Annotated in this window: 63 protein-coding genes and 1 other annotated feature (2 of these 64 cut by a window edge); of the genes, 53 read left to right on the forward strand and 10 right to left on the reverse strand. The window is 44.3% G+C overall.

Annotated elements, in window-relative coordinates:
• Together QT711_RS08345 and rluF are read right to left on the reverse strand one after the other, a co-directional pair.
• Positions 1–1,187, reverse strand: partial view of a methyl-accepting chemotaxis protein gene (locus QT711_RS08345; RefSeq protein ID WP_317943381.1) — the 5' portion only. It extends 508 nt beyond the left edge of the window; 1,187 of the gene's 1,695 nt are visible here — the first part of the coding sequence; its start codon is at positions 1,185–1,187; its stop codon lies off the left edge, out of view.
• Positions 1,188–1,672: 485 nt separating this feature from the next.
• Positions 1,673–2,377: a 23S rRNA pseudouridine(2604) synthase RluF gene (gene rluF, locus QT711_RS08350; protein ID WP_317943383.1), complete on the reverse strand. Its 705-nt coding sequence runs from the start codon at positions 2,375–2,377 to the stop codon at positions 1,673–1,675.
• Between the two features lie 210 nt (positions 2,378–2,587).
• Positions 2,588–2,830 (forward strand) — a binding site (T-box leader).
• A 136-nt stretch (positions 2,831–2,966) separates the two neighbouring features.
• Here rluF and QT711_RS08355 point away from each other — a divergent pair.
• The 34 genes from QT711_RS08355 (at position 2,967) to QT711_RS08520 (ending at position 36,808) form a co-directional block, all read left to right on the forward strand.
• Positions 2,967–4,472, forward strand: coding sequence for an anthranilate synthase component I family protein (locus QT711_RS08355; RefSeq protein ID WP_317943385.1), 1,506 nt, complete (start codon positions 2,967–2,969; stop codon positions 4,470–4,472).
• 125 nt (positions 4,473–4,597) lie between these two features.
• On the forward strand, positions 4,598–5,632 hold the full coding sequence (trpD, locus tag QT711_RS08360) for an anthranilate phosphoribosyltransferase (protein ID WP_317943388.1): 1,035 nt from the start codon (positions 4,598–4,600) through the stop codon (positions 5,630–5,632).
• Positions 5,632–6,423, forward strand: coding sequence for an indole-3-glycerol phosphate synthase TrpC (gene trpC / locus QT711_RS08365; protein WP_317943546.1), 792 nt, complete (start codon positions 5,632–5,634; stop codon positions 6,421–6,423). The genes trpD and trpC overlap by 1 nt, the downstream gene beginning before the upstream one ends.
• On the forward strand, positions 6,420–7,031 hold the full coding sequence (locus tag QT711_RS08370) for a phosphoribosylanthranilate isomerase (RefSeq protein WP_317943389.1): 612 nt from the start codon (positions 6,420–6,422) through the stop codon (positions 7,029–7,031). Before trpC ends, QT711_RS08370 begins: the two co-directional genes overlap by 4 nt.
• A gap of 2 nt (positions 7,032–7,033) precedes the next feature.
• Entirely contained in the window at positions 7,034–8,227 is a 1,194-nt protein-coding gene (gene trpB / locus QT711_RS08375; RefSeq protein ID WP_398295820.1) for a tryptophan synthase subunit beta, read from the forward strand.
• Positions 8,224–9,009: a tryptophan synthase subunit alpha gene (gene trpA, locus QT711_RS08380; protein WP_317943390.1), complete on the forward strand. Its 786-nt coding sequence runs from the start codon at positions 8,224–8,226 to the stop codon at positions 9,007–9,009. The genes trpB and trpA overlap by 4 nt, the downstream gene beginning before the upstream one ends.
• A gap of 82 nt (positions 9,010–9,091) precedes the next feature.
• On the forward strand, positions 9,092–10,066 hold the full coding sequence (locus QT711_RS08385; RefSeq protein ID WP_317943391.1) for a DUF4003 family protein: 975 nt from the start codon (positions 9,092–9,094) through the stop codon (positions 10,064–10,066).
• Positions 10,067–10,371: 305 nt separating this feature from the next.
• Positions 10,372–11,400: an ABC transporter ATP-binding protein gene (locus QT711_RS08390; RefSeq protein WP_317943393.1), complete on the forward strand. Its 1,029-nt coding sequence runs from the start codon at positions 10,372–10,374 to the stop codon at positions 11,398–11,400.
• Entirely contained in the window at positions 11,378–12,304 is a 927-nt protein-coding gene (locus QT711_RS08395; protein WP_317943394.1) for an ABC transporter ATP-binding protein, read from the forward strand. The genes QT711_RS08390 and QT711_RS08395 overlap by 23 nt, the downstream gene beginning before the upstream one ends.
• Positions 12,305–12,319: 15 nt before the next feature.
• On the forward strand, positions 12,320–13,288 hold the full coding sequence (opp4B, locus tag QT711_RS08400; RefSeq protein ID WP_317943395.1) for an oligopeptide ABC transporter permease: 969 nt from the start codon (positions 12,320–12,322) through the stop codon (positions 13,286–13,288).
• Positions 13,289–13,318: 30 nt separating this feature from the next.
• Positions 13,319–14,233 carry an ABC transporter permease gene (locus QT711_RS08405; RefSeq protein WP_317943396.1) on the forward strand — a complete coding sequence of 305 codons (915 nt, stop codon included), beginning with the start codon at positions 13,319–13,321 and terminating at the stop codon, positions 14,231–14,233.
• 21 nt (positions 14,234–14,254) lie between these two features.
• Complete coding sequence (opp4A, locus tag QT711_RS08410) at positions 14,255–16,090, forward strand: oligopeptide ABC transporter substrate-binding protein (RefSeq protein ID WP_317943397.1); 1,836 nt, start codon at positions 14,255–14,257, stop codon at positions 16,088–16,090.
• 162 nt (positions 16,091–16,252) lie between these two features.
• Complete coding sequence (locus QT711_RS08415; RefSeq protein ID WP_317943399.1) at positions 16,253–17,077, forward strand: M55 family metallopeptidase; 825 nt, start codon at positions 16,253–16,255, stop codon at positions 17,075–17,077.
• Positions 17,078–17,089: 12 nt separating this feature from the next.
• Positions 17,090–18,025, forward strand: a complete 936-nt coding sequence (locus tag QT711_RS08420) for an ABC transporter permease (protein WP_317943400.1) — start codon at positions 17,090–17,092, stop codon at positions 18,023–18,025.
• Positions 18,025–18,963, forward strand: coding sequence for an ABC transporter permease (locus QT711_RS08425; RefSeq protein WP_317943401.1), 939 nt, complete (start codon positions 18,025–18,027; stop codon positions 18,961–18,963). Before QT711_RS08420 ends, QT711_RS08425 begins: the two co-directional genes overlap by 1 nt.
• 89 nt (positions 18,964–19,052) lie before the next feature.
• A complete protein-coding gene (locus QT711_RS08430; protein WP_317943550.1) occupies positions 19,053–20,033 on the forward strand; it encodes an ABC transporter ATP-binding protein in 981 nt (326 codons plus the stop codon).
• A gap of 138 nt (positions 20,034–20,171) precedes the next feature.
• On the forward strand, positions 20,172–21,833 hold the full coding sequence (locus QT711_RS08435; protein ID WP_317943402.1) for a peptide ABC transporter substrate-binding protein: 1,662 nt from the start codon (positions 20,172–20,174) through the stop codon (positions 21,831–21,833).
• A 99-nt stretch (positions 21,834–21,932) separates the two neighbouring features.
• The gene (locus tag QT711_RS08440) at positions 21,933–22,856 is read left to right on the forward strand and encodes a S66 peptidase family protein (protein WP_317943404.1); all 924 of its coding nucleotides are present in this window, start codon (positions 21,933–21,935) and stop codon (positions 22,854–22,856) included.
• Positions 22,857–23,963, forward strand: a complete 1,107-nt coding sequence (locus QT711_RS08445) for a mandelate racemase/muconate lactonizing enzyme family protein (protein ID WP_317943405.1) — start codon at positions 22,857–22,859, stop codon at positions 23,961–23,963. It begins immediately after the preceding gene.
• Positions 23,960–24,907 carry a C40 family peptidase gene (locus QT711_RS08450; RefSeq protein WP_317943407.1) on the forward strand — a complete coding sequence of 316 codons (948 nt, stop codon included), beginning with the start codon at positions 23,960–23,962 and terminating at the stop codon, positions 24,905–24,907. Before QT711_RS08445 ends, QT711_RS08450 begins: the two co-directional genes overlap by 4 nt.
• Positions 24,904–25,917, forward strand: coding sequence for an ABC transporter ATP-binding protein (locus QT711_RS08455; protein ID WP_317943409.1), 1,014 nt, complete (start codon positions 24,904–24,906; stop codon positions 25,915–25,917). Before QT711_RS08450 ends, QT711_RS08455 begins: the two co-directional genes overlap by 4 nt.
• 389 nt (positions 25,918–26,306) lie before the next feature.
• Positions 26,307–26,609: an urease subunit gamma gene (gene ureA, locus QT711_RS08460; protein ID WP_317943552.1), complete on the forward strand. Its 303-nt coding sequence runs from the start codon at positions 26,307–26,309 to the stop codon at positions 26,607–26,609.
• Positions 26,610–26,624: 15 nt separating this feature from the next.
• Positions 26,625–26,990: an urease subunit beta gene (gene ureB, locus QT711_RS08465; RefSeq protein WP_317943410.1), complete on the forward strand. Its 366-nt coding sequence runs from the start codon at positions 26,625–26,627 to the stop codon at positions 26,988–26,990.
• Positions 26,991–28,706 carry an urease subunit alpha gene (gene ureC / locus QT711_RS08470; protein WP_317943412.1) on the forward strand — a complete coding sequence of 572 codons (1,716 nt, stop codon included), beginning with the start codon at positions 26,991–26,993 and terminating at the stop codon, positions 28,704–28,706.
• A gap of 111 nt (positions 28,707–28,817) precedes the next feature.
• On the forward strand, positions 28,818–29,264 hold the full coding sequence (locus QT711_RS08475; RefSeq protein ID WP_317943414.1) for an urease accessory protein UreE: 447 nt from the start codon (positions 28,818–28,820) through the stop codon (positions 29,262–29,264).
• Entirely contained in the window at positions 29,206–29,946 is a 741-nt protein-coding gene (locus QT711_RS08480) for an urease accessory protein UreF (protein ID WP_317943416.1), read from the forward strand. The genes QT711_RS08475 and QT711_RS08480 overlap by 59 nt, the downstream gene beginning before the upstream one ends.
• 17 nt (positions 29,947–29,963) lie before the next feature.
• Complete coding sequence (ureG, locus tag QT711_RS08485) at positions 29,964–30,590, forward strand: urease accessory protein UreG (RefSeq protein ID WP_317943418.1); 627 nt, start codon at positions 29,964–29,966, stop codon at positions 30,588–30,590.
• A complete protein-coding gene (locus QT711_RS08490) occupies positions 30,580–31,389 on the forward strand; it encodes an urease accessory protein UreD (protein WP_317943419.1) in 810 nt (269 codons plus the stop codon). The genes ureG and QT711_RS08490 overlap by 11 nt, the downstream gene beginning before the upstream one ends.
• A gap of 17 nt (positions 31,390–31,406) precedes the next feature.
• Positions 31,407–32,975, forward strand: coding sequence for an ABC transporter substrate-binding protein (locus tag QT711_RS08495; RefSeq protein ID WP_317943421.1), 1,569 nt, complete (start codon positions 31,407–31,409; stop codon positions 32,973–32,975).
• Positions 32,965–33,936 carry an ABC transporter permease gene (locus QT711_RS08500; protein ID WP_317943423.1) on the forward strand — a complete coding sequence of 324 codons (972 nt, stop codon included), beginning with the start codon at positions 32,965–32,967 and terminating at the stop codon, positions 33,934–33,936. The genes QT711_RS08495 and QT711_RS08500 overlap by 11 nt, the downstream gene beginning before the upstream one ends.
• On the forward strand, positions 33,933–34,745 hold the full coding sequence (locus QT711_RS08505) for an ABC transporter permease (protein ID WP_317943424.1): 813 nt from the start codon (positions 33,933–33,935) through the stop codon (positions 34,743–34,745). The genes QT711_RS08500 and QT711_RS08505 overlap by 4 nt, the downstream gene beginning before the upstream one ends.
• Positions 34,738–35,484 (forward strand): ABC transporter ATP-binding protein, encoded by a 747-nt coding sequence (locus QT711_RS08510; RefSeq protein WP_317943426.1) that lies wholly within the window; start codon positions 34,738–34,740, stop codon positions 35,482–35,484. The genes QT711_RS08505 and QT711_RS08510 overlap by 8 nt, the downstream gene beginning before the upstream one ends.
• A gap of 18 nt (positions 35,485–35,502) precedes the next feature.
• Entirely contained in the window at positions 35,503–36,201 is a 699-nt protein-coding gene (locus QT711_RS08515) for an ABC transporter ATP-binding protein (protein WP_317943428.1), read from the forward strand.
• A 133-nt stretch (positions 36,202–36,334) separates the two neighbouring features.
• The gene (locus tag QT711_RS08520) at positions 36,335–36,808 is read left to right on the forward strand and encodes an acyl-CoA thioesterase (protein ID WP_317943430.1); all 474 of its coding nucleotides are present in this window, start codon (positions 36,335–36,337) and stop codon (positions 36,806–36,808) included.
• Between the two features lie 363 nt (positions 36,809–37,171).
• Here the strand turns inward: QT711_RS08520 and QT711_RS08525 are convergent, their stop codons facing one another.
• On the reverse strand, positions 37,172–37,621 hold the full coding sequence (locus QT711_RS08525) for an SMI1/KNR4 family protein (RefSeq protein ID WP_317943432.1): 450 nt from the start codon (positions 37,619–37,621) through the stop codon (positions 37,172–37,174).
• Between the two features lie 114 nt (positions 37,622–37,735).
• Between QT711_RS08525 and QT711_RS08530 the strand changes: the two genes are divergently transcribed.
• Positions 37,736–38,686 (forward strand): hypothetical protein, encoded by a 951-nt coding sequence (locus QT711_RS08530; RefSeq protein ID WP_317943434.1) that lies wholly within the window; start codon positions 37,736–37,738, stop codon positions 38,684–38,686.
• Positions 38,687–38,701: 15 nt separating this feature from the next.
• Here QT711_RS08530 and QT711_RS08535 read toward each other — a convergent pair whose 3' ends face one another.
• A complete protein-coding gene (locus QT711_RS08535) occupies positions 38,702–39,070 on the reverse strand; it encodes a VOC family protein (protein WP_398295831.1) in 369 nt (122 codons plus the stop codon).
• A 419-nt stretch (positions 39,071–39,489) separates the two neighbouring features.
• Here QT711_RS08535 and QT711_RS08540 point away from each other — a divergent pair, with 419 nt between their 5' ends.
• The 9 genes from QT711_RS08540 to QT711_RS08580 all read left to right on the forward strand — a co-directional run bounded on the left by QT711_RS08540 (position 39,490) and on the right by QT711_RS08580 (position 48,221).
• The gene (locus QT711_RS08540; protein ID WP_317943437.1) at positions 39,490–40,275 is read left to right on the forward strand and encodes a hypothetical protein; all 786 of its coding nucleotides are present in this window, start codon (positions 39,490–39,492) and stop codon (positions 40,273–40,275) included.
• 2 nt (positions 40,276–40,277) lie between these two features.
• On the forward strand, positions 40,278–40,970 hold the full coding sequence (locus tag QT711_RS08545) for a hypothetical protein (RefSeq protein WP_317943438.1): 693 nt from the start codon (positions 40,278–40,280) through the stop codon (positions 40,968–40,970).
• 1 nt (position 40,971) lies between these two features.
• Positions 40,972–41,337 carry a GntR family transcriptional regulator gene (locus QT711_RS08550; RefSeq protein WP_317943439.1) on the forward strand — a complete coding sequence of 122 codons (366 nt, stop codon included), beginning with the start codon at positions 40,972–40,974 and terminating at the stop codon, positions 41,335–41,337.
• Positions 41,334–42,038 (forward strand): ABC transporter ATP-binding protein, encoded by a 705-nt coding sequence (locus tag QT711_RS08555; protein ID WP_317943440.1) that lies wholly within the window; start codon positions 41,334–41,336, stop codon positions 42,036–42,038. Before QT711_RS08550 ends, QT711_RS08555 begins: the two co-directional genes overlap by 4 nt.
• 31 nt (positions 42,039–42,069) lie before the next feature.
• Entirely contained in the window at positions 42,070–42,987 is a 918-nt protein-coding gene (locus QT711_RS08560; protein WP_317943442.1) for an ABC transporter ATP-binding protein, read from the forward strand.
• Positions 42,956–43,945 carry an ABC transporter permease gene (locus QT711_RS08565; protein ID WP_317943443.1) on the forward strand — a complete coding sequence of 330 codons (990 nt, stop codon included), beginning with the start codon at positions 42,956–42,958 and terminating at the stop codon, positions 43,943–43,945. The genes QT711_RS08560 and QT711_RS08565 overlap by 32 nt, the downstream gene beginning before the upstream one ends.
• Positions 43,946–44,321: 376 nt before the next feature.
• On the forward strand, positions 44,322–45,560 hold the full coding sequence (locus tag QT711_RS08570; RefSeq protein WP_317943445.1) for a helix-turn-helix domain-containing protein: 1,239 nt from the start codon (positions 44,322–44,324) through the stop codon (positions 45,558–45,560).
• Positions 45,557–45,715 (forward strand): hypothetical protein, encoded by a 159-nt coding sequence (locus tag QT711_RS08575; RefSeq protein WP_317943447.1) that lies wholly within the window; start codon positions 45,557–45,559, stop codon positions 45,713–45,715. Before QT711_RS08570 ends, QT711_RS08575 begins: the two co-directional genes overlap by 4 nt.
• A 592-nt stretch (positions 45,716–46,307) precedes the next feature.
• Positions 46,308–48,221, forward strand: a complete 1,914-nt coding sequence (locus tag QT711_RS08580; protein ID WP_317943448.1) for a DUF2207 domain-containing protein — start codon at positions 46,308–46,310, stop codon at positions 48,219–48,221.
• 68 nt (positions 48,222–48,289) lie between these two features.
• On the opposite strand, the gene mscL is transcribed toward QT711_RS08580, so the two are convergent.
• Positions 48,290–48,673 (reverse strand): large conductance mechanosensitive channel protein MscL, encoded by a 384-nt coding sequence (gene mscL, locus QT711_RS08585; RefSeq protein WP_317943450.1) that lies wholly within the window; start codon positions 48,671–48,673, stop codon positions 48,290–48,292.
• Between the two features lie 92 nt (positions 48,674–48,765).
• Between mscL and QT711_RS08590 the strand changes: the two genes are divergently transcribed.
• Positions 48,766–48,987 (forward strand): transcriptional regulator, encoded by a 222-nt coding sequence (locus tag QT711_RS08590; protein ID WP_317943451.1) that lies wholly within the window; start codon positions 48,766–48,768, stop codon positions 48,985–48,987.
• A 196-nt stretch (positions 48,988–49,183) separates the two neighbouring features.
• Here QT711_RS08590 and QT711_RS08595 read toward each other — a convergent pair whose 3' ends face one another.
• Complete coding sequence (locus QT711_RS08595; protein WP_317943453.1) at positions 49,184–49,510, reverse strand: MGMT family protein; 327 nt, start codon at positions 49,508–49,510, stop codon at positions 49,184–49,186.
• Positions 49,511–49,594: 84 nt separating this feature from the next.
• Here QT711_RS08595 and QT711_RS08600 point away from each other — a divergent pair, with 84 nt between their 5' ends.
• Positions 49,595–50,140 carry a hypothetical protein gene (locus QT711_RS08600; RefSeq protein WP_317943455.1) on the forward strand — a complete coding sequence of 182 codons (546 nt, stop codon included), beginning with the start codon at positions 49,595–49,597 and terminating at the stop codon, positions 50,138–50,140.
• Positions 50,141–50,188: 48 nt separating this feature from the next.
• On the opposite strand, the gene QT711_RS08605 is transcribed toward QT711_RS08600, so the two are convergent.
• Positions 50,189–50,845 (reverse strand): phosphatase PAP2 family protein, encoded by a 657-nt coding sequence (locus QT711_RS08605; RefSeq protein ID WP_317943457.1) that lies wholly within the window; start codon positions 50,843–50,845, stop codon positions 50,189–50,191.
• Positions 50,846–50,870: 25 nt separating this feature from the next.
• The gene (locus QT711_RS08610; protein ID WP_317943459.1) at positions 50,871–51,053 is read right to left on the reverse strand and encodes a hypothetical protein; all 183 of its coding nucleotides are present in this window, start codon (positions 51,051–51,053) and stop codon (positions 50,871–50,873) included.
• Between the two features lie 172 nt (positions 51,054–51,225).
• Here QT711_RS08610 and QT711_RS08615 point away from each other — a divergent pair, with 172 nt between their 5' ends.
• The 6 genes from QT711_RS08615 to QT711_RS08640 all read left to right on the forward strand — a co-directional run bounded on the left by QT711_RS08615 (position 51,226) and on the right by QT711_RS08640 (position 55,767).
• A complete protein-coding gene (locus QT711_RS08615) occupies positions 51,226–51,780 on the forward strand; it encodes a glycerol-3-phosphate acyltransferase (RefSeq protein WP_317943461.1) in 555 nt (184 codons plus the stop codon).
• Between the two features lie 111 nt (positions 51,781–51,891).
• Positions 51,892–52,218 (forward strand): bacillithiol system redox-active protein YtxJ, encoded by a 327-nt coding sequence (ytxJ, locus tag QT711_RS08620; protein ID WP_317943462.1) that lies wholly within the window; start codon positions 51,892–51,894, stop codon positions 52,216–52,218.
• 37 nt (positions 52,219–52,255) lie between these two features.
• Positions 52,256–52,456 carry a hypothetical protein gene (locus QT711_RS08625; RefSeq protein ID WP_317943463.1) on the forward strand — a complete coding sequence of 67 codons (201 nt, stop codon included), beginning with the start codon at positions 52,256–52,258 and terminating at the stop codon, positions 52,454–52,456.
• Positions 52,457–52,896: 440 nt separating this feature from the next.
• Entirely contained in the window at positions 52,897–53,949 is a 1,053-nt protein-coding gene (locus tag QT711_RS08630) for a fatty acid desaturase (protein ID WP_317943464.1), read from the forward strand.
• 85 nt (positions 53,950–54,034) lie between these two features.
• The gene (locus tag QT711_RS08635) at positions 54,035–55,165 is read left to right on the forward strand and encodes a sensor histidine kinase (RefSeq protein WP_317943554.1); all 1,131 of its coding nucleotides are present in this window, start codon (positions 54,035–54,037) and stop codon (positions 55,163–55,165) included.
• Positions 55,162–55,767, forward strand: a complete 606-nt coding sequence (locus QT711_RS08640; RefSeq protein WP_317943466.1) for a response regulator transcription factor — start codon at positions 55,162–55,164, stop codon at positions 55,765–55,767. The genes QT711_RS08635 and QT711_RS08640 overlap by 4 nt, the downstream gene beginning before the upstream one ends.
• Positions 55,768–55,848: 81 nt before the next feature.
• On the opposite strand, the gene QT711_RS08645 is transcribed toward QT711_RS08640, so the two are convergent.
• A complete protein-coding gene (locus tag QT711_RS08645; protein ID WP_317943468.1) occupies positions 55,849–56,250 on the reverse strand; it encodes a type II toxin-antitoxin system death-on-curing family toxin in 402 nt (133 codons plus the stop codon).
• The gene (locus tag QT711_RS08650; RefSeq protein WP_317943469.1) at positions 56,247–56,501 is read right to left on the reverse strand and encodes an AbrB/MazE/SpoVT family DNA-binding domain-containing protein; all 255 of its coding nucleotides are present in this window, start codon (positions 56,499–56,501) and stop codon (positions 56,247–56,249) included. Before QT711_RS08650 ends, QT711_RS08645 begins: the two co-directional genes overlap by 4 nt.
• 488 nt (positions 56,502–56,989) lie before the next feature.
• Here QT711_RS08650 and kynU point away from each other — a divergent pair, with 488 nt between their 5' ends.
• Positions 56,990–57,671, forward strand: the 5' portion of a protein-coding gene (gene kynU, locus QT711_RS08655; RefSeq protein WP_317943470.1) for a kynureninase. 590 nt of this gene lie beyond the right edge of the window; the window shows 682 of its 1,272 coding nt (coding positions 1–682); its start codon is at positions 56,990–56,992; its stop codon lies beyond the right edge, outside the window.

A 57,671-nucleotide genomic window follows, 5' to 3' on the forward strand; every position in this document is an offset into this window, starting at 1 on the left:
AAGTTCGTTTGCGCTGCAATGTCATTGATGACGGTCACTAATTTAGTGATTTCTTGTGATTGGACATCTAATCCTTCTACCTTTTGAACGGATTCTTGAACGAGTTGATTGATTTTCGCCATTTGGGTTGCAGATGAAGCCATTTTTTCTGCACCATCAGTTGTCATATGGATGACGTCAGTAGAATACTTCTGAACAGCAGTACCGTTCTCGTTAGTTTCTGTCACTTTCGCTGCAAATGTGTCCATAATGGAAACAAGATTACTCGTACTCGTTGCCTGTGTTTCCGTTCCTGTAGCGAGCTCTTGCATCGTCATCACAATTTGATTGGAACCGGCTTTCACTTCGTTAGATGACTGTGTCAATTCTTCACTATGTGCCAACACGGTGTTAGACACTTCATGAATTCGGTTAAGAATTGTATGCATTTTTACTTGCATATCATTCGTGGCTTGGACAAGTTGCCCCACTTCATCTTCTGACTTGGTAACGAGAAGTTCTTGGCTAATGTCACCATTTGCAATTAAATTCATTCGATCAGCGACGAAGTTAATCGGTTTTGAAATGACACGTGCTGTGAATAGAGCAATTAGGATGGAAATAACAGTAACAATACAGGAAAAAATAACACCATTGCGTATTGCCGCTGATCCTTCAGAAATGATTTGGTCACTCTTTTTTTTCATTGCTTCATGGCTATCATTCGAAAGTTTTTCAAAACCGGCGTGTATTTCTTTGCTTTCATTACTCAGTGCAATTGAGTTCTGTATGGCTAATTGTTTTTTTCCTTTGTCATACACATCAAAGACATCTGTTTTAATGCTGTTGCGCCAAGCTTCTGTCCGCTTAATCAATGCCTCGAATTCTTCATTTGAATCAATACTTCGAATCGTCTCTTCATACCCCATTGCAAGAGTAGTATAGTCCTCGAAAACGCCTTTGAGGGGAGCACTTCCGGATAATAAATAGCCTCTCACTGCTCCAAGTCGTATTGGAAATGAAGCCGATACTTTATCGTATGCGGTTAATAGCTGCAATTCCTCGTTCACCATTTGCTCAATCTCTTTATTTACTTTTTTATTCGTATAGTAAATGAAAGAGCTATAGATTGCAGTGAAAATAATGGAAACTGCAAAACCAAATAGGATTTTCTTTCGAATGCTGTCTAATCTTATAAACGTCTTCAAGTTGCACACCTCTTCTAGTTGATTAGTAGCAATTATACCTTATGAACTAGTTAGCAAGAATTGGTCTATAGTCGTAATTATAAAACTAAACAACTGTTTAGGGGAAAAAGATATGAAACTAAAGGTTTATATGATGGAGGTTTATGCGAATCTCTTATGTTTTTATTTTGCACGTCATTAACATACGCGTGCCTTAAAAACATGTTATCCGAACGATAGCTTTCTTTTCATAGATGAATCCACTAGTAGAGCGAAATACTTCATTCCATAAAGCAATAGCGACAATAAACGCAAAAAAGCCCTTCCCAACACAGGTGGGAAAGGGCTTTGCAATCATTCAAGAGTAACGTTCGAGAACTGAGTTGCACGATGCGCGCCTTTAAAATCTTATTTTTTACATGCTTTCATACGTGGATCACGTGTAAGCAATCCTGCTAATGTCAATTTCCCCGGAAATCAGTTTCTACAGTAAGTAGAGCCGTACGTTACCGCTTCGGTTCATAATCAAGCATTTGGAACATTTCTTGTCGTTCTTGAGTGGTTAAGTCACGCCATTGACCGACAGGCAAATTGCCCAAGTGAATATTCATAATGCGCGTACGTTGCAAGCGTCTGACGTTGTAGCCGAGAGCCGAGCACATGCGGCGGATTTGGCGATTTAAGCCTTGTGTTAGTGTGATGTTAAATTTGCGCGGCCCTAATTGTTTTACTTTGCATGGTTTTGTTCTGGTATCTAAGATTTCTACGCCAGCTTCCATCTGTTGAATGAATTCCTTTGTAAGTGGACGGTCGACAGTGACGATATATTCTTTTTCATGACCGTGTTCCTCGCGCAAGATTTCATTCACAATGTCGCCGTCATTCGTGAGAAGTAATAGTCCGTCAGAATCTTTGTCGAGACGGCCGATATGGAAGATGCGAAGTGGGTGATTCACAAAATCGACGACGTTTCCTTCGATATGGCGCTCCGTCGTGCTTGTGATGCCAACGGGTTTGTTGAGCGCGATGTAGACAAGTTGCTCCTCAGTTTTGACGAGCTTGCCATCCACATGCACTGTGTCTCCCTGTTCCACTCGGCTGCCGAGTTCTGCGGGTTGACCATTAATTGTCACACGTCCGTCTTCGATCCATTTATCGGCACCACGTCTTGACACGATACCGGCTTCGCTTAAGTATTTATTAATTCGCATAGATTGTCACCTTTTTCAAGATTCATTTTCTATATTGTACCGCTTGCAGAGGGGTTATACAAAGTCGGGGCATTGCATATCTTATTGGGTGGTTGACAAGTGACTGCGTGAATAGTAAAATAAATACAACTTTTTTGTTCGGGATAGGTAGAGGTGCCGGGAGCGGTGCCGCCTAAGAACAGATGAGCCGAGTTGAGAAGAGCATAGCTGAGAAAATTGTTGAATAAGAGGAGTAGCATCGGATACGCGTATTTAGAGAGTCAGTGGGTGGTGCAAACTGATTCGCGGCCGATGTGAATGGACTTATGAGAGCTGCTTGGAAATTTCTGTTTCCAGGTGGACGCTGTTCCCGCGTTACGGGAAGCGTCTTTTTTAGACGCGCCGAGTGGAAGCTTATTTTCGTATGGCTTCAAATTGAGGTGGCAACGCGGGACTCCGGTCTTCGTCCTCTGCAATTGGACTAATCTGTCCAATTGCAGAGGACTTTTTTGCGTTTAGAGCAACGGTAGAGTCGCCCCGTTTGCATTGGGGAATTGTGTGTGAATTGTGTGGGGGACTGGCACCGATAACGTGGGTGGAAGGACCTAAAATGGTCATTAGAATTGTGAAAGTGATCGATAGACTCCCGGAAATGATTGATAGAACCTGGGAAATGATCGATAGCAGTCGTTTTCGAGTGCGAAGCCCTGCTGTGATGGGGACTGACACCAAAAATAGGAGAAGAGGAGAGATGAGGATGGAGCAGATGAGTTTGAGGGTAAAGAGGCGGAAGGTTGAGGGGGATTCGTTGACGCCGGTGTTGATTTTTAGGCGGTTGAAGGGGCGTTGCCGGTTTTTGTTGGAGAGTTCTTCGCAGCATGAGGGGGCGGGGCGGTATTCGTTTATTGGGGTTGATCCGGTGAAGGCGTATCGTGGTTCGGCTGTGAAGCTAGAGGAGGTTGTGTATGCGACGGGGAGGACGTATACGCATGAAGGGGATTTGTATACGATGCTCAAACGGTTGATGCCGCGGATTGCGGAAGAGGGTGACTATCCATTTACGGGCGGGGCTGTTGGTTATGTCGGGTATGGCGCGGCACAAGAGGTGGATGCAGTTCGTGGGGAGTTGCCGGATGTAAATTTCAATGTTTACGACACGGTCATCATCTTTGATCATTTGTTAAATGACGTGACATTGCTGCATACGGAAATTCATGCTGAATATGGCCAGACGGATTTAGAAGCGCTCGAGAAATTGATTACGACGGGCGACGTAGAGGAAGAAAGAGGGGTTTCGGTGTCGGATTATCGGTACACCCTGTCTCAACAGCAATTTGAGGATCGCGTCCGTCAAGTGCAAGCGTATATCGCTGCGGGAACGGTTGAACAAGTTGTATTGTCGCGCAAGTTGGAAGCAGATATCGAAGGCGATCCATTCGCGCTCTATCGTAAGTTACGAAAGCAAAATCCTTCGCCATATATGTATTACATGGAATTTGATGATCATGTCGTCATCGGCGCATCGCCCGAAAGTCTTGTGAAGGTGACGAATGATCAAGTGGTGACGAACCCGATTGCAGGGACCCGGAGGCGTGGACGGACTACAGAGGAAGATATTGCACTTGAAGAGGAGTTACGGAACGATCCGAAAGAGTTGTCCGAGCATGACATGTTAGTCGCAGTCAGTGAAAAGGAATTGCAGACAATTTGTGATCCTGCAAGTGTCGACGTATCCAACTACTTGCAAACGGTCCGGTATGAACATGTCATGCACCTCGTGTCGGAAGTGGAGGGCACATTAGCACCTGGGCGTCACGCACTCGATGCCCTGAAGGCGACATTGCCGGCAGGAACGGTGACAGGTTCGCCGAAAAAGCTTGCGATGAATATTATTTCACAATTGGAAGAGGAACCGCGTGGCATTTATGGAGGGGCTATCGGCTACATTGGTTTAAACGGCAATATTGATTTTGCGTTGACAATTCGGACGATGCTCGTCAAAGACAAGAAAGCGTTTGTGCAAGCTGGAGCAGGTATCGTGGAAGCGTCAATTCCTTCATTGGAGTATAAAGAAACCGTGAATAAAGCCCGTTCGCTGTTGGAAGTAGTGAAATGAACAAAGGGAACACAATTCGTATAGGAACAGGTCGATGACAGTTCTTTGATCGAAAATCTGCATGAAAATGAATAAAGAAAAGTCTTAAAGAAATGATGAGTCCAGTTTAGAAAAGCAGAGGAGAGATGAGTGTGAAAAAGTATATAGAAATAGTAAATGAAGGTCGAAACTTACTATACGGCGAGATGATAGAAGCGGCGCAACAACTATTTAGTGGAGAAGCAACTGATGAGGATATGACCCGCTTTCTTGTAGGATTAGCGAACAAAGGAGAAACGGCATCGGAAGTGGCGGCACTTGCGACGGTCATGACGTCTCATGCATTGCCAGTTGACGTGCCGCAAGCGCGGTATTTGGACAATTGTGGAACGGGAGGCGACGGTTCGAACTCATTTAACATTAGTACAACAGCAGCGTTCGTTCTAGCGGGTGCTGGCGTAAAAGTCGCGAAGCATGGCAACCGTAAGATTTCCAGTGCGGCGGGCAGTCATGATGTGCTCGATGCGTTAGGCATTCACGCGCGTTTTAACACAACAGAGATGGCGGACTTGCTTGAAGCGGAAGGAATTACGTTTTTATTTGCCCCGGTTGTCCACCCGAAGATGAAACGGATCGGTGAAATTCGAAGACGAATTGGCAAGCCAACGATTTTTAATCTCGTCGGCCCGCTGACAAATCCGGTTTCGCTACCGACACAATTCACAGGCATTAACCGACCAGACTTCATAATGGACTATGCGTCTGTACTGCGCATGCTTGGCAGGGAACGAGCAATTGTCATGTCAGGTGCAGGTGGGATGGATGAAGCTTCACTTGCCGGGCAAAATTCGTTTGTCCTGTTGGATAAAGGCGATTTAATTCCTTTTTCTTTAACCGCAGAGGAGGTTGGGTTGAAATACGCACATCCTTCTGCGATTCGCGGAGGAACCGCTGATGAAAATGCAGCGATGATCCGCTCCATATTAAATGGGGAACGCGGGCCGCGATTTGACACAGTCGTATTGAACGCAGGTTTAGGTCTTTTTGCAAATGGGTTAACAGACACAATCCGTGAAGGGGTGGACGTAGCGACAGATAGCATTGTCAGTGGTCATGCACGACGGAAACTGGAAGCAGTCGTTGCATATAGCGAACAAATCGGACGGGAGGTGTCCGTGTGATGACGATATTAGACGAAATATTGAGCGTGAAGCGGCTTGAGGTAAAGCAATTGTTGATGAATGAACAGGATGTTTCCCGTGAAACAATTTTGAAGAGACCCTCCCTCTTTAACGCATTAAAAGACGCAAAAAAACTTCAAGTCATTGCAGAAATTAAACGCGCTTCCCCGTCGAAAGGTCTCATAGCGGAAGGGGCGAATCCAGTAGCACAAGCGAATTTGTATGAAAAGGCAGGCGCTGCTTGTATTTCAGTACTCACCGATTCAACGTTCTTTAAAGGTTCTATGAACGACCTGGCTGCAGTTGCTGAAACGGTTAGACTACCACTGCTTTGCAAAGATTTTATCATTCATGAAGTACAAATCGACCGAGCAATTCAAGCAGGCGCATCAGTCGTTTTGCTCATTGTCGCTGCACTTGACGATGTGACGTTACAACGTCTCCACCGTTATGCGACAGAAGGAGGACTCGACGTGTTAGTCGAAGTACATGATGTGCAGGAGTTGCAACGAGCGCTTGCGATAGACGCAAAAATTATTGGCGTTAATAACCGTGATTTGCGGACATTTGAAGTAGATTTAGCAAGGACGGAAGAAGTGGCAAAACAGTTTCCGTTCGATGAAGATCGGGTGTTCATTAGTGAGAGTGGCATCTTTAACGAGGAAGATGCGAGACGCGTGGCAACAGCAGGTGCATGTGCAGTTCTAGTGGGTGAATCGTTAATGCGCAGTGCGTCTGTTCATGCATCCATCCAGTCGTTGCAAGTACCGAAAGTAGGTGTGCTGTCATGACGAAAGTGAAAATTTGCGGATTGATGGAAACTGAGCATGTTGAAGCGGCGGTTGAAGCGGGTGTGGATGCGGTCGGATTCGTGTTTGCACCAAGCAGACGCCGTGTCGCGATTGCGCAAGCAAAAGAACTGGCAAGATCGGTCCCTGAGCATGTGTTGAAAATCGGTGTTTTTGTGAATGCGACCGTGGAAGAGTTGGTGTTTGCGTATCGAGAGGTTCCTTTGGATATTGTGCAATATCACGGGGAAGAATCTGCCGAATTTATCCAACGTGTAGGACTTCCTTCTATTAAAGTAGTAGCAGTGCGTGGTGCTGATGATGTGATGGATGTGAGGGAAGCTAAAACGGATTTTGTGTTGGTGGATGCGCCGGGTATAGAGTTCAAAGGCGGTAGCGGTAAGGTGTTTGACTGGAGCTTGTTGAAAGGTGAGTTGCCGAAGGAACGTATGATTGTGGCGGGCGGTTTACATGCGGGCAATGTCCGGGATGCAATTCGGCAAGTGCGACCTTTCATGGTGGATGTGTCAAGTGGAGTGGAGAAGGACGGACGAAAAGATGCATCTTTGATACGCGAGTTTATTCGTGTAGTGAAAGAGGAGGAGAGTTGAGGATGGTAATGGAGATGAGGAAAGGCAGATATGGAAAGTTTGGCGGGCAGTATGTACCGGAGACGTTGATGACGGCTTTGCTCGAACTGGAGGAAGCGTATGAGGATGCGAAGAAAGATCCACGGTTCCAAAAGGAGTTAGACGGTTATTTACGCGATTTCGTTGGACGCGAAAACCCATTGTATTTTGCGGAACGTCTGACAAAATTGGTCGGAGGTGCAAAAATTTTCTTGAAGCGTGAGGATTTGAACCATACGGGTGCTCACAAAATCAACAATTCGCTTGGGCAAGCATTGCTAGCAATCCGCATGGGTAAAAAGAAAATCGTTGCAGAAACGGGGGCAGGTCAGCACGGGGTGGCAACTGCGACTGCGTGTGCGCTCTTTGGCTTGGATTGTGTCGTGTTCATGGGAAAGGAAGATATTCGGCGACAAGCGTTAAATGTCTTTCGAATGGAGTTGCTCGGGGCGAAGGTCGTATCGGTCGACAAAGGAGCAGGAACGTTGAAGGATGCGGTCAATGAAGCGCTTCGCTATTGGGTAGCACATGTTGAGGATACGCATTATATATTAGGGTCTGCGCTTGGTCCACATCCGTTTCCTGAAATTGTCCGTGACTTCCAACGAGTGATCGGCGTTGAGACACGAAAGCAAATTGTCGAGAAGGAAGGGAGGTTGCCAGATGCTGTTGTCGCATGCATCGGAGGCGGCAGTAATGCAATTGGCATGTTCCATCCGTTTATTGACGATGAGGAAGTTGCGCTGTACGGAGTGGAAGCTGCAGGAAGCGGTATTACGAGTGGTATGCATGCGGCTGCCATTGCAGATGGAAAGGAAGGCGTACTGCATGGGGCGTATATGTACGTGCTTCAAGACGACGATGGGTTTATCCAGGAGGCGCATTCGATTTCAGCGGGGCTCGACTATCCTGCGGTTGGACCGGAGCATTGTCATTTGCATGACAGAGGACGCGTAACGTATTCAGCTGTAACGGACGTAGAAGCTTTGGAAGGCTTACAAACATTGGCGAAAACTGAAGGGATTATTCCTGCGCTAGAAAGTGCACATGCGGTACAGTTTGCGATTGGTCTAGCCGAAGGAATGTCTAACGATGAAATTGTCGTCATTTGTTTGTCGGGCAGAGGCGATAAAGATATGCAAACAGTGCGTGAAGCATTAGGGGGTGTAGCAAAATGAAGACGTTAGAAAAGCGGATTCGCACAACTGTGCAACAAGGCAATAAAGCGTTCGTGCCCTATATGATGGCGGGTGATGGTGGATTGAATGTGTTGAATGATCGCCTACTCTTCCTACAAGAAGCGGGTGTGACGGCGATTGAAATCGGCATTCCGTTTTCAGATCCGGTTGCTGATGGCGAGACGATTCAGCAGGCAGGAGAGCGTGCGCTTGCAAATGGGGTCACGTTGCGGAAGGTGTTGGATACATTAGAAACCCGGTCTCACGATGTGCACGTTCCTCTTGTCATCATGACGTATTTGAATCCAATTTTGGCATATGGAATCCGAGAATTTATCGCTCGATGTAGCGAGGTTGGCATTAAAGGATTAATTATTCCGGATTTACCGTTGGAAGAGAACGTTCCGTTTGTGAATGAGTTGAACGAAACGGATATTGCATTGATTCCCCTTGTTTCCCTCACGAGTTCTGCGGATCGGATCGCGAACATCGTTTCACAGGCAGAAGGGTTTGTGTATGCAGTGACCGTAAACGGCATTACGGGTATCCGCAATGCGTACGATGAAACGTTAGTTCAACATTTACAACAATTGAAAGCGTCAAGTCCTGTGCCGGTACTTGCCGGATTTGGCATTTCAACTGCTCGCCAAATTGAAGCATTCGGTGCTTGTACCGATGGCGTCATCGTCGGAAGTGCGATCGTAGAGGCGTTTCATAGAGGCGACGAGCAATTCATAAAAGAGCTTGTACAATCCAGTACTTCAATTCGTTCGCTGTCTTGACTGTTTGTAACATAAACGTAATAGTCCGAATTGAAACTTTAGATGCCTTTGCCACGTACATATAGCAAAGGAGTTGTGCGGCATGAACATGGAGATGATTCGGCATGAAGTGGAAACGACCTATGACAAAGTGAAATCCTTGGCGGGATGGAGTGTTGATAAGAATGTGGTGTTAACAATTACGTCTTATTACGTGACTGTGGGTAGAGAATTCAATGCAATCAATTTCAGCTGTGCACTTGAAGCGTTAAAGTCGAGAGCGGGTTGGTTTTCGCCATTGCGTGGGAATCTCTTGCCGATGATGGCGGCATTTTTAGCTCAATCGGGTCCGTCCATAGAAGAAGAGGCCGACCGGTTGATGGAAAAACAACGTGTGTTGAAGCAAGCAGGCTTCCGTAATACAATCCATTCTTACTTAGCCGCCCTACTGATGGACAATGAGCCGTCGACATTTGCGGAAGAAGCCGAACGGGCAAAGCAATTATATGACGCGATGAAAAAACAGCACTTCTTTCTCACGTCCGATGATGATTATGCGTATGCAATGCTGCTCGGCAAGAAAAAGGAAAGTCCCGAATTACATGCACAGGCGATGCGGGACTATTATGATGCACTTCGTGAGAAAGGCTTTAAAGCGGGGAATGAACTGCAATGGTTATCGCAAGTGATGACGTATATGGATATCCAGTTCGATCCGCTTCGCGTGGACAGAGCAAGCACCTTATTTGAAACGCTTCGTAAACAGTTAAAAGCAAAACCGGTTCATTATCCGATGATCGGGTTTCTGACAGTGTTTGAAGTACAAGATGAAAAACTACAAGAAATTGTTATGCTGGCGAAACAATTGGAGCAGTCGAAGCGTTTCAAATGGAACCGGGAAATGGCGCTATCGGTAGCAATCGGTCATGTGACCCATCAATTGACCGAAGATCCCCAACAAATGAGCATTAGTCTAGCAGCTTCGATCGAAATGATCTTGCAAGCACAACAGGCCGTTATGGCGACGACAGTGGCTGCTGTTGCGGCATCTTCTGCTGCAAGTTCGTCCAACGGATAATTGAAGAAGCACTGTCATTGAACAGGAGGTAGGTCGTTAGTTTGGCTAACGGCTTTTCTTCCTGTTTTTAATTGGGAAAAAGGTAAATTAGTGAAAAAGTTTTGTTCCAATAAACCTATTAGAAAACGCTTACATATCAACGATTATAACGAGTTTGATACATTGGAAATAAAATAAGATTTTGATATTCTAAAAAAACAGTATTGTCAGCACGATTCTGTTGTAGTATATTAGGTTCAATAACTGTTGATTAAATCTGAAAATTGGTTATTCGCAACTGTGTTTAATTGTAAGGAGGAAGTTCATTGAAAAACCCGGTATTGGAAATAAAAAATCTCCGTACATCATTTAGCATCAAAGGTGATTACTATGCGGCGGTTGACGATGTTTCCATAACAGTTCACGAAAATGAAGTTGTTGCAATTGTAGGGGAATCGGGTTGTGGAAAGAGTGCACTGGCACTTTCAATAATGGGGTTACATAACCTTAAAAATACAAAGCTAGAAGGCGAAGTTAATTTTGGAGGCCGCAATCTCCTGTCGCTCTCCCGTTCTGCTATGGATAAGGTGAGAGGTAAAGACGTCGGGATGATTTTCCAAGACCCGATGACCGCTTTGAATCCGCTTGCAACAATTGGTAGACAGATAGAAGAACCTATGGATTACCATATGAAACTATCTGCTGCAGATAAGAAAAAGCGCACACTTGAACTTCTTCGTCGAGTGGGTATTAAAAACGAACAACGCGTCTATGAGCAATATCCGCATGAATTATCAGGAGGGATGAGACAACGTGTCGTCATCGCCATCGCACTTGCTTGTGACCCTGTATTACTTCTCGCGGATGAGCCGACGACTGCCTTGGACGTTACAATTCAAGCTCAAATTATGGACTTGATGAAAGAGCTCCAGAACCAAATGAAAACAGGCATCATCCTCATTACCCATGACTTAGGCGTCGTTGCTGAGATGGCGGACCGTGTTGTCGTCATGTATGCAGGGGAAGTTGTCGAAATCGCTGACGTAAAGGAATTGTTCTCAAATCCATTACATCCGTATACGCGATCGCTATTAAACTCAATTCCTTCCAATTTGGAGTCGAAAGAGAAATTGCATGTCATCGACGGAATCGTTCCATCCATTCAAAACCTTGACCGTACAGGTTGCCGTTTTGCGCCAAGGATTGCCTGGATTCCTGAAGATGCACATGAAGAAAGACCGGAAATGCATGAAGCGAAGCCGAATCATTTTGTGAGATGCTCATGTTACAAAACGTTCTACTTTCCGGAGGACAGAGTAGGAGAGAGAGAATATGTCGCTACTGAAAGTGAATGATTTAAAAATTCATTACCCGATTAGAGGCGGTTTTTTCCGTCGTGTCGTCGATCACGTAAAAGCAGTCGATGGTATTAGTTTTGAATTACAACCAGGTGAAACGTATGGCCTAGTAGGAGAGTCGGGCTGTGGAAAAACCACTTCAGGTAGAGCGATTATCGGCTTGAACGAAGTGACAGCTGGTGAAATGCTTTTCGAAGGGAAAGATTTGGCCCAGATGGGACGTTCGGAACGCCGTAAATATACGAAGGATATTCAAATGATCTTCCAAGATCCGTATTCGTCTTTGAATGGTCGGAAGAATATCTTGAGTACGATTGCAGAACCGTTACGAAATTTTGAACGGTTATCGCCAAAAGAAGAGTTGCTACGCGTACAAGAACTAGTGGCACGAGTCGGATTGGCACCTGAGTCCATTTACAAATACCCGCATCAGTTTTCGGGCGGACAACGTCAGCGTATCGGAATTGCACGTGCTTTGGCGTTAAATCCAAAATTAATCATTGCGGATGAGCCCGTTTCAGCATTGGATGTTTCTGTACAAGCTCAAGTATTGAATTTCATGCAAGAAATTCAAGATGAATTTAACTTGACGTACTTATTCATCTCGCATGACTTAGGAATTATCCAACATATGTGTGACCGAATCGGTATTATGTATCGCGGACGTTTCGTTGAAGAAGGGACCGCATCTGATATTTACAACAACCCTCAACATGTGTATACGAAACGACTCATTGCAGCGATTCCGGAGATGAATCCTGAAAAACGTTTTGAAAAGATGCACTTGCGTCAAGCAATCAACCAAGAATACCAAACTGAATATAGCAGTTACTTTGATAATGATGGACGGATGTTCGATTTGAAGAAGATTTCAGATTCACATTCGGTCGCCATGCAGTAAGGGGGATGAAGTGAAATGTTAAAGTTTATATTACGTAGAACATTGCTCATGATCCCGCAACTCATCCTTCTCAGTATTATCATCTTCATGCTGGCGAAAATGATGCCGGGTGATGCGCTTACAGGATCATTCCAAGGAAATCCGGATGTTTCGCAAGAACATTTAGAAAAACTACGTGAAAAAGCGGGGCTAAATGATCCTTGGTACGAACAATATGGAAGATGGCTTGGTAATGCGGTGACGGGTGATTTCGGTATGTCATACGTTCACTCGCAAAAAGTGACGCATTTGCTCGCAGGGAAAGTGGAAAATACGTTGCTGCTTGCTACCTTCACATTAATTGTTACTTATTTAATTGCCATTCCGCTTGGCATAGTGGCAGGTCGTTGGACAGATTCTTGGGCGGATAAAGCAATTGTTACGTATAACTATTTTGCGTTTGCAACGCCACTGTTCGTCTTTGCATTGCTAATGATGTTCTTTTTCAGTTTCGTTTTGGATTGGCTTCCGTACGGAAATAGTGTTGACGTACGATTAGAGGCGGGTACGTGGGATTATTATGTCAGTAAAGCGAAGCATCTAGTGCTACCAGTATTATCCGGTTCAATCTTATTAACTTATAGCACAATTCAATATTTGAGAAATGACATTATCGATCAAAAATTGAAAGATTACGTGAAAACAGCCCGTGCAAAAGGTGTGCCTGAAGGCAAGGTGTATACACGACATATTTTACGTAACTCACTTTTACCGATCGCAGCATTTTTAGGTTTTGAAATTACTGGTTTAATATCTGGATCGGTCTTTATTGAAACGATCTATAGTTACCCTGGACTTGGATATCTTTTCATTCAGTCAATTTCGACGCGTGATTTCACCGTTGTAACAGCACTTGTAATGATTTCGGGAGCTGCTGTTATTATCGGAACGATGCTATCGGATATTATTTTAAGCATTGTCGATCCGCGAATTCGTATTGAATAATGGAAAAGAAGGAAGAGGAGGGGAATGGATATGAAAGATACAGTCGTCTTAGACGAAAAACAACTCATAGCGAGAGAGAAGCTAAATAATCCTTCATTGCTGAAGACGATTTGGCGTGAAATAAAAAATGACAAAATGGCATTAGGTTCATTAATAATATTAACAATTATTGTACTAACTGCTTATATATCACCCTTATTCATTGACCAGTTGCAATTGAAGCGAGTGAATTTCCTAGCTACATGGAAACCGCCTTCCGCAGAACATTGGCTTGGTACGGATGATGGAGGACGGGATGTATTCGGGCAATTGTTGTTAGGTACACGTAACTCATTTACAATCGCGATTTTTGTAACATTAATTTCTGGAGTTTTTGGTCTGACATATGGACTAGTCGCAGGCTATTACGGTGGTAAGATCGATAATATATTGATGCGAATTTTGGAGTTTTTAATGGTTCTACCATCATTAATGTTCATTATTGTTTTCGTAGTAATTGTACCGAATTATACGGTATTTTCATTCATCCTCATTATGGGTGCATTCGCTTGGTTTGGAAAAGCAAGGTTAATCCGTTCCAGGGCATTATCTGAAAGGGAGCTTGACTACATCAATGCTTCCAAGACGTTGGGAACACCGAGTTGGAAAATTATGTTTTTTGAAATGTTTCCAAACTTAAGTTCACTCGTCATTGTCAATATGACACTTACGCTTGCAAACAATATCGGGTTGGAGACGGGCCTTACGTTCTTAGGTTTCGGTTTACCTACTGGTACATCTTCGCTAGGAACGCTTATTGCGTACGCGAGAACTCCAGATGTTGTGCAAAATAAGTGGTGGGTATGGTTACCTGCAGCATTGCTGATTTTAGTAATGATGCTGTGTATAAATTACATCGGGCAAGCGGTGAAACGTGCGTCTGATGCAAGGCAAAGATTAGCCTAAAAAAAAGGGGAGGTAATACAAATGGCAAAGAAGCAGTTTTTGCTACTTGCAAGTCTCTTACTAGTGCTCAGCGTATTTTTAGCTGCATGTACGGGTAAAGACGAGAAAGACGGTGCTGGAGAAAAAGAGCCAGCAAAACCAGACACAGAAGAAACAGATGGCGGCGATGACGAGCCAGCAGAAGAAAATCCAAACGCAGGTCTAGATTTCCCATTAGAGGTTTCTAACAAAGCCGAAGCAATGGAAGATGGAGAAATGACAGTTGCTATGGTAACTGACACTCCATTCGAAGGAACGCTTAGCCGTGTGTTCTATAAAGGAACATTTGACGCTGAAATCATTAGCTATTTTGACGAAAGTCTTCTAGCGACAGATGGTGACTATTTAATCACTAACGACGGTGCAGCTGAATATGAACTTTCAGAAGATAACAAAACAATTACATTGAAAATTAAAGACGGTGTGAAATGGCACGATGGCGAGCCTGTAAAAGCAAGTGACCTTCTTTACTCTTACCAACTACTTGGTCACCCTGAATACACAGGAACTCGTTATACATTCATGATTGAAAACGTTGAAGGTATGCCTGCATACCATAACGGTGAAACAACAGAAATTTCCGGTATTAAAGTATCCGAAGATGATAAAGAAATCTCCATCACGTATACAGAAGCAACTCCTTCTGTTATGTCCGGTATTTGGGCAGCTCCAACACCAAGACATCACATTGGTGACGTAACAACTGGTGAAGTGACAATGGAAGAAATCGTTACTTCAGATAAAATCCGTGTTAACCCAATCGGTTTCGGTCCTTACAAAGTAGCTAAAATTGTTCCAGGTGAATCTGTTCTTTATGAGCGTTTCGACGACTACTGGAGAGGTAAACCAGCTCTTAAACAATTGGTACTAAAAGTAGTAAACTCTGCAGCAATTCTTGAAGCGTTGAAAAAAGGCGATGTGGATTTAGCTTCAATTCCAGTTGATCAATACGAAAAAGCAAAAGAAATCGGCAATATCGAACTTCTTGCAGATATTGACACTGCTTACACGTACATTGGATTCAAACTTGGTAAGTGGGACGATGAAAAGAAGGAAAGTGTAACAGATCCTAATGCTAAGTTGGCTAACAAACTTGTTCGTCAAGCAATGTGGTATGCAATGGATAACGAAACAGTAGCGAAAGAATTGTACCACGGTCTTCGTTTCCCAGCGACAACGCTAATTATCCCAGTATTCTCTAGTTTCCATGATTCAAGTATTGAAGCGCCAAGCTACGATAAAGAAAAAGCAATCGCTCTTCTTGACGAAGCTGGATATGTGGATGTAGATGGCGATGGTTTCCGTGAAAACGATAAAGGTGAACCATTTGTTCTTAACTTCGCTTCTATGTCAGGTGGAGAAATTGCTGAACCACTTGCACAGTACTACATTCAACAATGGGGCGATGTAGGTATTAAAGTTCAACTTCTTGACGGGCGTCTACATGAGTTCAACTCTTTCTACGATATGGTAGAAGCTGACGATCCGAAAATCGACATTTACCAAGGTGCTTGGGGAACTGGTTCTGACCCAGATCCATCTGGCCTATATGGTAGAACAGCAGCATTCAACTACACGCGTTACACAAGCGAAAAGAACGATGAGCTTCTAAAAGCGGGTACATCATTAGATGCATTCGATGCTGATTTCCGTAAAGATATTTACAAGCAATGGCAAGAATTGATGGTTGAAGAAGTACCGGTTGCTCCAACTCTATACCGTTACTACTTAATGGGTGTTAGCGACCGCGTTGTTAACTACTCAATCCAACCAGGTGCTGAAAACGCACGTCCATGGAAATGGGGCGTATCTAAGTAATTCTTAGATACTCGTATTACAAAACCGTCATCCGGAAAACAGGATGGCGGTTTTATTTTTCTACTATCATATTGAAATATTCTCAAAAATTTGATAGAATTGAACTTATCAATTAGTCATACACCTAACGCTACAAAGGGAATTCAACATGGGGGAATGAAGATGAAAATATACGTATCTGTTGATATGGAAGGCATTACGGGACTGCCAGATTATACGTTCGTTGATTCAAGTCAACATAATTACGAGCGGGCAAGGCGGATTATGACGGAGGAAGCAAATGCAATTGTGCGTGCGGCGATCGGTGAGGGCGCCAAGAGTGTACTTGTTAATGACAGTCATTCGAAGATGAACAATTTACTAGTAGAGGAATTGCATCCGGATGCTGAGTTAATAACTGGTGGAATGAAAGCGCTTTCGATGGTAGAGGCGATGGAAGCATCATTTGACGGGGCTATTTTTGCTGGATACCATGCCAGAGCTGGTCAACCAGGTGTTATGAGTCACTCTATGATTTTTGGCGTTCGCACGATGTACATAAATGATGTAGAAATAGGGGAACTCGGATTCAATGCGTATGTAGCAGGTCATTTTGGGGTACCTGTCATACTGGTTGCAGGTGATGATTGTGCATGCAAAGAAGCAGAGGCGTTAATCCCGGGCGTTGTTACTGCGGCCGTCAAAGAGTCGATTACGCGATCTGCGGTGAAGACGCTTCATCCTAAAAAGGCGCACGCCTTACTAGAAGCGAAGACAGCAGAAGCAATTGCGAAACGGTCAACAATCCAACCACTTGTCCCTCCAGCCAATCCGACATTGCGCATTGAGTTCACAAACTACGGGCAAGCAGAATGGGCTGCACTTATGCCAGGATGTGAAATTGAACCGGGTACGACGATTGTGAAATTTGAAGCGAAAGATATTTTGGAAGCTTATCGTGCGATGCTCGTCATGATCGAACTGGCTTTACAAACGAAGTTCTGCTAAGGGGGAAGTTGAATGGGGATTTACATCGTTAAGCGATTTGCCATGATGGTCGCTACCATATTTATTATTGCAACGTTGACGTTCTTCCTAATGCACGCGATTCCAGGCTCACCATTTGACGAAGAACGTACATCGAATCCTACGATTCAAGCAAATTTAGAGAAGTTTTATAAGCTGGATGAGCCGGTCATCGTTCAATACGGACATTACTTAAAGTCTGTCGCTACATTTGACTTTGGACCATCCATCAAAAAACCAAATGAAACGGTGAATAGTTTGCTTGCAAGGGGGTTCCCGATTTCTGCTGAACTCGGTTTAATTACGATATTAGTAGCCGTATTGTCAGGGGTCACATTAGGCACATTAGCAGCACTTCGCCATAATGACATTATCGATTATATTGCAATGGCCTTTGCGGTAGTCGGAATTTCTGTTCCGAACTTCGTTTTGGCGACGTTATTAATTCAACAACTTGCTGTCACATGGGAGTTGCTTCCACCTGCCACGTGGAGCAGTCCGTTGCATATGGTGCTTCCAACATTGGCACTTGCCACGGGGCCAACAGCTATTATCGCTCGTCTCACCCGCTCCAGCATGCTAGAAGTGCTAACGCAGGATTATATGAAAATGGCGAGAGCAAAAGGGTTGTCTCCTGCACGAATTGTTATTAGACACGCACTGCGGAACGCATTAATGCCTGTCGTAACGATTATGGGAACGATGCTAGCGGGAATTTTGACAGGAACGTTCGTTATTGAAAAAATCTTTGCAATTCCGGGTATGGGAAAATACTTTGTAGATAGCATTAATAACCGGGATTATCCGGTCATTATGGGGACGACAGTGTTCTATAGTGCTTTTCTTGTGTTCATGCTATTTCTCGTCGATATTGTGTATGGGTTTCTCGACCCTCGCATCAAGTTGCATAAGAAAGAGGGGGAGGCATAATGGTCAATCATCAGCAACCTATGCATGTGCCAGATGAGTGGTTCAAACCGAAGGAAACGGATAAGGAGCAAGCAGAGTCCGTTGTTCGCCCGTCACTATCCTATTGGAAGGATGCATGGCGAAGATTACGGAAGAATAAAATGGCGATGGGTGGTTTAATATTTCTTATTCTATTAACCTTGTTCGCCATTTTTGCACCGATCTTATCCCCACACAATATTGAAACAACGCAATACGCGAACCAAAATCAGCCACCATCAGCAACCCATTGGTTTGGAACCGACGAGAAAGGGTGGGACGTTTTTACAAGAACTTGGTACGGCGCACGCGTATCGCTATTTGTCGGTGTAGCCGCAGCGTTGATTGATTTTTTTATTGGCATCATTTACGGGGGCATTAGTGGCTATAAAGGCGGTCGTACCGATTCGTTGATGATGCGAATCATTGAAATTTTATATGGACTCCCGCATTTGCTAGTGGTCATTTTGTTGATGGTCATTATGGGAGCAAGTTTGACGACGATTATCATCGCTCTCACAATTACCGGTTGGGTAGGGATGGCTAGGATCGTTAGGGGGCAAGTATTGCAAATTAAAAACTATGAATTTGTAACGGCCTCCAAATCATTTGGTGCGAAAACGCCAAGAATCATAAGGAAAAATTTATTGCCGAATACAATGGGGCCGATCATTGTCCAAATGACGTTGACTGTTCCGAGTGCCATCTTTGCAGAGGCATTTTTGAGCTTCCTCGGTCTAGGGATCGCGGCACCGTTTGCCAGCTGGGGTGTAATGGCGAATGATGCGTTGCCGGTCATCTTGTCCGGTCATTGGTGGAGATTGTTCTTCCCAGCGTTTTTCATATCGATGACAATGTTTGCATTTAACGTCCTCGGAGACGGTATGCAAGATGCGCTTGATCCGAAACTGAGGGGGTGATTCATTTGACTGAACAAAAAACAAATAAGCTAGGATCCACTGCAGTGGCGACAAAGCCACCGAAGAGAAAGAAAGTGTTCACTGAAACGATGCTGTCTGTCCAGGATTTATATGTGTCGTTCAAGACATTCGGCGGTGAAGTACAAGCATTACGCGGTGTCTCTTTCGATTTATACAAAGGGGAGACGCTTGCCATCGTCGGTGAATCAGGGTGTGGGAAAAGTGTAACAGCGAACACAATTATGGGGTTACTCCCTCATCCTGCTGGAAGAATAAAGAACGGTAGTGTCATCTTTAAAGGCCGCGATATAACGAAATTGGACAAAGCGGGCATGCGTAAAGTGCAAGGAGTCGACATTTCGATGATCTTCCAAGATCCGATGACTGCATTGAACCCGACACTTCAAATTGGCGAACAGTTAACGGAGGGCTTACGTACACATCAGAAAGTAAGTAAGGAAGAAGCACGAAAGCGGGCAATCGAATTGTTGGATGTTGTCGGCATTCCAAATCCTGAAGAACGGCTGAAGCAATACCCGCATCAGTTTTCAGGTGGTATGCGACAGCGAATTGTCATCGCCATCGCGCTTATCTGTGAACCGGAGTTGCTTATCGCCGATGAGCCGACAACTGCATTGGATGTAACAATCCAAGCGCAAATACTCGAGTTGTTCGAAGAAATACAAAGCCGCACGGGGGTATCGATTATTCTCATTACGCATGATCTTGGGGTAGTCGCAAAAATCGCCGATCGAATTGCTGTCATGTATGCAGGAAAGGTCATTGAAATTGGGGAAAAGCGAGAAGTGTTTTATTCTCCACAACATCCGTATACAAAAGGATTACTCGCTTCCGTACCGAGACTAGATTTAAAAGAAGAGGAATTGCAACCGATTGACGGGACGCCACCAGATTTGTTTGCACCACCGGTTGGTTGTCCGTTTACTGCAAGATGTCCATTCGCGATGGAAGTGTGCGATAAGGTGTATCCACCAACGACTACGCTCTCTGTCACACATCAAGTCGATTGTTGGCTGCAAGATGAACGGGCGAAAAATGTGTTCAGCTAAGGAAGCTGTCTAACAGATAAAAAGGGAAATTCACTTGGGATGGAAGTAGTGACTTGAGCGGCTTGCTATAGGGAATTGATTAGGGTTCACGCACATTCGTGCTTAACTATTCATAGACAAACAAAGGGGGCTTTTGTAATGAAAAAGTGGTTAACGTTTTTACTGATGGCGATGCTCGCGCTTGTTCTTGCGGCGTGTACTGCCAATAAGGATGCAGGCAAAGAACCAGATGAAAAGACAGATCCTGCACCTGAAACGGAAGAAGGAGAAGGGAAAGAAGAAACGGGAAGTGGCGAAAAAATCCTCTATTTGAACAATGGAGAAGAGCCAACGTCATTTGATCCGTCCATCGGGTTTAACGCTGTATCATGGAGCGCGCTGAACAACATCATGGAAGGTTTGACGCGTTTGGATGAGGATCATAAAGCGGTCGAAGCGACAGCAGAAAAAATTGATATCTCAGATGATGGCTTGACGTATACATTCACAATCCGTGAAAACGCAAAATGGTCAAATGGAGATCCAGTCGTAGCGGGAGATTTCGTCTTTGCATGGAAACACATGTTGAATCCTGAAACAGCATCACCTGCAGCTTTCTTGGCATACTTCATCGATGGAGCTGAAGCATACAATACTGGGGAAGGTTCAGCAGATGATATTGCAATTGAAGCAAAAGACGAGAAAACATTCGTTGTTACGCTAACGTCACCGAACGAAGCGTTCTTGAACATTATTACAAACCCAAGCTTTTTCCCGATCAATGAAAAAGTGGCAACTGCTGACCCGACTTGGCATACAGAAGCGGCTACATTTGTAGGGAATGGACCGTTCAAATTGTCTGCATGGGATCACGATGTAAGCTTTGAGTTTGAGAAAAACGAACACTATTGGGATGCAGCGGCTGTAAAACTGGATAAAGTGCATTGGGCAATGGTGAATGATTCAACAACCTCTTACCAAATGTACCAATCAAACGAGCTGGATGTATCCGGTGTGCCTTCTGAATTGGCAGATCAGTTGAAAGATAGCGATGAACTCCGTATTGATGACCAAGCAGGTTTATATTTCTACCGCTTCAATACATCAATGGAGCCGTTCCAAAACAAAAAGATCCGTCGTGCATTCGGTCTAGCTGTCGATCGTGATGAAATCGTAAACTTTGTAACGAAAAACGGTGAAAAACCAGCTCGTGGATTTGTCACGTACGGATTTATCGGTCCGGACGGGAAAGAATTCCGTGAATCGGTTGGTGACCTTGTTTCTTACGACCCTGAAGAAGCAAAACGTTTGCTAGAGGAAGGGATGAAAGAAGAAGGCTATACAGAACTTCCTGAAATCACGCTGTCTTATAACACAAGTGAGTCTCACCAAAACATTGCAATTGCGCTACAATCGAAATTTAAAGAAGTATTAGGTGTAGATGCGAAATTGCAACAAGTGGAAGGTGCGGTATTCCTATCTGAGCAAAAGGAATTCAAATACCAAATGTCCCGTTCTTCTTTCTTGCATGACTATGCTGACCCTGTCAACGCACTTGAGAGCTTCATCACGGGTTCGTCGATGAACCGTACGACATGGTCAAATCCAGACTACGACAAGCTCATCACAGATATTAAGAACGAAACAGATGAAAACAAACGTTGGGAGCTCTTACAACAAGCAGACAAACTTCTAATGGAAGAAATGCCTGTTTTCCCACTATACTTCTACAACCAGACAACACTTGAAAAGCCGGGCGTATCCGGAATCCTGCGTCACCCTGTTGGCTACGTCGACTTGAAATACGCGGATAAGAAGTAATCTTCAGTCGCGGTGTCCGTCATGGCGCCGCGATTTTGTCATTTATGTGAAGAATCGTCAGAATTGTGTTGGTGCCTGTCACCAAAGAAGGAGAGGGTTATGAGAATACGTCCTAAAAGACTTCAAAAAGGAGATACGATTGGTATTGTATCGCCAGCTAGTCCATCTGAGGAAGCTAGTTTACAACGTTCGCTGGAATTTTTGGAACAGCTCGGCTTGCAGTGGAAGTTTGGCAAGCATGTATACGATAAAGATGGGTATTTGGCGGGTTCGGATGACGACCGCCGCAAAGACTTGGAAGACATGTTTGCAGACCCAACGATCAAAGGCATTATTTGTGCAAGAGGTGGCTATGGAACGGCCCGCTTCACTGATCAGCTCGATTTACAGCTCATCGCGGAAAACCCGAAAATTTTCTGGGGGTACAGTGACATTACGTTTTTGCATACGGCAATCGGTCTGTACTCGAACATCGTCACGTTCCACGGCCCGATGCTTGCATCTTGCGTTGGTAAAGACACCTTCCATGAACTGTCGGGCAAAATGTTTCAACAGTTATTTGAACCAATGGAGTTACACTACACCGAAGACATTTCTCCATTAACGACAGTGAGCGGAGGGGTTGCGGAAGGCGAACTCGTTGGCGGGAACTTATCGTTACTCGTCAGTACACTTGGCACGAAATTCGAGCTTGAAACGTCCGGTAAACTATTACTCATAGAAGATATCGGAGAAGAACCGTATCGGGTAGACGGTCTCTTAAACCAGCTGCGGATGGCGGGCAAACTGGCGGACGTTGCAGGCATTGTAATTGGTGATTTTGCAAACACGGAGCCGAAAAAACAAACTGCACCTGTATCGCTTGATGCGCTATTTGACCACTATCTCGGAGACTTAGGGAAGCCCGTCGTGAAAGGTTTCAAAATCGGTCATTGCGAACCACACTTTGCTGTTCCGTTAGGCGTCCAAGCTCAACTCGATGCGAATCAGAAAACGTTGACAATCTTGCCGGGGGTGGACTAAATGCACATTCATTCCATCGAAACGATTCCCGTCGCCGTGCCGTTGACAAAACCATTCAAAACAGCACTCCGAACCGTAACAACCGCATACGCCATCTATGTCAAAGTGACAACGGACGACGGCCATACCGGTTGGGGAGAAGCGCCACCAACCCACGTCATCACAGGTGACTCACTTGGCAGCATCACATACGCCATTCAAGAAGTGATCACCCCTCAACTGCTTGGGAAGGATTTGCGGAATCGCGAGGAGATTTTTCGTTTGCTCACTGGTTCTATCGTCCGCAACACCAGTGCGAAAGCCGCCGTTGATATGGCCATTCATGACCTACTCGGTCAACTTGCAGGACTGCCGCTCTATCAACTACTAGGGGGATTCCGCAACGAACTTGAAACAGATTTCACAGTAAGTGTCAATGATCCGGCAGAAATGGCTGATGATGCTGAAAGATACATCAGCAACGGGTTCAATGTCTTGAAAGTAAAAGTAGGTATCGGTGACATTAGCGAAGACATTGCGCGAATCCGTGCCATCAGAGCGCGTATTGGTGATGGTCCTAAAATTAGGTTAGATGCCAACCAAGGGTGGAAACCGAAAGAAGCTGTCTATGCGATTGGTCAGATGGAAGATGCAGGACTGGCGATCGAATTGATCGAACAACCCGTACATGCTGACGATATCGATGGCCTTACATACGTGACAAATCATACGCTGACACCCATTATGGCGGATGAAAGTGTATTTTCTGCCAAAGATGCAAAACGCGTATTGGAACGAAGGGCAGCCGATTTGATTAACATCAAACTCATGAAATCAGGCGGCATCCATGAGGCGTTAAAAATCAATGCACTCGCTGAATCTTTCGGTGTGCAATGTATGGTTGGCAGTATGATTGAAACGAAGCTCGGCATCACAGCAGCAGCCCATTTAGCGGCGAGTCAACCGAACATTACGCGATACGATTTCGATGCGCCGCTTATGCTTGCAAAGGATATTGTGGGTGGTGGCATCGTCTATGAAGGACGACGGATCCACTTGCCAGAAAGTGCTGGTCTTGGACTACTACAGGCGGAAATGGATTGCATCGGGAAGGAGGAAATACAATGACGGAAATGACGGTGAATATGTATGCGTGCGCAGTTTCTGTTGCAACGGTTTGGACATCACCTGAGTCTGTAAGGGAACTGGACGCAGAAGGGGTATCGAACCCTGTTCAATTAAACAAATGGCTCGAAAAGCTCGTCTATGAACAACGGTTGGATTTATGTAATGCCAACCGAGTACAAACACAATTGTTATACGGTGAACCGGTCATTGTTGACGAAATTGTCTGCGAGTGGGCGAAAATCATTGCTGTTTGGCAACCGTCTAAAAAAGATCCACGTGGCTATCCAGGATGGGTACCTGTTGCACAATTAAAAAAAGCGGAACCACTGGAAGCAGCAGGCGGTTTTATCCGTATTGCCGTGCCGAAAGCGCAATTGTGGAGCTTGGATGGGCTGCCTGAACGAATCGTGCCGTTCAACACGATGCTTCCGCTAACGGACGAGCAGGAAGACCATTTTGTCGTGGACACGCCAGATGGAGAAGCGCTTGTTCGGAAAGAAGACATTGTGCGGGCTACTTCTGTCCATCAATTTCACAAACGTCCAGCTTCAGCAGCTGTGGACGAAGGATTAGCTTATTTGGACTTGCCGTATTTCTGGGGTGGTATGTCACCGTATGGGTATGATTGCTCAGGATTTACGTACAACATGTTGAAAGCTTGCGGCTATTTCATCCCCAGAGATGCGAGTGACCAGGCGGTAAACGGAGAGGAAGTGCCCCTTCATGAGCGAGAACGCTGGGAAAAAGGGGATTTGTTGTTCTTTGCGAACGATGAAGGGAAAGGGAATGTCCGTCACGTCGGGTTTTATTACGGGGACGATTTGCTGTTACATTCACCTTCAACAGGTTACTCCATTGAAGTCGTCCAGTTGGCAGGGTCGAAATTGGAGAAGGAGTTATGCGCAGTTCGCCGGTACGGGACTAGAGAGGGGGCAGATGTATGACAGATGTAATCCTATCCGTCAAAAACTTGAAACGTCATTTCGATATGGGCAAAGGGAAGACGTTGAAGGCAGTTGACGGCATCAGTTTTGATATTTTACGCGGGGAGACATTCGGGCTTGTAGGTGAATCAGGCTGTGGGAAATCGACGGCTGGTCGAACGATTCTTGGCTTATACAATAAAACCGATGGAGAAGTGTTATACGATGGGAAAAGCGTCCATGACATGACGGATAAAGAGCGACAACGGTTTTTGAAAGAGATGCAGATGATTTTCCAAGATCCTTATGCGTCTCTAAATCCACGGTCAACCGTCTATGAAATTATTGCAGAGCCGATGCAAATCCATGGGATGTTCAAGACGCAGAAGGAAATGCGTCAACGTGTCATCGAATTGCTGGAAGATGTCGGGTTGAACCGCGATCATGCGAACCGCTATCCGCATGAGTTTTCCGGTGGGCAGCGTCAACGAATCGGTATTGCCCGTTCACTAGCACTCGATCCTGAATTCATCATTGCGGATGAACCGATTTCCGCGTTGGATGTATCGGTACAAGCGCAAGTCGTCAAATTGCTACAACGTCTCCAAAAGGAGAAGGGGTTGACGTATTTATTTATCGCGCATGACCTATCGATGGTCAAATACATTTCCAGTCGAATTGGTGTCATGTACTTAGGGCATATGGTGGAGCTGACGACAAGCTCGCAGCTTTATGATAAACCGTTGCATCCTTATACAGAAGCATTGCTTTCTGCTATTCCGATACCAGATCCGGACATCGAGGAATCACGTGAACGGATTTTATTGGAAGGTGAGTTGCCAAGTCCAATCGATCCACCGTCTGGTTGTGTATTCCGGACACGTTGTCCGTATGCAATGTCGATCTGTGCCGACGTCAAGCCGAACTGGTTGGAAAAAGAGGAAGGGCATTTTGTCGCGTGCCATTTACATGATCCAGAAATGATGAAACGGTCAGATGCCGTGAAGGTAGCAGTCGGGTCGTCCTACTAATTAGGGCGGCTTTTTTGATTGGGCAAGATGTTGACAATTCCAAAAGAAGGCTAGGTCTGTACATGCGGTAGCATGGTAATTGCTAGCAATTAGTCCATTCGCGATTCATCAAAACACGCATGGAAGCTTTTTAGAACTATGCTAGATTCTATAACTATTGCCAACCAATTTTTAATATCTTATAATACTTGTGATGAGATTTTCCTCTACTACCTCTTTTGACCTGCATCCCTAGCCAGGTCCCAATCTATCGGACGTCTGTCCAACATTGCATGTTCATGCAAAACACAAAAAAGCTTTTAAAAATGAATAGTACGTTTGCGCAGGAGGCATACTTGTGTCTCTGGTTTTTTGAAATGTCAAAAAATAATACGTTGGAGGGATGGTTGTTGAAGTTATCACCAGTTGAACAGGAAAAGATGTTGCTGCATGTTGCGGGAGAGCTTGCGTTGAAGCGAAAGGAGCGAGGCGTGAAGTTAAATTACCCGGAATCCGTAGCGCTTATTAGTCATTTCATCATGGAGGGTGCGCGTGATGGCAAGACGGTTGCGCAGTTAATGAGTGAGGCGAAGCAAGTGCTTACGGTTGAAGATGTCATGGAAGGTGTCGGCGACATGATCAGCGATGTGCAGATCGAGTGCACGTTCCCAGACGGTACAAAACTTGTGACGGTACATAATCCGATTCAATAAAGGGAGGTTTTGTTTGTGATACCAGGAGAAGTGAAGACGGCTGAAGGGTTCATCGAAATTAATGTTGGACGTGAAGTGAAGACGGTGCGTGTGGCAAACACGGGGGATCGCCCAATTCAAGTAGGATCGCATTTCCATTTCATTGAGGTGAATCGATTTCTTGAATTTGATCGTGAGCAAGCAGTTGGGATGCACTTAAATATTCCTTCAGGTACTGCTGTCCGTTTCGAGCCGGGTGAAGAGAAGGAAGTGGAGCTTGTCGAGTTTGGTGGGAAGCGTCACGTCTTCGGCTTAAATCAGTTGACGGAAGGGTCAACGCATCATAAAGCGGAAATTATCGAGAAGGCATCTGATGGTGGGTTTAAAGGAGCTGACAGTTAAATGAAAGTGACACATGAACAATATGCAAAAATGTTCGGACCGACTGTGGGCGATAAAGTCCGTTTAGCGGATACCGATCTATGGATTGAAATTGAAAAGGATTATACGACGTATGGAGATGAAGGCGTTTTTGGCGGTGGGAAATCATTGCGTGTCTCAATGGGGCAGAACGGACAAAAAACGTCTGAGGACGGCGTGTTGGACTCCGTCATTACGAACGTCATGATTATCGATTATACAGGAATCGTCAAAGCGGATATTGGTATAAAGGACGGACGAATTGTCGGGATTGGTAAAGCAGGAAATCCAAATACGATGGACGGTGTCGACCAAGGGATGATTATCGGTGTCGGCACGGAAGTGTATGCAGGAGAAGGGTTAATTGCAACAGCAGGAGCGATTGACACACATATTCACTTCATCAGTCCGCAACAAGTGGATACTGCGTTGTTTGCGGGTACGACAACGTTCATTGGTGGGGGAACGGGCCCTGCAGCAGGCTCACGAGCGACGACAGTGACACCGGGCAAGTGGCATTTGCATCGTATGTTACAGGCGATCGAAGATATTCCGATGAATATCGGTCTCTTCGGCAAAGGCAGTGCATCCGTGCCGGAGCCACTTGTTGAACAAGTGCGTGCTGGAGCAATCGGCGTGAAGATTCACGAAGACTGGGGCGCGACACCTTCTGCGTTACATCAAAGTTTGACGGTAGCGGATGAGTACGACATCCAAGTGGCGTTGCATTCCGATACATTGAACGAAGCAGGCTTTGTAGAAAGTACGATAGAAGCGATTGGCGACCGTGTCATACACGTTTTCCATACGGAAGGTGCAGGCGGTGGACATGCGCCTGACCAATTGAAGATGGCGTCACTTCCGAATGTTTTGCCGGCATCGACGAATCCGACAAAACCGTTTACGACGAATACGATTGACGAGCATTTGGACATGCTCATGGTTTGTCATCATTTAAAACATGATGTAGCAGAGGATGTTGCATTTGCCGATTCGCGGATTCGTCCTGAAACAATTGCGGCCGAAGATATTATGCAAGACTTAGGGATTTTAAGTATTATGTCATCGGACTCGCAAGCAATGGGACGTGTTGGTGAAGTAACGATCCGCACATGGCAGACCGCGAATAAAATGAAACAACAGCGTGGTCCACTTCCGCAAGACGAAGGCAATGATAACGATAACTATCGCGTCAAACGATACGTAGCAAAATATACGATCAATCCTGCAATTGCCCAAGGGATTGCGCATGAAATCGGTTCCTTGGAAGAAGGCAAATTAGCGGACATCATCTTATGGGATCCTGCATTTTTTGGTGTGAAATCAGAGCTCGTCATTAAAGCCGGCGTGGCGGTCTATGCAATTACCGGTGACCCGAACGCTTCCATTCCGACACCACAACCAATGATGGGACGGAGAATGTATGGGTTCCATGGACAAGGTCCTCAAAATGTTGGCATGACATTCTTGCCTAAAATTGCTGTCGAAGAAGGATTACCTGAACAACTCGGCTTGAAGAAGATGATCGGTACGGTGAAGAATTGCCGGAATATCTCTAAAGCCGACATGAAGTTGAACAGTGAAATGCCAGTCATCGATGTCGATTCAGAGACGTATGAAGTGAAAATCGACGGTGAGTTGGCGACGTGCGAGCCGGTAAGTGTTCTTCCGATGGCACAGCGGTATTTCTTGTTTTAATGAACAATTAAAGATTGAGGCGGTACTGTTGCAGTTCCAGCGGGAGCTCGTTAAAAGATGACCTTCACTGAAATGCGTTCAGTACCAGCTCCATGAAAAGAGGCGAACAACATGTTAATCGAAAAAATAATTGGGAATATCGGCCGCACGGAAGAAATTGCGGGCAAGCAACTTGAGTGGGTAGAACTCGAGTGGGAAGAATTGAGCAAGCGGATTTTGCGTACGGAGACAACTGCAGGAACGGACATCGCATTACGCATCGACCAAGAAGAGCCGTTGCAATACGGTGACGTCCTCTATGAAGATGAAGAGCGTTGTATTGCGATTCGCACGAAGATGGAGCCGGTCATTGTGATCCGTCCAAAAGATATGGTGCAAATGGGCAAGACTGCATTTGAACTTGGCAACCGTCATACACCTGCGCTCATTGGTGAAAATGAAATTGTTGTCCGTGCAGATCACACGTTAGCGCCATTATTAGATGAAGTAGGTGTGGACTATGAGACAACCGAGCGTCGATTTACACAGCCATTCAAATACCGTGGGCACGCCCACTGATTTACAACTGCTTCGACTTCTGCAAATCCATGACTCCGCATTTCCAATCGGTTCCTATACGCAATCATTCGGTATGGAGACGTACATCCAGGAAGATTTGATTCGGACAAAAGAACAATTGATCACCTATTGCTCAACATATTTGTACCAAAATCTTGTGTATGGAGATGCACTACTTATTCAAGAAGCCCATTTTGCAGCACTGAATCGGGACACGGAGCGTCTTCTTCATTTGGAACAACTTTGTGGAGCTGTCAAGCTCGCAAAGGAGTCGCGTGATGCAAGTGTCAATATGGGGAGGCAGTTCATCCGAACAATTGCGCCACTCGTCGATGATCCATTTTTTGATGAATGGAAGGAGCGAATCCAGTCGAATGGCATAAAAGGGCATTATGCAATTCTCTATGGTATCTACTGTGCAGTGAATGCAATAGATGCCCATCATGCAGTGCTTTCCTATTTATTCGCCTCCGTCAACGGACTGATTCAAAATGCTGTACGGGCTGTTCCTTTCGGTCAAAATACAGGCGTGCAGGCCATGCATGCACTAGCAGAAGAAGTAGTCAAAGCAGCAACAACTGTTTCTACGTTAACGGAAGCAAATCTATGCAACAATGCGCTTGGCATCGAGTTAGCATCGATGAAGCACGAATATTTATTTTCGAGATTATTTATATCATGATAGCGAGGGATTTTTGAATGAAACCAGTACGAATTGGCATCGGGGGTCCGGTCGGATCAGGGAAAACATCACTAGTCGATCAGTTGACCCGCGCAATGCATACAGATTACAACGTTGCAGTCATTACAAACGACATTTACACACGTGAAGATGCGCAATTTCTTATGCGCAACGGCGTGTTAGAGGAAAACCGGATTATCGGTGTAGAAACAGGCGGATGTCCACATACGGCTATCCGTGAAGATGCGTCCATGAACTTTGCGGCCATCGACGAACTAAAAGAGCGTTTTCCAGACTTGGATATTATTTTTGTTGAAAGTGGCGGCGATAATTTATCAGCAACCTTCAGCCCGGAGTTAGTCGATGGTTACATTTACGTCATCGATGTGGCGGAAGGACAAGATATCCCGCGTAAAGGCGGTCCAGCTTTAACCCGTTCTGATCTATTATTAATTAATAAAACAAGCCTAGCTCCTCACGTCGGTGTTGACTTGGACGTGATGGACAGTGATGTGAAGAACATGCGGAATGGTCGTCCTTACGTATTTGCGGATGTGCGTTCAAAGAAAAACGTCGATCAGATCGTCAATTGGATTAAACATCATATGTTGCTTGAAAACGCAGAGGCGACAAGTGGTAAGTAAAGTTTCACGCATCAATCACCACGGTAAGCTGGAGATGGTGTTTGAACCGAGAAGAGGATTCACCCGCATGCCCCACGTATTTCAACAACCGCCTCTAAAAGCGAGCCGCGAATTGTATGAGGGGCACAATCCGATGGCGACCGTCTACATTATGGAGTCGTCTGGCGGAATGGTAGCTGCCGATCTGAATGACATCTCCATCGAATTGAAACCGGACAGTTCAGTGAGAATTATCCAACAATCGGCGTTAAAGATTTACCGCTCACATACAGGAGAAACGTGCATTCAGTCTATACGCGTACAAGTTGGAGAAAATGCACGGCTCGAATGGATGCCTGAAGTGATCATTCCATTTGCTGATTCAAAGTTTCAAATGGAGACGAACATTCACGTAGACAAAGGTTCCAAACTGCTTTGGGGAGAAATATTAGCACCAGGCAGAGAAAAGAGAGGGGAAGTATTTGACTTCACTTCTATGCAATCATCGATGAAGATCTATCATGAAAAAGAACTTGTCGCATTTGACGCCATTCATTTCACCCCAGAGACGATGCATTATGGACAACTGGGTATGTTGGAAGACGCGTTGTATATCGGCTCCATTTGGCTCGTGTCTGACACGGCAAAGGAGCTTGACTTACGTGCGATTCAAGAAGCAATGCAAGTCGGAGAAGGTTTACGGGCAGGCATTACACGACTAACAGGAAACGCGGTCCATTGCCGCTTCCTCGGCGTCGACCAATGGAAGCTGCAACAAGAAATGAAACGCGTCTTTTCAGACCTTGCAGCACGTATGTAGAACTTGTGGAGGATTCAATGAAGAAACAAACTATTGGCATCATCACCATCCTAATCGCTATTGCCCTTGTCGGTTGTGGGAAACAGAATGACAACGCGGCTGGCGTAAAAAAGAATCAGCTTATCTATGCTTCGGAATCTGAATTTGATGGTCTAAATCCAGTCCTTGAAGAAACGAATGTGGACGCACTTTTATTTCGCGGACTATTCCGCTTCAATGAAAATAATGAAGCAGTAAAAGACATCGCTGAATCCTACACGATGTCGGAAGATAAGCGTACCTACACGTTCAAATTACGTGAAGGCATCACCTTCCACGACGGTGAACCGCTGACCGCAGAAGACGTCATCTTCACAATCGAAAGCATCTTAGACGATCAAAATGCATCCTTTTTAAAATCCGACTTCACGGAAGTGGATTCCCTAAAGGAAATCGGTGCGTACGAAGTGGAAATGACACTCAAACAGCCTTTCACACCGATTTTGGACAAGTTGACTGTCCCGATTTTACCGAAACATGCTTTTGAAGGACAGGACATGCGAACGGCTTCCTTTACTAGTCATCCAATAGGCGCGGGACCGTATCAGTTCGAGCAGTGGAATCGCGGCGCAAGCTTGACGTTAACAGCGTATCCGGACTTTTACGGAACGACTCCATCGATAGAGAAAGTCATTTTTAAATTTATTCCAGATAGTAACGTCCGCGCACTTCAATTGGCATCAGGAGAAGTCGATATCGCTTTACTCGACCCAAATCAAGTGGCTGAAATGGAAAAGAAAGAGCACTTGAACATTTACGATGTCGAAACTGCGGATTATCGGGGCATGTTATTTAATATGAACGAGCCACTTTGGCAAGATCAACGGGTACGACAAGCATTTAGTTATGCAATTGACCGTTCACAAATCGTAAAAGGCATTTTAAAAGGATACGGTGAAGAGGCGTACTCACCTCTTCAAAAACACGCATTTCATAATGAAAGTATTGAAAAATACAGCTACGACATCGCAAAAGCCGAGGCTTTGCTCGACGAAGCAGGCTGGAAAAAAGGCGACGATGGCGTGCGGCAAAAAGAGGGCATTACGCTTGCATTCACCATTACAGCCCCTGCATCTGACGCCGTGCGGGTAAATATGGCGAATTACATTGCGGAAGACTTCAAGGCGATTGGTGCACAAGTTGAAGTGGCGGCACTAGACTGGTCTGCTATTACAATTGAAGAGACGGAAGCGTTCATGATTGGTTGGGGAAGTCCATATGATGCGGATCACCATACGTACAGTCTGTTCCATTCAAGTGAATCACCATTGACGAGTTCAGGCTACAATTATGGTAGTTATGCGAATCCAGTCGTTGATGAATGGCTTGAAAAAGGTCGATTAGCTACCGATGTGGAGGAGAGGGAAGCGAGTTACAAGGCGTTCCAAGAAGCATTGGCAAACGATCCTGCTTTTGCGTTTATTGCTTATGCTGATGCAGTGTATGGTATGAATAAACAGGTAGAAGGCGTGAAAGAACGGATACTTGGTCATCACGGTTCCGGCTTTTTATGGAACGTCGAGGAGTGGAAGTGGAATGACCGTTAAATGGGTTGGGAAGCGCATGATGTTGGGGATACTCGTCCTCTTCATCTTGAGCTTCCTCTCTTTTTTCATGATGCATGCAGGGCCTGGAAGCTCCGCGACCGCTTATTATGGTGGGAATGCACAAATGCTAAGCGCTGCCGAAAAAGAACGCATCAATCAGGTGTTTGCACTCGATCGACCGTTAATGGTGCAGTATGGTGCGTGGTTGAAAGAAACGGTGCAAGGCAATTTAGGGATGTCTGCCAAGGAAGGTCGGCCAGTCGCTGAAATTCTCAGTGAACGCCTGCCGCATACACTGTTGCTCATTGGCACATCACTCGTGTGCATTGTGGGTTGTTCCATTTGGCTTGGTTTGAAGGCGGGTATGCACCCAGGTTCGTTGTTAGATCGAAGCTTGACGACGTTCAGTATTGCTTCATCTTCCATTCCTGCATTTTGGCTCGGCATTCTGTTCATTTATTTGTTTTCAGTCCAACTCGGCATGCTGCCATCTTCCGGCATGCAAAGTATTGGAGGAAACGGTGGGTTGATTGATAAATTGCAACACCTCATCATGCCAGTCGCTGTTGTCGTGCTGACACATGTCGGCATTTATGCTCGCTTCCTTCAAGATAGTGTGAAGGTGGAGGCAGAAAGTTACTATGTCATGGCGGCAAGAGCGAATGGTGTAGATGAACGGGAGTTGCAAAGAGGGATGATTCGCAATGCACTCATTCCGTATTTGAATTATCTCGCGATGACCATTCCTTCCTTTTTTGGCGGTTCTGTCATCGTGGAGTCGTTATTTTCGTGGGCAGGTCTAGGTCAAATGATGGCCAAATCGGTCATGGTGAAGGACTATCCCGTTTTAATGGGAGGCATTATGCTAACCGGTGTCATTGTCGTTTGCAGTTTAGTCGTTATTGACGTAGTAACGTTCGTCCTTAATCCAAAGCTGCGTAAAGGGGAGTTGGGGACATGAAAAGAAAAAAGACGGTTATTGTATCGTGTTTGCTACTCAGTCTTGTTCTTTTCTGTACCATCTTTTCAAACGTTTTGGCACCCTATGCAGTTAATGAAATGAATTTAGATGAAGTGTATGCATCGCCTGGCGGAGCGCATGTACTCGGGACGGATCATTTAGGAAGAGATGTCTTGACTCGTCTATTGCACGGTGGAAAGGTGACATTGACCGTCGCTGCGCTATCGGTGTTCCTCTCCTTCCTCATTGGAGTCATTTATGGAGGAATTAGCGGGTATGTTGGAGGCTGGTTGGATGCGATCATGATGCGTTTGTTGGAAGCATTCATCGCAATTCCCTCGCTCATTATGGTGCTTGCAGTTCAAGCGATCATCCAAGGTGGAATGTGGGGAATGACACTCATTATCGGTGTGACGGGATGGTTTGCGACTGCACGTATCGTTCGGACGGAGTTTATGAGGCTGAAAGATGCTGAGTATGTAAAGATGGCCAAGATGTTTGGCACACCTAGTTGGAAAATCTTTACGGGGCATTTGCTACGAAACAGCCTGACGCCATTATTTGTCGTGACGATTTTCAACTTTGCCGGAGCAGTTTTCATTGAAGTGTCGCTCAGTTTTCTTGGGATCGGAATACCGCCTGCGGTGCCGTCTTGGGGAACGATGCTGTCCAATGCGCAGAATGATTTATTAATAGGTGCATGGTGGGTCGGTTTGTTCCCGGGATTACTCATTTTTTTAACGGTGCTATCCATCAACTTCATCGGCGAAGCGTTGAAGGAACCGAAACGGAGGGGAATTCGTGCTTGAGCTGAAACGATTATCGATTGCATTAGATGGTGTGGGTGTCGTGCATGACAGTTCTTTCAAGGTTGAGAAAGAAAAAATTACGGCTTTAATTGGAGAGAGTGGCAGTGGGAAGAGTTTGACGGTTGCTAGTATTTTGCTCTTGTTGCCGAAGAATGCTCAAGTTGAAGGGGAAATTATGTATAAAGGTACGAATTTATTGGCGATAGCCGATGATGATATGGTGAAACTACGTAGAGAGTCGATTTTTACGGTTTTACAAGATGCGTCGAACAGTTTTAATGAGCATATAAAGATGGGGCGGCAACTGTTTGCATTTTCAGCCGGTCGAATCGGAGACGATTGGCAAACATTTGAACGGAAAATGACGCGAATTCTAGAAGGATTGCGTTTGTCATCAGCGATTTTACAACACTATCCGTTTGAATTGTCAGGTGGCATGTTGCAACGATGCATGATCGCCTGTGCAATGTACGTACAGCCTGAGCTTCTCATTGCTGATGAGCCAACATCCGCGCTGGACGCAATCGTGCAAAAGGAGTTTTTAGGGTGGCTTCGCACGTTGAATAAAAACGGAACGACCGTATTGTTAATTACTCATGATCTGGATAGCGTGGCGAACGTAGCGGATGCACTTGTCGTTATGCAGCATGGCCGTGTTGTTGAGCAAGGTTCTGTGAAATCAGTGTTCACGAACCCTGTGCACGCCTACACGAAAAGACTAATTGACAGCCGTTTCTAGGAAGGGAGGAATTCGCATATGCTTCAAGTTGAAGGACTTTCTAAAAGTTATGGACGTGGCGCGCGCAGAAAGTGTGTACTGGATGCTATTCATTTAACGGTTAATGAAGGCGAGCTCGCTGGACTTGTCGGTGAAAGCGGTAGCGGGAAAAGTACGTTGGCACGATTACTCATGCGACTGGAAATGATGGATGCAGGAACGATTACAGTTGCTGAAAAAGGTGCGTTTTACGATACGCTTCAAATTGTTTTCCAAAATGCTTCCGCCGCGTTAAATCCTTCCTGGACCGTGCAAGCTAGTTTACGCGAACCTCTTCGTTTGATGGACGGTAATCGCGATGCCTATATACGGGAGATGCTAGGGAAAGTCGGTCTGAATGAAAAGCATTTGACGCGATTACCATCTGAACTGAGTGGCGGAGAAAGACAACGCGTCAATTTGCTCCGTTCCCTCCTCATGCAACCGAAGCTGTTAATTTGCGACGAAATCGTCTCAAGCTTAGATCGATTAATTCAAAAAGAGATTGTGGAACTGTTGAGGAAGTTAAATGAAGAAATGGGTATGGCCATGCTCTTCATTTCCCATGACTTGAAAGTTGTCCAATCGTTATGCGACCGTTTGTATGTCATGGAAGGCGGTCGCATCGTCGAAGAAAGCGTGAAGCAGGACGGCGTATGGAACTTTTCGCATCCGTATGCTCGCCGATTGTTTGAGTGAGACTGGATGGAGCGGTATACTTGTTGAGGGAATAGCGACTGTCTAGCATGGAGTTGTTATGCGAAGCAAGCGGCTATCAATAAAAGCAACGGTACCCAAGCAGCTGGATGTAATGGAAAGGAAGATGAACGTAATGAAACAACGCCCGATGAGCCACTCACGGACCATTAGTACAAAACTCGTATTGCCACCTGATACGAATCATATGCAAACAATATTTGGAGGAAAAGTACTTGCGTACATTGATGAAATAGCGGCCATCACCGCAATGAAGCACGCACAAACTGCCGTCGTAACAGCATCAATCGACTCAGTCGATTTTGTCTCTTCTGCGACGGTAGGCGACGTGCTTGAACTCGAAGCCGTCGTCAGTTCGACAGGTAGAACTTCAATGGAAATTTTCGTATCCGTGCATTCGACGGATTTAGAAACAGGCGCAAAAAAACTCACAACCGAATCGTTTTTAACGTTCGTCGCAATGGATGAAGACAACAAACCTGTTGAAATTGCAGGTGTATATGGAGAAACGGAAGCTGAGAAACGCCTAATTGAAACAGGGCCTGCTCGTAGAGAACACCGAAAGTTGCGCAGGGAAATGAAGCACTGATTATGCGGCGATCTGGTGGGATATGCTGAGTTCTTAGCGGTTATGCGGTGTTTTTGGGGGATATGCTGAGTTCTAGGTGGTTATGCCGCGTTTTGGCGAGATATGCTGAGTTCTGGGTGGTAATGCGGCGATATGACGGGATATGCTGCGTTCTGAGTGTTTATGCGGCGTTTTGGCAGGATATGCTGAGTTCCGGTCGGTTATGCCGCGTTCTGCATATGCTACAAAGGTTACGATACGAATAGTGCAGGGAAAGTAATAATTCCTACGAGAGGATGCGTTTTACGTGATGCATCCTCTCGTGGGAATTTTTTTGTGTTTGAAGTCATACGTCGCGCCGAATGGGTTTTGACCATTCATCTTTTACTGTATAGACGTTAATTTTTCAACGAATTCAGTGAAGGTGTGAGCGATGACATGGAAATTATGTCCATTCCCATCGTCTGGTTCCACGTAAACAACATTTGGGGTTTCTGGATTTTCGTAATTGAAACCGACCCATGCGTGGCCGCTACCGGCAAAGAGAACGAGTTGTTCAGGAAGTCCCCATTCTTGTATGAAGTAATCACTCATAAGCAGTCCCTCTTCATTTGCTCCCATAATTTCTTCCACATCAATGTAAGGATCTCCACTTTCAATTGGGAAGTCTACAGGAAACCCTCGTTTTTCAGCCTGCACCACGCCTCCATTTTCAATCCGCAACAGCTGTTTGAAGTCCTCTGGAAGTTTTAGGTTAAGTTTTTCCTCTACTTGAAGAATGTCTTGTTCGGTAGCAGGCATACGTTTGTCCTCGTGCGTAAAAAGATGAATCATTGTGATGCAACCCCCTTTTAACATTAAATACAACAGAATGATTTGACAGTTTGAAACCATTTTACACCATTGTCCGTATGAATAGTAAGTGAACTGGAAAAAGGGGTGGCATGAATGCGAACGGATATACATGAAAGGCAAATGGAGTTGACGTTGCGACGCAATGAGCGTAATCGGATCCGTCGTCGACTTGAAGGGACGGAAGCGCAATACAAGGAAGCAGAGAGATTGAGGGATTCCTTGCACCGTCAGTTGACGAAGGAGCAACAGGATGTCATAAAGTTAGGCAAGTTCTCGTTTGCCAATAAAATAAAGGAATGGACGGGCAAATGGGACGAGCAGATGGAGCGGGAAATCAATGAAGTGGCGGAAGCAGAACTGAAGTACAACGAAGCTGCAAAGACAGTGACCGATTTGCAAGCCGAGTTGAGTCGACTTAAAGAGCAAGCGAAGAACGCGGATGTTCAATATGTCGATGAAGATTGGGAAGATTTTTTACGGGAGAAGGAATCTTGGATTCGGCAGAACGACTCTGTCGCAACCGCTACATTACAAAAAATAGCGGACGATCGAATTCGGATTCGTTCATTGATGCGTGAAATTGACGAAGCGATGGAAGCGGGGAATAAAGCTGTGCGCGCACTGGATGCAGCGCTCGATAAGCTTGGAAATGCAGAAGGATTGTCGATGTGGGATACCTTTTTAGGGGGCGGTCTTGTCGTATCCGCATTAAAGTATTCAGAAATGAATAGTTCAGACGATCTGGTGCACCGCGCGCAACGGGCATTACGCCATTACGAGACGGAATTAATGGACGTTCAAAATGTCGCATCGGAGTCATTTCAAGTGAATCATAATGACTTTTTCACATTCACGGACATCTTCTTTGATAACATCTTTTCGGACTGGATGGTGCATTCGCGTATTACCGATGCAAAAAGCAAATTGAATGTTGTGCTCCGTGATGTACGCCGGGTGCAAGATCGTTTGAAACGTAAACGTGATGAGGCGATTGAAGAAATAAAGCGTTTGGATGAGCAGGAGCAGACGATTATTGTGTCTTAATCGCCTGCTTTGTTGTTAGTTGAATGCCAGGAATTCTATGCGGTTGCCGAAAGGGTCGTGTGTGAAGAAACGCGTACGTCCGTCGATCGGTGGCTCTTCAGAGATCGTGTAACCTGCTTGTTCAAGACGGGACTTTAGTGCAGGAAGTGCATTCACAGTGAAACCGGGATGCGCTTTTTTGGCGGGTGAGAAGTCTGCTTGGATGCCGATATGGACTTCTTGTGTACCGCACTGGAACCAGCAGCCGCCACGTGCCGCAAGATTTTCAGGCTTTGGAATTTCCTCCATGCCGAGCAGCTTGCCGTAAAATTGTCGTGCTTGTTCTTCGGCGTTTGGCGGTGCTGCAATTTGAATATGATCGATGCCTGTTAGGAAATGTGTCATGTTCATCGCTCCTTTGTGTTGATAGCTTAAGTGTAGAGTAGTTTGGCGATTTAGACTATGACTGGAATTGAAACGAAAGAGATCACAATTGCTTATGAGGTTATGAATTTGTAATGCGAGAAGTGAGTTTGTGTTTGAAGTATGTAGGTATTTAGATACAAAATGTTCATTAGAATGGTGAAAGTGATTGATAGAATCTTAGAAGTGATCGATAGAAGCTCGAAAATGAACGATAGACCTCACAAAGTGATCGATAGTATTCCAAGGTGAATCTCTCTGAGAAAGACTGCGACATTAGAAAGCAACTTCCTGACAAGGACTTTTCATTCATTTTACATAAATCATTCAAATCCCTTTACTTAACAGCATACAGTAGTGTACTATGTAACTAATACACCAATACAGAAGGGGATTTAACAATGAAGCAGTGGAATGGGTTGATGGCGAAAGAGTGGATGTTGTGGAAGTGGCAGATTGTCATTGCAATCGGCATTACGGTAATTGGCCTGTTTGCGATACCGTCAATAATGGGACCGCTGACAAAGGATGATCCGAAATTTGTATTTGAGATGACGATGGTTTTCGGTTTCATGGTCATTTTGACAGGCGCAATTATTCCTGCAATTACGTTTGCCACGATGTTTAACCGCGACATGAAACAGCCGGATATTTGGTTGCATTCGACGGCGAGTGCATACGTTTTAATTGGCGTGAAATGTGTGGTAGCCGCATGTATTGGAGCGATTGCATTAGTTGTACCTGCGCTCGTTTTGGCAATCCGTTTTGCAATAACGGACAATCTAGACGTTACATTTGATGAGTTAGCGTTTTTTGGAAGTTGGTTTATTGTGCTTTTTTTCGCTACTTCTTTAATGATTTTAGCAACAGCGGTGTTTTTTATTGTAATCGATCGTTTGCTAAAACCGTATTTAAAGGGGTTTTCCATTGTTGCGACAGGCATCCTAGTCGTGCTTGCTGTACGTTTATTTGGGGAAATAAAGAGCACTGCTTTTTATGAGCGATTCATTCACAACGGTAATTTTGACTTGCTTGAGCTGAAAAATTCGAAGTTGGAGATCAATGAAAACTCGTATATTTATATGGATTTGACGTTATCCATCGGGAATACGTTGTTCGACTTGCTGTTGACCGTATTGTTGTTCGTCGTTGCCGTCACATTGTTTGAGAAGAAAGTGAGGGTGTGACGATGACTTGGAGATGGCGTGGTTTGATGAAAAAAGAATGGGTACTGATGCGTTTACAAATGGCTGTATTTCTTCTTACTGCATTACTTATCTGCTTCTTTAGTGTGACACCTGTTTTAGGAGGACGATTTGACTTCCAGCATATCGATCCGGATCGTCTGTACAAGATGCTGCTAACGATTCATTTATTTTCAGGACCATTGCTGTTGTTGAGTAGTTTGGAAACTGAAAGGAAACGGCCAGACGTATGGTTGCATTCACCCGTGCCGATGTGGAAAATGATTGGCGTGAAAGTGATCATGGCTCTATTGACAGCTACAGTTTCGATGATTTGTGTGAGTCTTATGATTGGCATCGCCTATTTCCTCGGTGCGACTGAGTCAGTTTCTTTGGAGGCAGCCATTCTTTTTGCTACAAAAGCCATTGTGATAGCAGATATTAATGTTGTATTCAACACGGTGGCAGTTCTTTTTACTTGGAGTCTCTTTGTTTATTTACAAGGATTGTTTGGCAAGTTTGCAGGATTCATCGTGATGATTCCCATCCTGTTCATGGCATTTGTATGGGGTGTGCTAACCGGCGTATTCCTTCAAGATTATATAGTGACCATTACTGGATTTACCATTATCGCTCTATTTTCCATTCTGTTCTTTAGTGGGGGCACATGGTTGCTCGAGAAGAAAGTGAGGTTCTAAGATGAGCATAGATTTTTTACCAGACAAACCAATTTATCAACAGCTCATCGATCGGATTATGGGGGATATACTGCGAGGTACGTTGTCGACAGGACAAAAGTTGCCATCCGTCCGGGAATACGCGGTGGAAGCGGGCGTCAATGCAAATACGATGCAACGCGTTTATAAGGAGTTGGAGCAAATGGAAATCACCGAAACGAGAAGGGGGCAAGGGTCGTTCGTGACGGAGAATGAAGAGAAAATCTTAGCGCTTCGCAATGAAATGAAGGAGCAGCTTGTAACGACGTTCCTTCAAAATGTTGCGTCATTCGGTTTTACGACAGACGAAATTGTAAAGTGCTTGCAAGAAAGAGGGGATGAAGCATGATTACACTACAGAATGTTGTCAAAAAGTATGGACCTAAACGGGCATTGGACAATGTTACACTCTCCATTCCTAGAGGAAAAGTCATTGGACTGGTTGGTGAGAATGGAAGCGGAAAATCGACATTGCTAAAAGCGATTGCTGGTTTATCGTCCATCCATGCTGGAACTGCTTTTTTTGAAGGTGAACCGATTACAAGAAAAATTGCTTCCCGCTTAGCGTATATGTCCGATGCAGATTTGTTCTTTCCGTATTTTACGGTTCGGCAACTAATGGACTTCTATGATTCGCAGTTCGAGGATTTTGATTTGATTAAAGCAAAGGAATTAATGAGCTTTTTGAACGTTACGCTGGATGCCAAAATGAGAAATCTTTCTAAAGGGAATCGAGGACGAGTGAAAATCGCTGTTACACTTGCAAGGGAAGCAGATATCTATTTACTCGATGAACCCTTTTCGGGACTGGATCCGATGGTGCGGGAGGATATTGCCAAAGGGCTCATACGTTTTACAGATCCCGAAAATCAAACCGTAATTCTGTCGACACATGAAATCCGTGAAGTTGAGCCACTGCTTGATGACATTATCGTCATGCAAGGTGGGCGAATCATTGCGCATGAAGCGGTTGATGAAATACGCGATTTCTACGGAATTGATGCAACAAGTTGGATGGTGTCACTGTTTAAGCAGCCGCAAGTGCAATAGGACTATTGGAAATAACAAAGGAGTTGGGAGAATGAAACCCGTTGTAGAACTGAAGAATCTATCGAAAACGATAGGGAAGAAGAAGATTATTGATGACTTGAATTTAGCCATTTACCCTGGAACAATTACCGGTTTTCTTGGACCAAATGGTGCCGGGAAGACAACGACGATTCGGATGATGGTCGGACTCATGAAGAAAAGTGCAGGGGATGTCGTCATAGATGGTGTCTCGCTTCGGGATAATTTTGAAGGGGGCCTTTCACAAGTTGGCGTTATCGTTGAAAATCCTGAAATGTATAAGTTCATGTCGGGGTATAAAAACTTGGTCCATTTCGCGCGTATGCATAAAGGTGTAACAAAAGAACGGATTAACGAAGTGGTAAAGCAAGTCGGCATGCAAAACCGAATTCATGAAAAAGTAAGTACGTACTCCCTTGGAATGCGCCAACGGCTAGGACTTGCGCAAGCATTACTACACCGACCGAAATTCTTGATTTTGGATGAACCAACAAATGGTTTGGATCCTGCAGGCATTCGTGAATTTCGTCAATACTTGCGAAAGATTGCTGAAACTGAAGGGGTCGCTGTTTTTGTATCAAGTCACATGCTTTCAGAAATTGAGCTGATGTGTGATCGGATAGCAGTCATTCAGAATGGTAAACTGATTGATATTCGTGACATGTCCGAGACGAAAGAATCGTTTTACTATATGGAAGCAACACCGATTGACCAGGCAAAACAGTTGCTTGAACAGGAAGGATTTGCGGTGGAAGGCTTCAAGGATGGCTTACTTGTCAACGCGGAACAAAGCCAAATACCGGTACTTATGGAGCGTTTCATTGCCCGAGGCTTGCAAGTGTTTGCCGTGCAGCCTCACCGAAAAACATTGGAAGATGAATTCCTAGAAATGACAGGAGGTGGCCAAATTGCTGAAACTTATGCAAAATGAGTGGATGAAATTATGGAATAAAAAAGGTACATGGGTCATGATCGGTATTATGCTTCTTCTAACAGGTGCAATGATGGGGGTAATGAAGTTCATTGACACCCAGCAAAGTACGTTTACAGAAGTAGAGAATAATCCTTCTGCTGAAGTAAGTAATGCACCAAGCTGGAAAGGGCCGATGAATGATGAATTAGCCTACTTGGAAATGCAATTGGCGGATGACACTTTGTCTAAGGCTGAACGAAAAGAGTTGGAAGCAGACGCAAAAGTATTGGAGTACCGCTTGGACAATGACATCGAACCCGTCGATTCTTTTAGCAAAGAAGGAATGCTCATGGATCCTTCAGGGATAGGCGGCACCGTTCTATTATTGACTGTCATCGTTGCTGCAGGCATCGTGGCGTCCGAGTTTTCGCAAGGGACCATTAAAATGTTGTTAACACGCCCTGTGAAACGATGGAAAATCCTTACCTCTAAATTTCTTACAGTGAACTTATTCGGCATGTTTTTGATGGTGATAGGCTACATCTTCTACATCTTGTTGGCAATGATTTTATTTAAATCAGGAACGGGACAGGAACTGAGCTGGAATGGTAAAGAAGTCGTAGAAGTGTCCGTTTGGGCGAAGAGTCTCTACATGTTGCTCTTATCTTTCGGATCCGTTTTCGTTATTGCAACGTTTGCATTCACAATCGGTTCTGTTTTCCGCTCCAGCTCGCTTGCTATCGGTTTGTCTTTGTTTATCTATTTCTCAGGAGCGATGGTCACGGCATTGCTTGCAAGATATGAAATTGCAAAGTACTTACTATTTACGCATATGGATTTGACACAGTTTGAAACGGGTGTGAAACTCATCGAAGATGTGACGATGCCGTTCTCACTCGCAGTCCTTGCTGTTTATATGATCGTCTTTTTAGTGATCAGCTATTCGACTTTTGTGAAACGAGATGTCACGGCTTAATGGACCTACAGAGTAAGTCAGTTAGTAAATTTTCGAATGTAAGTTGAACACCTTGTTGGACTAAGATTGTCAGCATGCAAGTACGTTGAAGCGAAATGCATTTTTCATCAACACCGACCAATTATAAGGTCGGTGTTTTTTAGGTCTTTTAACTTATGTAATAAAATATTGAGAGTCTTTAGGGAAATGAATTTTCCCAATATCATCTAGTTGAAATGTCTGTTATAGTAAAGGAGGTAGCGCTACTAAAAGCGCAACCTCCCTAAAATCCCGAATCGAGAAAACAGTCCTCTACTCCCCTGGGACTGTTTTCTCATGTAATTGAGTTGTAAACATGATAGTGTTTGAATAATTAGATAGTTAAGGGGCGATGCGGATGTATGTTGGGTCAATCGTGAAGTATTTCCGAATGAAAAATAATATGACGCAAGGTGAATTAGCTGAGGGGATTTGTTCAGTATCCCATTTAAGTAAGATCGAGTCCAATAAGTATGAACCGCATACGGAGACGATGAACGAGCTTTTCAAACGGATGAACGTTGAGTGGGCAAAGGAAGTTCAGACGTATACGCTATGGAAAGAAAAGTTGGAGAACTTTATTCGGCATTCAATTTACTACAATTGGAAAGCGATGGAGAACCTCTATGAAGAGTTAATTGGCAATGAAGAATACTTACAGTCGACGGACCTGCTCAACCGTTATGAATTGTATACGTTACGTTACAATTTGTACAAGCGTGATATGCCAAAGGCCACTCAGCAAATGACGGTCTTAAATAAGTTGGAAGCGACATTTGATGATTACGAAAAGGGGATTTCTAAAGTCCTTTATTTCATGTACGACATCTTTTCGCAAAAATACGAGCAAGCTGAACGAAGACTCCAGCAAATTGAAGCGTATCGTGAGCGAATCCCGTTCCTGTTTGAAGGCGAGTTATATTATCAAAAAGCGTATCTCTTACATACGCGCGCTCAATACGGTCGTTCTTCCTATTTTGCAGAACTCGCCGTGGAGCATTTCCAGAAAGACTGCAACTACATCCGATTGCTGCATGCTCAATTACTACTAGCAATCACCTACACAAATCGTGACTTGATTCTCCAGGCGGAGGAACTGTTTAAAATTGTGCTGCGCAATTCGAAGATGATGGAACTAGACGAATTGTATCAAGGTGCCTTATACAATTACTCGGAACTACAAAATCGTAGAGGCTTGCACGAGTCGGCATTTGAGTTGTTAATGGAATTGCGCGCGCTTATCGTGCAAGGAACGGATTATTATCAAGCGATCTTAATTCATTTATTGCACACGGCAGTGGAAGAAGATATTGATACTGAAGAGTTGTTGAAGGAATTGGAAGTGATTGCAGCTAGGAAAAACGATGCATATCTTTCCATATTAACTACCTACTTTAGAAAGGCTCAAATTTCCCAACAAGAGCTTTTTGACTATTGTGAAGAAATAGCATTCCCTTTTCTCTCAAAACATGGTTATATAAAGGAAGCAAGAAGCACAGCCTGGAAGTTGGCAAACTATTACCGTTCCATTGGGGATGAAGAGAAAATGGAGAAATATAGTTTGTACTATTATGTCAAAGGAGACGAAGAAACTTGAAAAAGACAGTATCGGTCCTATTATTGACAGCTTTGTTTGCATCATTTGCTGGAGCAGGAAGTGCCATGGCGTTAGAACCTAATGACGCAATGGAGACATTCGCAAAAGGCAGAGACAATTTCGCACCACCGACCATATTACCCCCTCAAACTTAATTTATAAAACAAGGTGTCCCATTGCCGTTTCTGGCCGTGGGACACCTTTATTTTGTGGATTAAAAAAGCACCTCAACAATCACTTATGATTGTTGAATGTGCTAACAAGACCAAATGTTGTGCCGACAAGGATAAATGCAAACAATGCGTACATGATGTAAATGAACCACATGAAAACTTCACTCCTTTAATCGATAATCCTACCTCCCATTGTAGCATTAGTTGTCCCCGGTGGCAACGAGAGACACCAAGCTGACACAGATCGGTGTTGAATACTTGCTAGTTGGTGAAGTGCTTGCTGCGCGACAGAATCAAATTTGGAACGACACTTTTTCCGCGGAATCGGGCATATTCAGGTGTAATCCGTGTCGCGCCAAATGCCTTTAACAAACTATCTGTTTTCATTCGTGGTTCAAAGGTCACGAAATGGCGATAACTTTGTGAATTCGATTGATATTCCCCGTATACAATTGAATAAGATGTGAACTTGATCGATACCATTCAAATCCAATCAATAAAACAATTCATCCTTGAAAAACGAAACCATCTGCAGACATTCTGCGTATGTTCTTACAACGAGGGAGGCTGTGAAATGAAGAGACTAACATGTTTTCTTATGATTTTGCTGTTTATCGTCCCGATGAATGTCTCGGCCAAGTCTTTTACGGTTGATCGTGTACAAATTAAAGGCTGGGTGCAACCAAATGGGGATGTACTTGTAAATGAAATCTTTACTTATACGTTGGACGGGGAGTATAAAAATTTTACACGTTCATTCCCAGAAAAACACCTAAACCAAATAATTGATTTTGAAGCATACACAATCACTCGACCCGATCCGATTGTTGGAGAACTGAACAATAAGGATTTAACGCGTGCATCGAGCAAACGAGTAAATGAAACATATAAAATCACGCATACTGGCGGGAGTGGAACGGTCTCTGTACTCTACACGTACACGATGAAAAACGCCGTCATCTCATACGATACATATAGCGATATGGCGATCACATACTTTGAAAGCGGACCAAATCACGACACAGATTTGCACAATGTAACGATATCGTACGTGCTGCCTGGTGACGCGGGAGTTAACAACATCCATGGATTTATGCACGATCGAAAAGGTCAAAAGCCTGCTGTTTATCGCGACGGGATCATCTTTACAACGCCCATTTCATCCGCAAGTACAGAGACAAGTACCCGTTTACTATTCCCGTCGACTTTAATGACCGAACAGCCAAAAATAGCAGCACCGCTATCACTTTCAGAAGTAGTAGAAAACGAAACGGCGACTATTGAAAAGATGTTATCCAAGCTAGCCGTCATCCCTGTACTGACAAAAATCGTCGATAATGGAAGTATAGTAATGCTTGTGCTCATCGGTTTGCTTGTCCTATACAAGCAACGCATCTTTTCTTTTTTTGGAAACACTCATCTCATTTTACAAACAGATCCCATCTATTTAATGCATGTTGATCAGAGTGGGAAGTTCAATCGTAAAAGTTTTCTCGCTGGCCTATTTGCGCTCGTTGAGAGAGGCATTCTTGATGTTGAAATGTCGGAATCTGCCTCGCGCTTCAAAGACAGTGAAGGCGCGCCTGACAAAACGCTTGTCTTCCGGCAAGCAAAGAATGTGAACAAAAAAATACTTCCACATGAGCAATATTTACTCACTTGGTTGTTCAAAGGGAGAGCAGGTCATCGGAAATTTCATTTGCATGACATTGCGGGGTCTGCAAAGAAAGCTGATCGGAACAATCGAAATGATGTACGAAAGCAAATTCGGTTTCAAGAAAATCACATCATTTGGCATGAAGATACGTTACAACTCATGAAAGAAGCTGGGGCACTGTCAACGAATTTGCCACAAGCGCTCAAATTGCTCATTTTTGTTGGTTTAATGGGTGTAACGAGTTTCGCGTATTATGTAGATCTTGCTGGGTTCTGGGGTATTTCATTTCCGATCATTGTGGTCGTTATTTGCTATATGCTATATCAATCCAACCCGAAAAAGAAGTGGCCATCCATTGTGTTTTTCATCGGTATGTTTGCTGTTGGCGCGCAAATCGTAAATCCTGAGTTGCAACTAGCCATACTAAACATGGTCGTTGTAAGTGCGGTGTTCTTTTTTCTTCTCCCGATTGCTCTTCCGAGTTCAATCACTGCAATTAATACAAAAATGAGTATTAATAAATTCAGGATGAAAAAGAAAGGGTTGATTTCTGAGTTGTCGCCAGATGATTATGACAGCTGGATAACCCGTACGTATTTATTGAATAGATCCAAGAAAAGACTCCCAAAACTAAAGAATGATCTACCGGCAGCTGCTCCGCTAGCACCTCTTTTCACCTTAGCAGTAGATCCCCTCTACTACACATACTCGACATGGGGACAGTTAAAATCGATAAGTAGTAGTTCCACAACGAAAGGTAGCTCGTATGATGGCGGCGGTGGATATAGTGGTGGAGGAGATGGCGGTGGAGGAGGAGCAGGGGCTGAATAATGTATACACCGATCTTAAAACCGCAAGCACCCAGCTAAAAATGGATGCTTGCGGTTTATAGTAATGTGTTAGATTCCGTTCTTTTCCTTTAATAAATCTCGAATTTCCTTTAGCAGTTCCTCTTTTGCGTCGATTGCAGGTGTTTCGTTCTTTGTCGGTTCTTTTTTGCGTTTGAATTTCATAAGAATACGGACGAACAGGAAGATGGAGAACGCAATAATTAAAAAGTCAATGATGGATTGCAAAAATAGACCGTATGTAAAATTTGCGTTGCCAATCTCTACGTGTAACTTCGAAATATCAATTTTTCCTGTCAGCATGCCGATGAACGGTGTAATGATATTTTCAACGAGCGAAGATACAATTTTTCCGAATGCAGCACCGATGACGACCGCTACCGCCAGGTCAATAACATTTCCTTTAAAAGCGAATTCCTTAAAATCTTTCCACATCATACATCTTTCCTTTCGAGTGCAAATTGAGTTGTATTTTATTATGTGTTTGCATATAATTAGAACAAATGTTCTTTATAGGAGGCGTTTGTATGAGGAACCAAGTGTTAAAAATGTGTGAGCGTCGTGAAGTAGCTGAAATGATTTATATGTGTGCGGATGGAACATTGACGAAAAGACGACTTAAAATTCTATCGGTCCATCGCGATTCATTTATTGCGTATTGCTACTTACGTAGAGCAAAACGAACATTCAAAGTGGAACGTGTTTTGTCCCTATGGCGCGTCCGACACTATGAATCTGAAGCGATCTGATCTGTCGCGATTAAACAAAAAACGCAAGCAAAGAGCATGATTGGCTACATTAAAATGAATCTTTCTTAAGAGGTTAACCGCGAATTTCTGTATATCCCCACACACAGCGAGAGTTTAGCAATTAAACACCTACTCACGCATTACTTTAAAATCCTCCATCCACACTACTAAACACCATAAATCACCAAACAAATCCTCAAATATATTCCTCTTCGGGAAACCATCGATAGCAGTTCAAATCAATTTTACCACTGCTCGAAAAAACGATGCCTTCCGCTTCTAGTAAATCACGCTGCTTATTTCCTTTATCCGCCCGGTCGGAAGGTGTAGAAATTCCGCCTTGTGCATTAATGATCCGGTGCCATGGCAAGTTATGTTTTGCGCTCATGGAATGGAGCACACGAACGACTTGCCTTGCGCCTCGTGGGTTGCCTGCAGCACGCGCGACTTGTCCGTATGTCATGACGTGGCCTGCGGGAATTCCTGAAATAATTTGGACAACTCGTTCTGTGAACGGAACCATTTTATCCTCCTTCTATTGAAACTATTGTGCTAGTTGTATCGTACATTATATAAATCGAAAATTGAAACGAGAGGGGTTGATGACATGCCAAAACTTTTAGAGAAACAGACTACAATTGGTTATCTGATTAAAATTGCTGGTATTGTTGTGATGGTATGGGGCTTTATTGTCGCAATGTTTTTCCTCGGTGGGGCGGCGCAATTAGGCGGGCAGTTTGTAGATGAATGGGGAGAAATCCAGTATTCAAGCTATCTTGCAGGTGGAGCTTTCTTCGGATTTATTAGTATTCTGGCGAGACATGCGCTGTATGGCATTCTGATTATCGGATTTGGTGAAGTGATTGACTTTTTACAACGCATCTATTTCCGGTTACATCCGGAAGTTGAGCAGCAATGGCAGAAGGAGAAAGAAGAAAAGGAAGTTGTTCGAAAGGAAGACGTACCGTTTTGGGTAGAAACGGAATTGAAAGGGTACTATGAAGAACAGAAGCTAATGTATACATCGATTGAGAAGACAAGTGATGCGTATATATTTAAAGTGGTTGTCGATGATCGGGTGGAGTACGTCGAAGTTGGCAATTTCAAGCCGCGTGTATTGACGGAAGATGAAGCGAAAAAGTATACGGAGTAGGCATTAAACGGCTCCACTCGATTGAGGAGCCGTTGTTTATTCGTTCGTTTATTGCCCAAATTTTCGTTGCCGGCGTCGTTGAATAAATCCATAAACGGCTGTCGCAACGATGACCCAAAATGCACTTGCCGCTATGCCGCCGACAATGTCACTTGGATAATGCACACCAAGGTAAATACGGCTCGTTCCGATCATTCCGAACATGAAAATGACGAACGTGACAAGGGCAACTTTGCTAGTAGCTGTCTGAATGTGACGCCAAACAATGTATGCGCTCACTGCGTACAAACTGAATGCAAGCATCGTATGTCCGCTTGGAAAACTGAAACCTGTTATGTCAATTAATCGATTTGTATCGGGACGTGCCCGTTGAAACGCAAATTTAAAAGATTGGTTTAACAGCCCTGTTCCGGCCATGACGAAGAGGAAGAAAAAAGCTTGCGAACGGTTCCGCAATCCGAAAAACAAGATGGCAAATCCGATAAGAACGAGCAGAATTACGACTTTTGTTGACCCGATGAACGTGAAAGTTTTCATAATCGGAGTGAGCCAATCCGCTTCCCATCCTTGAACGACAGAAATTACGGTGTCGTCAAATTGAGTAATAGTTGTACTGTCAATGTTACTTGCAATAAAAGCAAACGTGCTGCCATAGAGTATACATAATAACAAAGCTAAAAGTAGGCGCGAAGGTAGTCCTTTCAATCCCATTCATCCTTTCTACTGCGCTTTATTGTACAAGAAATGGGAAGAGATTGCACTTCATAATCGGTTTGCGTGGAAGAACAGGGTATTTGAAAGGTGTCAGCTCTAAAAGTAGTTGTTTTCCTTCATTATCAATCAAGTTCACAACGTATTCGATTGGATACGTGAAGTTATCGATTGGATAAGCGAAGTTATCAATCGAATTCACAAAGTTATCGCCATTTCATGATCTTAGAACTAGTGAGTGAAGAGTACCAGCATGTCGCACGACGAGAATGTTCCTGGAATTTCCCATATCTCACGGAACGTTCTTTCATCATGTCGCACGGAAAAAAGTAATGCCAAAATATCTACCAGTAAATGTAGAAAGGGGAGCGTGAATGGATGTAGTGCTCGTCATAATGTGCGCCTATGCAGCTGGCAACTTTTTAACGGCATCTGTAGTAGGTAAGTTATTCTATGCAAGAAATATTCGGGTTGAGGGCAGTGGGAATCCAGGCGCACGCAATATGGGGAGGGTGCTTGGTAAGAAAGCGTTTGTGATTACGTTTCTCGGCGATGCGATGAAAGGCGTTGTCGCAGTGTTGCTCGCGAAGTCTCTAGGATTATCTGAAAGCATACAACTGATCAGTTTGTTGGCGGCGATGCTTGGACATATTTTTCCCGTTGTCGCCAAGTTCAAAGGGGGCGAAGGCATTTCGACGTTCATCGGAGGGATGCTAGCATTCAATCCATTTGCAGTGGGTCTCGTTGTCCTTGCTTTTCTCATCCTGCAACCGTTCTTGAAAACCTTTTCGGCAACGGGGTTTACGGCAATTTCCCTTACGCCGTTGTTTTTATTCTTGCTTACAAAGGATTGGGCACAAGTGGGCCTAGCTGCAGTGCTAGTTGCCTTGCTGTTATGTGTTAGAAATCGCCATGAAGCACCTGTGTAAATTGGAAGAAATGAGGATTATTCCTTGGGAAATAGGCAAAGCGAGGTAAACGGTTGTGAAGCCGCTGTGCAGTTGTCTATAATGGATGGAAATGGGAGAGGAGCGATTAGAATGAAAGAAATACAATCTATCGAAGAATGGAAAGCTGTGCATGAGCAGTCAAAGTCGACACCCGTATTCGTCATTAAACATAGCTCGACATGCCCGATCAGTGCAGCTGGTTATCGAGCGTTCGAAGCATTTCCAACATCTATACCGAAGTATGTTGTCATTGTTCAACGTAGCAGATCCGTTTCCAACGAAATTGAACGCGATCTAGGTGTTCGCCATGAAAGTCCGCAACTATTTTTATTAAACGCAGGGCAAGTGTCCTGGCACGGCAGTCATTATGAAATTAGTGAAATGACCATTCAAACCGCTGTAAATGCCATTCAATAATGCTTTTTGTGTTTCTTGAGTGAAAGGGGATGGGATTTTGTATAACGAAATGTACAGTAGCTTTGGTTCTGCTATTATCAGTTTGTTCATTTGGTGGGGACTATTGCTCGTTTTTCAAAGAATTATCTATCGCGATCCGCAAAGAAACAGTTGGAAGAAAGATCTGTTACTGACGTTTATTCAAAGTGTGGTAGTGTTGCTTTCCCTACCTCTTTTAGCTAGCTTTCTAGGGAAATGAAAAGTTTCTGTAGTAAGAGAACGGCTTTCCAAAAAGATCCTCGAGCAGGGTCTTTTTTTGATGAAAAGAATCTTTGTAGAGAACTTAGCTGAAACTGCGGGAGTAATCAATTCAATTGCGAGTTACTGTCGCACAGAAATGCTTTTTGCAATACGTGCTCTATTGGCAAGGCGGTAAAGTCGATGCGTCAAAGGTCCCGAAATGGCGATAACTTTGTCTATACGATTGATAACTTCAGCTATACAATCGATAACGCATGCTATCCAATCGAATAAATTGTGAACTCGATCGATAACTATCCCTAACACGCCATCTTTGTGAAAAACTTCACAATAAATGACAGATATCATATGCAAATTCATGACGTTCATCTATTCTGCTCGCCTCGAAAACGCTTTAGTATTGTAAACAAGGAAAAACTTCGAGGAGGCTGTAAAAAAATGAGCAAGGAAAAGACGAAGCAATTGCATAAGAATGTTGCACCTTTTGCCAAATCGGATTTGAAAAAGAGTGTTATTCAGTTAATTAATACGGTGCCGCCCATATTCATTTTGTGGTTTTTGGCGTATCAAAGTTTGTCTGTGTCTATTTGGTTAACAATTGGGATTGCAGTCATTGCAGCGGGGTTTGTTGTTCGGACGTTCATCATTTTCCACGACTGCACGCACGGTTCATTTTTCAAAAATAAAAAAGCCAATGATATTGTCGGGACAATTACAGGGATTTTAACGTTATTCCCGTATGAAAAGTGGAAACGGGAGCATGCCATTCACCATGCATCGAGTTCAAATTTGGATAAGCGCGGTGTCGGTGACATTTGGGTTATGACGATAGAAGAGTACGTGGAAGCGTCGAAATGGGAACGTTGGAAGTATCGTGCATATCGAAATCCACTTGTGATGTTTGGACTTGGACCATTGTATTTAGTGCTTATTACCGGGCGCATTAACCGGAAAGACGCTCGCTCAAAAGAACGGAACAATACGTATTTAACAAATGTTGCGCTTGTCGCACTTTATGCGTTGATGATCTGGCTTGTCGGCTGGCAGGCGTTTTTGATTGTGCAAGGTTCCATCATGTTTGTAGCGGCAGCGCTTGGTATTTGGTTATTCTATATTCAACATACATTCGAGGATTCGTATTTTGAAGAAGAATCGGAGTGGGATTATGTGAAAGCGGCTGTGGAAGGCAGTTCGTATTATAAATTGCCGAAAGTCCTTCAATGGGCGACGGGCAATATCGGCTTCCACCACGTCCATCATTTGGCGCCACGCGTTCCGAACTATAACTTGGAAATGGCGCATGAATCGACACCACCATTACACCAAGCAACAACAATTACGATTAAAACGAGCTTAGAGTCACTTCGTTACAAATTGTATGATCCTGCAAACAAGCGGTTCATTACATTTAAAGAAGTGAAAGAGGCCGTTAAACTGCCGACACCAAAAATTGATTTGAAACCGAAGCGTACGAGCTTTGACAGTAAATAAAACATTACAACCATCTCCGTTGTGGGGTGGTTGTTTCATTATTCGCGTTTTTGATACAATGAATGGAACAAGGGCGGTGAAGTTGATGCAAAAATGGTACAGTATTATCCCGAAAAGTCCGTGGCTTAGTATTTACGCCTGGATCATTTTTTGTCTCCTGCCGTTCTTTTTCATATTCAAATCATGGGCTGCTCTTGATATTTCAGTCGGTATTAGCTTATTGCTACTGTTCTTCATTTCCTATTTCTTTTCATTCAAATCAAAGAGCGGGCTTGTCTATATGTGGCTCAGCTTTGAAATGGCCATCAATGTCGTCATGACGCTGTTGTTTGGTTATGTATATTTCTCCATTTTCACCGCGTTTTTCATCGGGAACATCCGGAACCCTGTAGGCTTTTTCATCATGTACGGCTTACATATTGCGTTTACGATCGGGGCTGTAGTGGCGGGCTTTTTCATTGATCTTAACCTGTTCCTGCCGCAAGTGCATTTTATTATTATAACGATTATCGGGGTAATCTTGTTGCCGTTTAACTTGTACAATCGCAGCAAACGCGAGAACTTGGAAGGACAGCTAGAAGATGCAAAAGATCGTATTTCCGAATTAATCCTGCTAGAAGAGCGTGAGCGGATTGCGCGTGATTTACATGATACACTTGGACAAAAGCTGTCGATGATTGGTTTGAAAAGTGATTTGGCGAAGCGATTGATTCACAAAAATCCTGAGAATGCGGAGAAGGAACTGAATGATATTCGGCAAACTGCGAGTACAGCACTAAAAGAAGTGCGAGAACTTGTAGCGGATATGCGCGCGACGAAACTTTCGGATGAATTGCTTCGGGTTCGTCAAATCCTCTTAGCTGCAGAAATTGACATGAAATTAGAAGGCAATCCGATTGTCACCTCAATTCCTTCAAACGTCGAGAACGTATTGAGTATGTGTTTGAAAGAGGCCGTCACAAATGTTGTTAAACATAGTGAAGCAACGGAATGTATCATTCATTTCAAGCAAACCGGTGATTCGATTTCAATTATTGTGCATGACAACGGTGTCGGAATGAAAGAGCAGAAATCAGTGAGTAGTGGGTTAAAAGGGATGCGAGAACGATTGGAATTTGTCAATGGTTCATTGCAAACTGAAAATGATCGAGGAACAAAATTGACGATTAATATGCCGGTTGTGATTACTCATCAAGTAGAGGAGGGTTTGTCATGATTCGAATTGTCATCGCGGAAGATCAGGGAATGATGTTGGGCGCACTCGGTTCTTTATTGAACATGGAAGACGATATGGAAGTAGTGGGAATGGCGAAGAACGGCGAGGAAGCTGTTCAACTCGTCAAGGCGCACGCCCCTGATATTTGCATTATGGATATAGAAATGCCTGTGAAAACCGGTCTGGATGCAGCAGAAGAGCTTGTAGGAATGGAATGCAAGATTATTATCCTCACAACGTTTGCACGAGCTGGATACTTTGAACGCGCGCGAAAAGCCGGTGTAAGAGGCTATTTACTAAAGGATAGCCCAATCGAGGAGCTCGTCACTTCCATTCACGCCATTCAAGATGGTCGACGCATCTATGCCCCTGAGCTTGTCGACATCGCCTACGAAGACGACACGGTCAATCCATTAACGGATCGCGAAAGCCAAGTACTTGAACTAGTAGCTGAAGGAAAGACGACAAAAGAAATTGCCGGAGAACTATATTTGACCCAAGGAACCGTGCGGAATTACATTTCGACCATACTCGAGAAATTGGAAGTCGGCAATCGCATTGAAGCAATTTCACGTTTTAAGGAAAAAGGTTGGTTTAAATAATACGTTTTCCTTAACATTCGCTATCCAAATAAACAACCGTCTCTTCTAACAACACGTGTGAGAGTAGGTTGTTTTTTCTTTTTATTGTTCTTTTGTATGTTCTCTTATGACTACAACGATCTCAGAAAAAGTATATTTATGATTTACCACATCAACAGTGAAATCCTGTTCTTCCTCGATTCCCATTGTCCATCGATAGGAATTCACTTTCAAAAACACAATGAGGGATGCGAGTGCAGTACGTTTGTTTGCATTATGAAATGCATGGTTTTTGGCAATGAATTCAAACAGAGCAGCGGCCTTCTCATATATGGAAGGATAGGCATCCTCACCAAACACTGATTGTCTTGGTCGATTTAACGCATAATCCAGTAAACCGGGATCTTTAACGCCTACAGGTTCTTTTGGAGAATATAATCGGATCTGAATCGTATTGATAGCAATTACCTGATTCGTTGTTAGGTAAATGATTTGCTTGTTCATCGATCGACCAGACCTTTAAAAGCCTTATCATGCTCCTGTATAACGTCATTTAAAATATCCATGAATGCAGCATCCACGCCATCCGGAAGGTAAAGCTGCTCTTTTTTGTGAATAACAATATTACCGTCTTCTACTTTGATTTGCACATTATCTCCGTATGACAGCCCTGCTTCTTTCAAGAGATCGGCAGGTAAAGTAATCCCAAAACTATTGCCGATTTTCGTGACCTTACGCTCTACATACTCCTCCATCCTATCACTCCTTCTTGTTATAACGTTATAATAAATATAACACATAGTGAAAAAAACCAAAAGATTTAGAACCCTGCTTGCTAATGTTCAACATTTGTATTAAAAGTTTGGGAAAAAGAGGTTCAATTCAGAATTGTTTTGGTGCCTGTCCCCAAAACGATTCTGAATCTTTCGCGGGGCGTTTGTAGGTTAGTGTTTTTTGGCGAATCGGTGATAACGAGTCAGAAGTCGGTGATAACGGTCGGAGAATCGGTGATAAAGTGCTCAAAGTCGGTGATAACTACGTGAGAATCGGTGATAACGAGTCAGAAGTCGGTGATAACACTTTGAACAACCTACCGGTGCACGAAGAAGTATCTGACTCATCACTCAGCAACCGTCTCCAGTAAAGAATCGAAAAAGGCTGGCCAGAACGCTGATCTTTTTGTGTATCGTGGGCAGGCTGTCATATGCTATGCTTTTCTCAACGAACAGAAAGGGGAATCTGTATGAGACAACACACGCTGTCAACAGCACAACAATGGGATCGGGAAGACAAACTTGCCACGTATCGGGACGAATTTTACATACTTGAAAATACGATTTACATGGACGGCAATTCACTCGGTTTATTATCCAAACGAGCAGAGCGCACGTTGCTGCAGTTGCTCGATGCTTGGAAGACACTCGGCATTGACGGGTGGACGGAAGGGGAGCATCCGTGGTTTTATCTTTCCGAAGAAGTCGGTAAGAAAATGGCGCCGCTCGTTGGAGGTAATGAAAACGAAGTGATCGCCACAGGTTCAACGACAACAAACTTGCATCAGCTCGTTGCCACTTTTTATAAGCCGATGGGGAATAAAACAAAGATACTCGCGGATGAATTGAACTTCCCTTCGGATATTTATGCGTTGAAAAGTCAGTTGCAGCTAAAAGGGTACGAGCCGGATGAGCATTTAATCCGCGTGGCTAGCCCGGATGGTCGGTATTTACGAGAAGACGACATCATTGCAGCGATGACGGAAGAGGTTGCGCTTATCGTTTTACCAGCCGTCTTATACCGTAGTGGCCAAGTGTTGGATATGGAAAAGTTGACGAAAGCCGCAAATGAACGGAACATTCCAATCGGGTTCGACCTTTGTCATTCTGTTGGATCCGTTGAGCATGAACTGCATGACTGGGGCGTGGACT

This window comes from Sporosarcina saromensis (assembly GCF_033253735.1).
Lineage (GTDB): Bacteria > Bacillota > Bacilli > Bacillales_A > Planococcaceae > Sporosarcina > Sporosarcina saromensis.

Excerpts from the sequence above, each read along its gene's own strand:
- QT711_RS08540 (WP_317943437.1), top strand. The coding sequence starts at position 39,490 with ATGAAGCAGTGGAATGGGTTGATGGCGAAAGAGTGGATGTTGTGGAAG.
- QT711_RS08425 (WP_317943401.1), top strand. The coding sequence starts at position 18,025 with ATGGTCAATCATCAGCAACCTATGCATGTGCCAGATGAGTGGTTCAAA.
- opp4B (WP_317943395.1), top strand. The coding sequence starts at position 12,320 with ATGTTAAAGTTTATATTACGTAGAACATTGCTCATGATCCCGCAACTC.
- QT711_RS08475 (WP_317943414.1), top strand. The coding sequence starts at position 28,818 with ATGTTAATCGAAAAAATAATTGGGAATATCGGCCGCACGGAAGAAATT.
- QT711_RS08405 (WP_317943396.1), top strand. The coding sequence starts at position 13,319 with ATGAAAGATACAGTCGTCTTAGACGAAAAACAACTCATAGCGAGAGAG.
- QT711_RS08545 (WP_317943438.1), top strand. The coding sequence starts at position 40,278 with ATGACTTGGAGATGGCGTGGTTTGATGAAAAAAGAATGGGTACTGATG.
- QT711_RS08435 (WP_317943402.1), top strand. The coding sequence starts at position 20,172 with ATGAAAAAGTGGTTAACGTTTTTACTGATGGCGATGCTCGCGCTTGTT.
- ytxJ (WP_317943462.1), top strand. The coding sequence starts at position 51,892 with ATGAAAGAAATACAATCTATCGAAGAATGGAAAGCTGTGCATGAGCAG.
- QT711_RS08640 (WP_317943466.1), top strand. The coding sequence starts at position 55,162 with ATGATTCGAATTGTCATCGCGGAAGATCAGGGAATGATGTTGGGCGCA.
- QT711_RS08580 (WP_317943448.1), top strand. The coding sequence starts at position 46,308 with ATGAAGAGACTAACATGTTTTCTTATGATTTTGCTGTTTATCGTCCCG.
- QT711_RS08445 (WP_317943405.1), top strand. The coding sequence starts at position 22,857 with ATGCACATTCATTCCATCGAAACGATTCCCGTCGCCGTGCCGTTGACA.
- QT711_RS08635 (WP_317943554.1), top strand. The coding sequence starts at position 54,035 with ATGCAAAAATGGTACAGTATTATCCCGAAAAGTCCGTGGCTTAGTATT.
- QT711_RS08520 (WP_317943430.1), top strand. The coding sequence starts at position 36,335 with ATGAAACAACGCCCGATGAGCCACTCACGGACCATTAGTACAAAACTC.
- trpC (WP_317943546.1), top strand. The coding sequence starts at position 5,632 with ATGACGATATTAGACGAAATATTGAGCGTGAAGCGGCTTGAGGTAAAG.
- trpA (WP_317943390.1), top strand. The coding sequence starts at position 8,224 with ATGAAGACGTTAGAAAAGCGGATTCGCACAACTGTGCAACAAGGCAAT.
- QT711_RS08525 (WP_317943432.1), bottom strand. The coding sequence starts at position 37,621 with ATGATTCATCTTTTTACGCACGAGGACAAACGTATGCCTGCTACCGAA.
- QT711_RS08570 (WP_317943445.1), top strand. The coding sequence starts at position 44,322 with ATGTATGTTGGGTCAATCGTGAAGTATTTCCGAATGAAAAATAATATG.
- QT711_RS08615 (WP_317943461.1), top strand. The coding sequence starts at position 51,226 with ATGGATGTAGTGCTCGTCATAATGTGCGCCTATGCAGCTGGCAACTTT.
- QT711_RS08385 (WP_317943391.1), top strand. The coding sequence starts at position 9,092 with ATGAACATGGAGATGATTCGGCATGAAGTGGAAACGACCTATGACAAA.
- QT711_RS08650 (WP_317943469.1), bottom strand. The coding sequence starts at position 56,501 with ATGGAGGAGTATGTAGAGCGTAAGGTCACGAAAATCGGCAATAGTTTT.
- QT711_RS08555 (WP_317943440.1), top strand. The coding sequence starts at position 41,334 with ATGATTACACTACAGAATGTTGTCAAAAAGTATGGACCTAAACGGGCA.
- QT711_RS08505 (WP_317943424.1), top strand. The coding sequence starts at position 33,933 with ATGAAAAGAAAAAAGACGGTTATTGTATCGTGTTTGCTACTCAGTCTT.
- QT711_RS08535 (WP_398295831.1), bottom strand. The coding sequence starts at position 39,070 with ATGACACATTTCCTAACAGGCATCGATCATATTCAAATTGCAGCACCG.
- QT711_RS08430 (WP_317943550.1), top strand. The coding sequence starts at position 19,053 with ATGCTGTCTGTCCAGGATTTATATGTGTCGTTCAAGACATTCGGCGGT.
- ureC (WP_317943412.1), top strand. The coding sequence starts at position 26,991 with ATGAAAGTGACACATGAACAATATGCAAAAATGTTCGGACCGACTGTG.
- QT711_RS08420 (WP_317943400.1), top strand. The coding sequence starts at position 17,090 with ATGGGGATTTACATCGTTAAGCGATTTGCCATGATGGTCGCTACCATA.
- QT711_RS08440 (WP_317943404.1), top strand. The coding sequence starts at position 21,933 with ATGAGAATACGTCCTAAAAGACTTCAAAAAGGAGATACGATTGGTATT.
- QT711_RS08395 (WP_317943394.1), top strand. The coding sequence starts at position 11,378 with ATGTCGCTACTGAAAGTGAATGATTTAAAAATTCATTACCCGATTAGA.
- QT711_RS08415 (WP_317943399.1), top strand. The coding sequence starts at position 16,253 with ATGAAAATATACGTATCTGTTGATATGGAAGGCATTACGGGACTGCCA.
- QT711_RS08590 (WP_317943451.1), top strand. The coding sequence starts at position 48,766 with ATGAGGAACCAAGTGTTAAAAATGTGTGAGCGTCGTGAAGTAGCTGAA.
- QT711_RS08600 (WP_317943455.1), top strand. The coding sequence starts at position 49,595 with ATGCCAAAACTTTTAGAGAAACAGACTACAATTGGTTATCTGATTAAA.
- rluF (WP_317943383.1), bottom strand. The coding sequence starts at position 2,377 with ATGCGAATTAATAAATACTTAAGCGAAGCCGGTATCGTGTCAAGACGT.
- QT711_RS08370 (WP_317943389.1), top strand. The coding sequence starts at position 6,420 with ATGACGAAAGTGAAAATTTGCGGATTGATGGAAACTGAGCATGTTGAA.
- QT711_RS08480 (WP_317943416.1), top strand. The coding sequence starts at position 29,206 with ATGAGACAACCGAGCGTCGATTTACACAGCCATTCAAATACCGTGGGC.
- trpD (WP_317943388.1), top strand. The coding sequence starts at position 4,598 with ATGAGTGTGAAAAAGTATATAGAAATAGTAAATGAAGGTCGAAACTTA.
- ureG (WP_317943418.1), top strand. The coding sequence starts at position 29,964 with ATGAAACCAGTACGAATTGGCATCGGGGGTCCGGTCGGATCAGGGAAA.
- opp4A (WP_317943397.1), top strand. The coding sequence starts at position 14,255 with ATGGCAAAGAAGCAGTTTTTGCTACTTGCAAGTCTCTTACTAGTGCTC.
- QT711_RS08560 (WP_317943442.1), top strand. The coding sequence starts at position 42,070 with ATGAAACCCGTTGTAGAACTGAAGAATCTATCGAAAACGATAGGGAAG.
- QT711_RS08495 (WP_317943421.1), top strand. The coding sequence starts at position 31,407 with ATGAAGAAACAAACTATTGGCATCATCACCATCCTAATCGCTATTGCC.
- QT711_RS08455 (WP_317943409.1), top strand. The coding sequence starts at position 24,904 with ATGACAGATGTAATCCTATCCGTCAAAAACTTGAAACGTCATTTCGAT.
- QT711_RS08645 (WP_317943468.1), bottom strand. The coding sequence starts at position 56,250 with ATGAACAAGCAAATCATTTACCTAACAACGAATCAGGTAATTGCTATC.
- QT711_RS08355 (WP_317943385.1), top strand. The coding sequence starts at position 2,967 with ATGGTCATTAGAATTGTGAAAGTGATCGATAGACTCCCGGAAATGATT.
- QT711_RS08550 (WP_317943439.1), top strand. The coding sequence starts at position 40,972 with ATGAGCATAGATTTTTTACCAGACAAACCAATTTATCAACAGCTCATC.
- QT711_RS08530 (WP_317943434.1), top strand. The coding sequence starts at position 37,736 with ATGCGAACGGATATACATGAAAGGCAAATGGAGTTGACGTTGCGACGC.
- trpB (WP_398295820.1), top strand. The coding sequence starts at position 7,034 with ATGGTAATGGAGATGAGGAAAGGCAGATATGGAAAGTTTGGCGGGCAG.
- QT711_RS08595 (WP_317943453.1), bottom strand. The coding sequence starts at position 49,510 with ATGGTTCCGTTCACAGAACGAGTTGTCCAAATTATTTCAGGAATTCCC.
- QT711_RS08630 (WP_317943464.1), top strand. The coding sequence starts at position 52,897 with ATGAGCAAGGAAAAGACGAAGCAATTGCATAAGAATGTTGCACCTTTT.
- QT711_RS08515 (WP_317943428.1), top strand. The coding sequence starts at position 35,503 with ATGCTTCAAGTTGAAGGACTTTCTAAAAGTTATGGACGTGGCGCGCGC.
- mscL (WP_317943450.1), bottom strand. The coding sequence starts at position 48,673 with ATGTGGAAAGATTTTAAGGAATTCGCTTTTAAAGGAAATGTTATTGAC.
- QT711_RS08450 (WP_317943407.1), top strand. The coding sequence starts at position 23,960 with ATGACGGAAATGACGGTGAATATGTATGCGTGCGCAGTTTCTGTTGCA.
- QT711_RS08500 (WP_317943423.1), top strand. The coding sequence starts at position 32,965 with ATGACCGTTAAATGGGTTGGGAAGCGCATGATGTTGGGGATACTCGTC.